Raw genomic sequence first — 57,671 nt, forward strand, 5'->3', positions numbered from 1 at the left:
GATTCACGATCGATGTCGGCGCTCAGCATACCGCATTTCCTGTATACGCATCCAGCATCAAGACACCTCACGCCGAGACGCGCCAGCCCGCGAGATTCCTGCCCTGGCTTCGCTGGCCTCGCTGCTCGCCTGGTCCTCGGCGGCCCACAGCGCCTGGATCAGGCCCTGGCTGGAATCGTCCATGGTCTCCAGGCCTTCGCGGGAGCCCAGGATACGCTCGGTCTCGCCGGCGATCTGCTTGCCGAGCTCCACGCCCCACTGGTCGAAAGGGTTGATGTCCCAGATGGTGGCCTGCACGAAGACCTTATGCTCATAGAGGGCAATCAGCGCGCCCAGGGTATGAGGCGTCAGGCGGTCGAGCAGCACGGTGCTAGAAGGCTGGTTGCCGCGATAGCGCTTGTGGTTCGGCCGCGGGCCGTCGTCTTCGATGGCGTCATCGCCGAGCATCAGCAGGCGCGACTGGGCGAAGCAGTTGGCGAGCGTCAGGCGATGCTGAGCCTTGAGGTGCGCGCGGGTTTCGGCGTCCTCGACGCGATCATAGCGGCGCAGCGGCGCGATGAAGTCGCACTCCACCGACTGGGTGCCCTGGTGCAGCAGCTGATAGAAGGCGTGCTGGGCGTTGGGGCCGAGCTGCCCCCATAGCACCGGGCAGGTGGAGTAAGCGGTCACCTGCCCCTCGTTGGTCACCGACTTGCCATTGGACTCCATCTCGAGCTGCTCGAGATAGCTCGCAAAGTACTCGAGCCGGCCGTCGTAGGGCAGGATCGAGTGCGCGCGAATATCCAGGAAATTGACGTTCCAGATACCGGCGAGGCCCAGCAGCACTGGCAGGTTATCCTCGAGGGGCGCCTCCTGGAAATGGCGGTCCATGGCATAGGCGCCGCCCAGCAGTGCCCGGAAATTGGCCATGCCCACTACCAGCGCGATGGGCAGGCCGATGGCCCCCCACAGCGAGTAACGTCCGCCGACCCACTCCCAGAACTCGAGCTGATTGGCCGGCGCGATGCCCCACTCGGCCATCTTCTCAAGACTCGCCGAGACGCCGATAAAGTGCTGACGCATCACCAGAGCCCGGTCGATGGCGCTGGGCTCCTCGTGATCATCGTGGACCAGTCGACTCAGCAGCCAATCCCGGGCGGTGCGGGCATTCGACAAGGTGTCGATGGTGGTGAAGGACTTCGACGACAGTACGAACAGGGTGGTTTCGGGATTCAGCCGCGACAGGTAATCGGCAAGCTGGGAGCCGTCCATGGTCGAGGCAAAATGCACCTTGATCTCGTGCACGTCGCGCGGCCGATAGTCGGCGAGGGCATGGGTGACCATCAGCGGGCCAAGATCCGAACCGCCGACCCCCAGGTTGACCACATCGCTGACCGCCTTGCCGGTGGCGCCGCGCCACTGGCCGGCGTGGAACTTGTCGACCATCGCCTCCATGCGATCCAGCGTTTCGTGCACCGCGGGCACCAGATCCTGGCCCTCGACCTCGAGATGGGCATCCGCCGGCAGGCGCAGCGCGGTGTGCAGCGCTGGGCGATCCTCGGAATGGTTGACCCGTTCGCCGGCCAGCAGTCGCGAAATGGCTGCCGGCACACCGGCCTCCCGAGCCAGCGCCAGGAGCCCCTCGAAGGTCTCGTTGCTGAAGCGTTGCTTGGAAAGATCCAGGGTCAGTCCCGCCGCCCGGCGGCAGAAACGGGGATAGCGAGGCTCGCCCGTCGTCGCGGCCTCTCGAAACAGCGTCTTCAGATGCACCTCGCGCATCTCCCGCGCATGCTCCGCCAGCGCCTTCCAGGCGGGCCGCTGATCGATCGGGGTCGGATGGCTCATGAACTCTCTCTCCTTGACGAGCGCGACGCGTTGACGAACACCATTAACTAACACCATTCACGGGCACCACTCACGTACACAACGGCCGCCCGGCGCAACGGGTGCAGCCGGGCGGCGCGGGGCGTAGAATGCCGGAAATTCCGCTATGACCCCGACATGACGCCATGACTGACGCATCTTACCGTGACGCGATCTTTTCGACACCCCTGGACCGGGTAGCGCGCTTCTCCTTCGACGAACAGGTGGTGGCCTGCTTCCCTGACATGATCCGTCGCTCGGTGCCGGGCTATGGCCAGATACTGGGCATGCTCGGGGTGATCGCCGAACGTCACCTGCGCCATGGCGCCCACGTTTATGATCTCGGCTGTTCGCTAGGCGCAGTGGGCCTGGCGCTGGCCGGGCGCCTGCCGGCGGACGCCTTCCGCCTGACCGGGGTCGACCTGTCGCCGGCGATGGTCAGCCGCGCCAGCGAGACCTTCGCTGCCGAATGCCCGGCGCATGCCTTTGAGGTCGTCGAGGGCGACATTCGCGCGCTCGACTACCGCTCCTCGGGCATGATCGTGCTCAATTTCACCCTGCAGTTCCTGCCGCCCGCCGATCGCGAAGCGGTGATCAAGGCACTTTACGACGCCCTGGAGCCCGGCGGCGTGCTGGTGCTCTCGGAAAAGATCGTCGCCGAGGACGAGCAGGAGAATGCTTGGCTGGTCGAGCGCTATCACGACTTCAAGCGCGCCAACGGCTACAGCGACATGGAGATCAGCCAGAAGCGCACCGCGCTCGAGAACGTGCTGGTGCCGGACACCCTCGCCGCCCACCATGAGCGCCTTGCCGGCGCCGGCTTCCCGCGCAGCCACACTTGGTTTCAGTACCTTAACTTCGCCTCGATCATCGCCTTCAAGGACGCCTGAGTGTTGTCACCGGATTCCCACCGCCGCCTCTATCACGCCTTCGTCGATCAGGGCCTCGAGCCCTGGCTGGCCCGCCTTCCCGAACAGCTAGCCCGTGGCCTTGACCGCAAGCGCCACGGTGACCTGCCGGCCTGGGAAAAGGCAGTGGCCAAGCTGCCCGCGCTGGCCGACGAACGCCGGGCAGACCTGGATCAGGACACGGTCAGCGTCAACGTGGCACTGACTGAGCCTCAACGGCGACAGTGCCATAACCTCCTGAAAAAGCTCGCTCCCTGGCGCAAGGGCCCCTATTCGCTGGGCGGCATCCATATCGATACCGAATGGCGCTCGGACTGGAAGTGGCAAAGAGTATATCCGCACCTCTCGGCGCTGGCCGGTCGCCGGGTGCTGGACGTAGGTGGCGGCAGCGGCTATCACGCCTGGCGTATGGCCGGCGCCGGTGCCTCTTTCGTGCTGGTGATCGACCCCTCGCCGCGCTTCTTCTACCAGTTCCAGGCGGTGCGTCATTTCATCGGCGACGGCGATGGCGGCCGCACACACTTCCTGCCGGTGGGCATCGAGGACGTACCCGAGAAACTCGAGGCTTTCGACACCGTGTTCTCGATGGGCGTGCTTTACCATCGCCCCTCACCCCTCGAGCACTTGCAGCAGTTGAAGGATGCCCTGCGCCCCGGTGGTGAACTGGTGCTGGAAACCCTGGTAGTGGAAGGCGACACCACCACCGTTTTCATGCCCGGCGAGCGATACGCGGCGATGCCCAACGTCTACTTCCTGCCCTCCTCCGCCGCCTTGAGCCACTGGCTCGAACGCTGCGGCTTCAGCGACGTGCGGGTGGTCGACGAGGCCGAGACCAGCCTCGATGAGCAGCGCGCGACCGAGTGGATGAGCTTCCAGTCGCTTGCCGATTTCCTCGACCCCGAGGACCCCCGCCTCACGATCGAGGGCCACCCGGCGCCGCGGCGTGCCGTGCTGATCGCCACCAAGCCCGCGTAAGAGCAGGCGCGGGACGTTTGGCGCTCCCTCCTACTTCATTGCATCAGGGCACCCGCGGCATCGTCGTCCAGCGCCACCCCCTCGACTCCATAGGTCTCTTCCAGCGCCAGCAGGTAATGGCGCAACGCCCGGCGCGTCGCCTGCTCGTGCAGGTCATGACGCACTCGGTCGGCCACGGCCTCATAGGGCAAACGTCGGCCTTTCCGACAGGCATTGATGCAGACCAGATGCCAACCATAGCGCGAGGCCAGCGGCCGCTCATGGGTGCCCTCGGTCAGGTGCTGCAGCGCCCGGTCGAGCTCCGCTACCGTCTGGCCGGAGACCAGCCAGCCGAGCTCTCCGCCCTCATCCTTCGAGGGGCAGGCGGAATGACGCTGGGCCAGCTCGGTGAAGCGTTCAGGCGCCTCACGCAGCTCGGCGATCAAGCGCTCGCCCAGCTGGTACTGGGCGTCGCGGGCCCGGGCGTCGTCGGGCGCGGCCGCCAGCAGGATATGGCGAACATGGCGCTGGGTGGGCGTACTGAAGCGCGTCGGGTGCGCCGTAAAGAAGCGGCGACAGGCCGCCTCATCGGGCTCGGGCACCTCCAGTTCGCGCTCCAGCAGTTCGGTCATGGCGGCATCGTTCTCGATGCCCTGGTCATCCACCACCGACGGCAGGCCGAGTTCACGGGCGCGCTGGCTCAGCAGCTCGCGCACCACCAGCGACCTGGCGGCCAGGAGCTGCGCCTCGGCCGCCGACTCGGCCGGGTGATACTGCATCTCCCGGGCGATGGCATCCTCGTCGATCACCACCCGCCCAACCTGCACCGGGGGGGCACTCTGGCCGCCCGGCAGTTGCTCGATATCGATCTTCTGCATGGTCATTATCCTCAACGTTAAAACTGAGCGTGCGACGGCCAGACTAGGCGGAGATCGGCGAAAAAGCGGAGTTTACGCGTTTGTAAATGAGCATTTTGAGCCGATCTCCAACAACGCATGGCCGAGCAAAGCCAGTTTTAGCCACGGCGGCGGACGATCTGATAGCGCCTGCCCAGATAACCTAACGGAATGCTCCAGACGTGCACCAGGCGAGTGAAGGGAAAGATCAGCACGATGGTCAAGCCCAGCAGGATATGCAGCTTGTAGATCAGGCCGATCCCGGCGAGATGCGCCGCCGCCCCGCCCTGGAAGAAAACGATGGACTGAGCCCAGTGGGCGAGCCGGAGCATCACGCCGCCGTCCAGGTGCCCTAGGGCGGGAATGATGGTCAATAGCCCTAGGGTCACCTGGATCACCAGCAGGAGGATGATGGCGGTATCCATCGAACTGGAGGACGCCCTCACCCTGGGGTTGGTGAGGCGTCGATGCGCTAGCATGGCGCCCCCCACCAGGCACATGACGCCGGCGAGGCCGCCGATCACGATGGCGACCAGTTGCTTGGCGCTGGCGCTCATGAAGGGGGCATAGACCCAGTGGGGGGTCAGCAACCCCACCAGGTGGCCGAAGAAGATCACCAGGATGCCGACATGGAAGAGGTTGCTGGCCAGCCGCATATGCTTCGACGACAGCATCTGGCTGGAGCCGGTCTTCCAGGAATACTGGCCGTGATCGAAGCGTACCAGGCTGCCGATCAGGAAGACGGTGCCGGCGAGATAGGGGTAAAGCCCGAACAGCAGGGTGTTGAGGTAGTTCATGGCTGATCTCCTTGAGGCCGCGACACGGAGACAGTGGGGTCGAGGACCCGTACCGCTTCGCTGGGCGTCACGTGCTTGCGCTCGGCGAGGCGCCGCCCCTCGGCGGACTGCAGGGCGCAATCCTGGTCCGACTCGGCGGAGAAGCGCACCGCCTCTTCCTCCCAGACCGCGTCCAGCGCCTCGGGAGTATGATCCGACGCTTCCTCGCGAACCTGGGGGCGATGGGCGTCAATGTCGTCTTCGGCGCCGATCAGCGCCAGCAGCGCCAGCGGCACCAGGGCGTGGTCGGCCTCGCGCTCCTCGAGACGGGCGGCGAGCAGCGCCAGGATATGGCGAATCTCGCCCAGCCAGCGGCCGATCTCGCCCTCTGGTCGTGTGGAGAGGTATTCGAGGAACAGCGGCAGGTAGTCGGGCAGCTCGCGGGCGTCGAGCTCGAAACCGGCGGCCCGGTACTCGGCCAGCAGGTCGACCATCGCCTGGCCGCGATCCCGGGACTCGCCGTGCACGTGCTCGAACAGCAGCAACGAGGTCGAACGCCCGCGATCGAACAAGCCAACATACTCGGCCTGCCGGTCGAGCAGGTCCGCCTCGGCCAGCCGCCGGCACCAGTCACCCAGCCGGGAGCGCAGTGCACCCGCCAGGCGCGGCTCCGCGGCGATGACGGCCTCGAGCTCGCCGGCCGCTGCCTGCAACTCGGCGGTCGGGTAATCCAGCAACCGGGCCAGGGCCCGCAGGCTCAGCATGTCCGGGGCTCGGTCGTCGCGTGCATGGCTAGTCATTGCGCGCCTCCTCACTCTTTTGCTCGCTCCGACCATCGTTCTGAGGATCGAAGGTGCCCACCGGCTTGACCAGGGTCGTGGTCTGCTTGCGTCCACCGAACAGGCTCGCCTCGTTGCTGCCGCCCTGGCAGCCGTTGCCGAAGCTGAAGCCGCAGCCGCCGCGCTCGGGGAAGGCATCGCGAGCCGTTTCCCGATGGCTGGTAGGAATCACGAAGCGATCCTCGTAGTCGGCGATGGCCAAATAGCGATACATTTCCTCGACCTGCGCCTCGCTGAGGCCCACCTCGTCGAGCACCGAGGTCTCGGCCGCGCCCTCCACATGCTTGCCGCGCATGTAGACCCGCATCGCCATCAACCGCTTCAGGGCCAGCACCACCGGCGCCTCCTCGCCGGCGGTGAGCAGGTTGGCCAGGTACTGCACCGGGATGCGCAGTGACTCGATCTTCGGCAACACGCCGTCATGCTCCACGTGGCCGGCCTCCGCCGCGGACTGGATCGGCGACAGCGGCGGCACGTACCAGACCATCGGCAATGTGCGGTACTCCGGGTGCAGCGGCAGGGCCAGCTGCCAATCGATGGCCAACTTATAGACCGGCGAGGCCTGGGCGGCCTGGATGACGTTGTCGGGAATGCCGTCCTGCTTCGCTTGGGCAATCACCGCCGGATCATGGGGGTCGAGAAAGATCTCGCACTGGCGGTGATAGAGGTCGCGCTCGTCCTCGGAGGCGGCCACCTCCTCGATGCGGTCGGCATCGTAAAGCAGCACGCCCAGGTAGCGGATGCGCCCCACGCAGGTCTCGGAGCACACCGTCGGCTGGCCCGACTCGATGCGCGGGTAGCAGAAGATGCACTTCTCGGACTTGCCGGACTTCCAGTTGTAATAGATCTTCTTGTACGGGCAGCCGGAGATGCACATCCGCCAGCCACGGCACTTGTCCTGATCGATCAGCACGATGCCGTCTTCCTCTCGCTTGTAGATCGCGCCACTCGGGCAGGACGCCACACAGCTCGGATTCAGGCAGTGCTCGCAGAGCCTGGGCAGATACATCATGAAGGTGTTCTCGAACTGGCCATAGATGTCGGCCTGGATCTGCTCGAAGTTCGCATCGTGACGCCGCTTGGCGAACTCGGTGCCGAGGATCTCCTCCCAGTTCGGGCCCCACTCGATCTTTTGCATGCGCTGCCCGGAGATCAGCGAGCGCGGCCGGGCCACCGGCTGATGCTCGCCGGCCTTGGCCTGGTGCAGATGCTGGTAGTCGAAGGTGAACGGCTCGTAGTAATCATCGATCTCCGGCAGATCGGGATTGGCGAAGATGTTCGCCAGCACTCGCCACTTGCCACCGATGCGCGGCTCGATCCGGCCGTCCTGGCGCCTGAGCCAGCCGCCCTTCCATTTAGCTTGGCTCTCCCACTCCTTGGGATAGCCGATGCCGGGCTTGGTCTCGACGTTGTTGAACCAGGCATATTCCATGCCTTCGCGGCTAGTCCAGACGTTCTTGCAGGTCACCGAGCAGGTATGACAGCCGATGCACTTGTCGAGATTGAGGACCATGCCAACCTGGGAACGAATCTTCATTTCACGACCTCCTGTACGCTGTCATTGCCTTCTCCATCCAGCCAGTCGACATGTTTCATCTTGCGCACGATGACGAATTCGTCGCGGTTGGAGCCCACCGTGCCGTAGTAGTTGAAGCTATAGGCGAGCTGCGCATAGCCACCGATCATGTGAGTGGGCTTGGGACACACCCGGGTCACGGAGTTGTGGATACCGCCTCGGGTGCCGGTGACTTCACTGCCCGGCACGTTCACGATGCGCTCCTGGGCGTGATACATCATCACCATGCCGACCTTGACCCGCTGGCTGACCACCGCCCGCGCGGCGATAGCGCCGTTGGCGTTGTAGGCTTCAATCCAGTCGTTATCTTCTACGCCAATTGATTGCGCGTCGTCCTCCGACAGCCAGATAATCGGACCGCCTCGCGACAGGGTCTGCATCAGCAGGTTGTCCGAGTAGGTCGAATGGATTCCCCACTTCTGGTGTGGCGTCAAGAAATTGAGCGCAATTTCAGGATTACCGTTGCCCTTGGGCGTGGCTAAGCTTGCCGCCGCCTTGGTATCAATGGGCGGGCGGTAGACCAGCAGGCTCTCGCCAAAGGCGCGCATCCAGGGGTGATCCTGATAGAGCTGCTGACGACCACTCACCGTGCGCCAGGGGATCAGCTCGTGGACGTTGGTGTAGCCGGCGTTGTAGGAGACATGCTCGTCCTCGAGGCCCGACCAAGTGGGGCTGGAGATGATCTTGCGCGGCTGGGCAACCACATCACGAAAGCGAATCTTCTCGTCACGCTTGGGCTCAGCCAGGTGGGTGTGATCGCGGCCGGTGATCTGCGACAGCGCGCCCCAGGCCTTGACCGCCACCTGACCGTTGGTCTCCGGCGCCAGGGTCAGGATCATCTCGGCGGCGTCAATGGCCGAGTCGATGCAGGGCTGCCCCTTGGCCGGGCCGTCGCGCTTGACATGGTTCAGGCCCCGGAGTAACTCGACTTCCGTCTCGGTCTTCCAGGCGATGCCCTTGCCGCCGTTGCCGATGGACTCGAGCAGCGGCCCCACCGAGGTGAAGCGCTCGAAGGTGGCCGGATAGTCGCGCTTGACCTCGATCAGCGCCGGCATGGTCTTGCCTGGCAGCGGCTCGCACTCGCCGCGCTTCCAGTCCTTGACCTCGGGCTGGGCCAGCTCCCCGGGGGAGTCGTGTTGGTGCGGCAGGGTGACCAGGTCGGTCTCCTCGCCCAGGTGGCCGACGCAGACCCGCGAGAACGCCTTGGCGATGCCCTTGTATATCTCCCAGTCGCTGCGCGACTCCCAGGCCGGGTCGGTCGCCGCGGTCAGCGGGTGGATGAAGGGGTGCATGTCCGAGGTATTGAGGTCGTCCTTCTCGTACCAGGTCGCGGTGGGCAGCACCACGTCGGAGTACAGGCAGGTGGTGGACATACGGAAGTCCAGGGTCACCAGCAGGTCGATCTTGCCTTCGGGAGCGTCATCACGCCAGGTGACCTCCTCGGGCATCTTGCCGCCCATCTCCCCCAGGTCCTTGCCCTGGATGCCGTGACGGGTGCCCAACAGGTACTTGAGCATGTATTCGTGGCCCTTGCCCGAGCTGCCCAGCAGGTTGGAGCGCCAGATGAACATGTTGCGCGGGAAGTTCTGCGGGCTGTCCGGATCCTCGGCGGCGAAGCGCAGCTGACCGCTCTTGAGGCGCTCGACCACATAGTCGGCGGTACTCATGCCCGCCTCGGCGGCGGCTTCGGCCAGGCGCAGCGGATTGGTATCGAGCTGCGGCGCGGAGGGCAGCCAGCCCATGCGCTCGGCGCGCACGTTGAAGTCGATCAGGCTGCCGCGATAGTCCTCGGGCCTGGCCAGCGGCGAGAGAATCTCCTTAACGTCGAGCTTCTCGAACCGCCACTGGGAGGAGTGGTTGTAGAAGAAGGAGGTGCCGTTCATGTGCCGCGGCGGACGCTGCCAGTCGAGACCGAAGGCCAGCGGGGTCCAGCCGGTCTGCGGGCGCAGCTTCTCCTGGCCGACATAGTGCGCCCAGCCGCCGCCGCTCTGGCCGATGCAACCGCACATGACCAGCATGTTGATTAGGCCGCGGTAGTTCATGTCCATGTGATACCAATGGTTCATGCCGGCACCGACGATGATCATCGAGCGGCCACGGGTCTTGTCGGCATTGTCGGCGAACTCCCGGGCGATGCGGATGACCTGGGCCGCCGGCACCCCGGTGATCTTTTCCTGCCAGGCCGGAGTATAGGGCCTGATCTGGTCGTAGGCGGTAGCACCGTCGTCCTCGCCGTCGGCACCGAACCCGCGATCGATCCCGTAGTTGGCGCACATCAGGTCGAAGACGGTCACCGCCAGCACCTCGCGGCCATCGGCCAACGTCAGGCGCTTGGCGGGCAGGCTGTGATGCAGGACGTCGTCACCGGCCACATGGTCGAAGTGCTCATGCTCGAGCCCGCCGAAGTAGGGGAAGCCGACCCTGGCCACGGCATCGTGGCGCTCGGCCAGCGACAGGGCCAACGACACCTCGTTGCCGTCGGCATCCCGCGGCTCCAGGTTCCACCTGCCCTGCCCCCCTTCCTGTTCTCCCCATCGGAAGCCGATGGAGCCCCGCGGCACGACGAGGCGGTCGGCGGTCTCGTCCCAGGCCAGGGTCTTCCACTCGGGGTTGTTGTCCTGGCCCAGGTTGGCGTCGAAGTCGCTGGCGCGCAGCTGCTTGCCCGGCACGTAGCTGCCGTCGTCACGCGCTTCCAGCTCGACCAGGCAGGGCATGTCGGTATAGCGGCGCACGTAGTCGGTGAAGTAAGCGCTGGGGTTGTCGAGATGGAATTCCTTGAGGATCACATGGCCCATGGCCATGCCCAGCGCCGCGTCGGTGCCCTGCTTGGCGGAGAGCCACTCGTCGCAGAGCTTGGAGACTTCCGCGTAGTCCGGAGTGATGGCCACCGTCTTGGTGCCCTTGTAGCGCACCTCGGTGAAGAAGTGGGCATCTGGGGTGCGGGTCTGGGGCACGTTGGAGCCCCAGGCGATGATGTAGCCCGAGTTGTACCAGTCGGCGGACTCCGGCACGTCGGTCTGCTCGCCCCAGGTTTGGGGGCTGGCCGGCGGCAGGTCGCAGTACCAGTCGTAGAACGACAGGCAGACCCCGCCGATCAGCGACAGGTAGCGGGCGCCGGAGGCGTAGGAGACCATCGACATGGCGGGAATCGGCGAGAAGCCGATGATGCGATCCGGCCCGTACTGCTTGGCGGTATGGACGTTGGAGGCGGCGATCAGCTCGCTCATCTCGTCCCAGTCGGCGCGCACGAAGCCGCCCATGCCGCGGGCGCGCTTGTACTGGCGAGCCTTGGCCGGGTCCTCGACGATCGAGGCCCAGGCCTCCACCGGGTCGCTATGCTGCTTACGCGCCTCGCGCCACAGCATGATCAGCGCCTGGCGCACCAGCGGATACTTGAGACGATTGGCGCTGTACAGGTACCAGGAGTAGCTGGCGCCTCGCGGGCAGCCACGCGGCTCGTGGTTGGGCAGGTCCGGCCGGGTGCGCGGATAGTCGGTCTGCTGGGTCTCCCAGGTGACCAGGCCGTTCTTGACGTAGATCTTCCAGCTGCAGGAGCCGGTGCAGTTCACGCCATGGGTGGAGCGCACGATCTTGTCGTGCTGCCAGCGGGCGCGATAGCCGTCTTCCCAGTCGCGGGTCTCGTCGCGGGTCTCGCCATGCCCGCCGGCGAACGCGGGGGGCCTATTGGCCAGGTACTTCAAACGGTCCAGAAAATGACTCATGTGTCTCTCCTCCTCAGCGGTCGGCCCGCTGTCACTGGGTCACGGCCGTGGCGACACGGCGTTCGCTGAAACGAATCTCGGCGTTGTCACGGGTGTAGTAGAACCAGGTCAGCCCCACGCAGATCGCGTAGAAGGCGATGAAGCCGTAGAGCGCCATCTCGGCACCGCCGGTCAGGGCGATGGAGCTGCCAAAGGTCTTGGGAATGAAGAAGGCGCCATAGGCGGCGATCGCCGAGGTGAAGCCGATGGTGGCCGCCGCCTCCTTCTCGCCCTGCTGGCGCTGTTCGTCGGCCGAGAGGTGCGGCATCAGGCGGGGAATCTCCTCGCGGAAGATCGCCGGAATCATCTGGAAGGTGCTGGCGTTGCCCACCCCGGTAAAGAAGAACAGCAGCAGGAACATGGCGAAGAAGCCCCAGAAGGCGCCCGACTGGTCCTTGATGCCGAGGAAGAACAGCACCCCGGCCACGCAGGCGATCATCGCCGCGAACACCCAGAGGGTGACCCGCGCACCGCCGAAGCGGTCGGAGATCCCGCCGGTCAGCGCCCGGCTCAAGGCGCCGACCAGCGGCCCCAGGAAGGCGAACTTGAGCACGTCGACCTCGGGGAACTGGTTGGAGGCCAGCAACGGGAAGCCCGCCGAGTAGCCGATGAAGCTGCCGAAGGTGCCGGTGTAGAGCACGCACATCAGCCAGTTGTGCTTGCGGGTGAAGATCACCGCCTGATCCTTGAACGACGACTTGGCGCTGGCGATATCGTTCATGCCGAACCAGGCCGCCACGGCGGCGATGACGATGAAGGGGACCCAGACGAAGCCGGCATTCTGCAGCCACAGCGAGTCGCCGCCGCTCACCGACTGGGCGCCGCCGGCGACCGCGCTGAACACGCCGGTGGTGATCACCAGGGGCACCAGGAACTGCATGACGCTGACCCCGAGGTTACCCAGGCCGGCATTCAGGCCCAGCGCCTTGCCCTTCTCCTGCTTGGGATAGAAGAAGGAGATGTTGGCCATGCTGGAGGCGAAATTGCCGCCACCGAAGCCACACAGTAGCGCCAGGATCAGCATCACCAGATAGGGGGTCTCGGGATTTTGCACCGCGAAGCCAATCCACAGGGCCGGCAGCAGCAGCGAGGCGGTGGAGATCGCCGTGAAGCGCCGACCACCGAAGATCGGCACCATGAAGCTGTAGAAGATGCGCAGCGTGGCGCCGGACAGGCCCGGCAGGGCCGCCAACCAGAACAGCTGATTGGAACTGTAGTCGAAGCCCACCTGGGGCAGCTTGGCGACCACCACCGACCACACCATCCACACCGAAAAGGCCAGCAGCAGGTTGGGGATCGAGATCCACAGGTTGCACGAGGCGATGCGCTTGCCCTTCTCCTCCCAGAACGTCGGGTCCTCGGGGCGCCAGTCCTCGAGCACGAACTTGCTGGGGGTGGCGAATTCCGGCAGATCGGTGGTCTCTCGCTGGGCCTCCCACTCGATACGGGTGACCCTGAGGATCGCGTAGTGCATCCAGGCCAGGGCGGCCGCGGACACCACGAACAGCAGCATGAAGGCGCTCTGCCAGATGCCGATGACGTCATTGAGCATGCCGAAGGTCAGCGGCAGGAAGAAGCCGCCCAGGCCGCCGACCATGCCGACCACGCCCCCCACGATGCCGACGTTCTGGGGATAGTAAACGGGGATATGCTTGAACACCGCCGCCTTGCCCAGCGACATGAAGAACCCCAGCACCATGGTCAGGGCCACGAAGCCGGCCAGGGACATGGCGAAGGAGAAGCGGATCTCGCCGGCGACGCCGCGGATGACATAGTCGGTCGGCGGATAGCTGAGCAGGAAAGTCGTGATCACCGAGGCGATCAGGGTCCAGTACATCACCCGCCGCGCGCCATAGCGGTCGGACATCCAGCCCCCCAGGACGCGAAACAGCGAGGCGGGAATGGTATAGAGGGCGGCAACGATGCCCGCAGCGGCGATACCCAGGCCGTAGACCTCGACCAGGTAGTGCGGCAGCCACAGCGCCAGCGCCACGAAGCCGCCAAACACGAAGAAGTAGTAGAGGGAGAAACGCCATACCCGCAGCTCGGCCAGCGGCGCCAGCTGCTCCTTGAGCGGCACCGGGTTGGCCCGGCGCTGGGCGCTCATCGGATCGATGCGGGCCAGCAGCATGAAGGCCACGCCCATCACCGCGATCACCGTGGCATAGACCAACGCGGTACCCTGCCAGCCCAGCGCCAGCAGCAGGAAGGGAGCACCGAAGTTGGTCACGGCGGCCCCCACGTTACCGGCACCGAAGATGCCCAGCGCCGTGCCCTGCTTCTCTTTCTCGAACCAGGCCGAGGTGTAGGCCACCCCGACGATGAAGGAACCGCCGGCCAGGCCGATGCCCAAGGCGCCGACCAGCAGCATGAGGTAGTTGGTGGCGAAGGTCAGCAGGTAGACGCAGACGGCGGTGGCCAGCATCAGCAGGCCGAACACCCACCGCCCGCCGAAACGGTCGGTGAGCAGGCCCAGGAACAGCCGGCTGATGGAGCCGGTGAGCACCGGGGTAGCCATCAACAACCCCAGCTGGGTGTCCGACAGCAGGAAGTCGTCCTTGAGTTGCAGGCCGAGAATCGAAAAGATGGTCCAGACGGCGAAGCACAGGGTGAACGCCAAGGTCGACAGCCCCAGCGCTCGATTCTGCTCGCGGCGTGTTACGGCGAGTGATGTCACGATGCCACCCCCTCAGGTCGCAATAAAACAGATTGCTGTAGGGGTACTCTGCCGGTGGGCACCGCGGACATTCTTGATCCAGATCAAAGGAGAGACAGGACCTTGATAGGAAAATCAACGACTTATGACCAACTGGGTATATAATGGAAGTTGATAAGTTATTGAATAAAATGCCAATAAAAAATATACCTATTACTTTATAGGTAGTTAAAGATGAGAAGGATTTCATTGGTGATAATCAAGCGCCGCCGCTACTCGCTGACCCTGACGCTGACCCTGGTATTCGGGATGATCTCGCTGCTGGCGATCGCGAGCATGCTGTCGACGGTGTATCTGGCCGATACCGCCGAGGGCGACGCCCGCGCCATCAACCTGGCCGGGTCGCTGCGCATGCAGGCCTGGCGGGCGCTGGCCACAGCCGACGCGCCGGCATCCCGCCAGCGCTACCTGGCGGGCATCGAGGAGAGCCACGCTCGCCTGGGCGAGACGCGCCTGGTGCAAGACGGCGACGGGGATATCGCACGACGGCTGGCGACGATCCGCCGGCAATGGCAACAGGAGCTGGCCCCGCGCCTGACCGCTGGCGAGCGAGGAGAGCTGCCGACGGCGCGACTCGATGCCCACGTCGACGCGCTGGATGCACTGGTCGGCCGCCTGGAAGCGGCCGCCGAGCAGCGTCTGCGCTGGCTGAAGTGGCTGCAGTTGACGCTGTTGACGTTGACCCTGCCGCTGCTGGCCTACGGCGGCTATCGCCTGCTCCGCCATGTGCTGATGCCGTTACGCGACCTGCTGGGTGTCATAGAGCGCCTGCGCCAGGGCGACTTCGCGGCCCACAGCGGCTACCGTCGCCAGGACGAGATCGGCCTGCTGGCCACCACCGTGGACGACATGGCCGCCCATCTCGAGGCGGCCATCGCCGAGCGCGCCCGGCAGCGTCAGGCGCGACGCCTGGCGCTGATGGAGGAGCGCGCGGTGATGGCCCGGGAGCTTCACGACTCCCTGGCCCAGGCGTTGAGCTACCAGAACATCCAGGCTCTGCGGCTGCAACGGCGCCTGGCCGCCAGCGATGGTGACCCGCATAGCGGCGCCATCGTCGAGGAACTGCGTGGCGGCATCGAGCACGCCTACCGCCAGCTGCGCGAGCTGCTGACGACCTTCCGCACCCGGCTCACCGAGCATGGCCTCAGGGCGGCGGTCGAGGACGCCGCCGAGAGCTTCACCCAACGCGGCGGCATCTGGATCCACCAGGAGGTGACGCTGGCCGACGACGTCCTGGGTCCCGACGAGGAACTGCACGTCGTTCAGATCCTGCGCGAGGCACTGGCCAACGTCGTGCAGCACGCACGTGCCTCGCGGGCGGCCATTCACCTGACCGGTGACGCCGACGGCGTGACGCTGCGGGTGGACGATGACGGCAGCGGCCTGCCGGACGATCTCACTCGTCCGGAGCACTATGGCATCATCATCATGAAGGAGCGTGCGCAGGGCCTGGGTGGCCGGCTGCACTTCGCTGCCAGCGACTGGGGCGGCGCACGTCTCGAGCTCCACTTCACCCCGCACGGAGAACCGCATGATGCCACCTGATGGCCGCCGCGGCGTCCTAATCGTCGACGATCACCCCCTGTTTCGGCGGGGGGTGCGCCAACTGCTCGAGATGAGCGAGCGACTGACCTGCCTCGGCGAGGCCGATGACGGCGAGGCGGCCCTGCTAAAGGCCGAGGCGCTGTCGCCGGATCTTATTCTGCTGGACCTGCAGATGCATGCCATGGATGGCATCGCCACCCTCAGGGCCCTGAGGGAGGCCGGCCTCGACACGCGGGTGATCATCCTGAGTGTTTCCGATCACCAGGAGAACGTGATCGCCGCCATTCGCGCCGGCGCCGACGGCTACCTGCTCAAGGACATGCCGCCCGATCGACTGCTCGAGGCTCTGGAACGGCAAGGCGATGGCGAGATGCTCTTCGACCCGCGTCTCACCGCCCTGATGGCCGGCGCCCTGCGCCGCAGGCCCACGGTCAGCGGTCCGACTCTCGATCATCTTACCCGTCGGGAACGCGAAATCCTGCGCCTGCTGGCCAAGAGCTACGCCAACAAGCAGATCGCCCAGCACCTGGCCATCCGCGAAGGCACGGTCAAGGTGCACATGCGCCACCTGCTGAAGAAGCTCGAGATGCACTCGCGCACCGAAGCCGCCGTGTGGGCCGCCCAGCAAGAGCTGGGATAGCCGAACAGCGCGACAGCAAGCTTGACGATCCGACAGCCCCCCTTCCGCCCTGACCCGGTGCTGCCCCGCAACGCCCCCGGGGCAATCGTTTGCCAAACAGTGGCAGTAAGATGGCCGGGACGAAAATGACTACAATTTGGCTGACGATCAAGTCGAATGGATGGGGACGTATCGATGATTACCGTCGAGCTGTTTCGCTATAAACCCGACACCGATAGGACACCGCATCTCGAGCGGGTCGAGCTCGACGAGTGCTTTCGTAAGGCGATGGTGCTGGATGTGCTGGAATATCTGAAAACGCAGGATCCCACCCTCGTCTACAGGCGCTCCTGTCGCGAGGGCGTGTGTGGCTCGGATGGCATGAACATCAACGGTAAAAACGGCCTGGCCTGCATCACGCCGATGGCCGAGGCACTAGGCCGTTCAACTACCCTGATTCTGCGTCCGCTGCCCGGTATGCCGGTGATCCGCGACCTGGTCGTCGATCAGCAGCTGTTCTTCAAGCAACTGGAACGCATCCGCCCCTATCTGATCAATGACACACCTGAGCCGGCCATCGAGCGCCTACAAGCCCCAAAGGACCGGGACCGGCTCGACGGCCTCTACGAATGCATCCTGTGTGCTTGCTGTACCTCAGCCTGCCCATCGTGGTGGTGGAACCCGCAGAAATATATTGGACCAGCGGGCCTGCTGCAGGCCTATCGTTTCCTGATTGATAGCCGTGACACCGCCACCGACGAACGCCTTTCCGAGCTGGAAGACCCGTTCAGCGTCTTCCGCTGCCGGCAGATCGCCAACTGCACCTGGGTTTGCCCCAAGGGACTCAACCCGATGCAGGCCATCGGCCGAATCAAGGCCCTGCTACTTAGTCGCGGCAGCTAACGCCATGCTGCCAGCGACGTTTCATCAACGTCGCGGTGATCTCCTCGATCTAGGTCAGGGCGACCACACGATCGGCAGGCTAAGCATCGGAATCAGGCCGGGCCGTGGGGTGTCTCTCAGGCCAACCAGGACAACGGGCTGTGATGCAGGGCAGCGCCTACGATGTAAAGGAACACCGTCACCGCTGCCAGCGCTGCCAGGCCGCGCTTGGCCGGCGTTCGGCCCCGCTTGATGGCGACGCTACCCAACAGGACATAGGCCAGCAGGCCCAGCAGCTTGGCCGCCAGCCAGGGCTGCTGGTGCGGCCAGGCGCGCAGCATAAGCATCAGCGACACCCCCAGTGTCAACAGTGCGGTATCGATGACATGAGGCAGGATGCGCACCCAGCGTGCCTGCAGTCGCGGCGACGCGCGCACCGACCACCAGGCACGCAATACGAACAGCGAAAGGCTGAGCCCAGCGGCGCTCATGTGCAGGTACTTGATCAGCAGGTACGACGACATCCCTTATCCTGAGCCTCTCAGCCTTCCCCACCGTCGGGCCGCGATGACAGCAGCGGCCAGGCGTAGTGCATCAGGAAGACCGCATAAGCGAGGCACCACAGCAGGATGCTCAGGCTCAGCATCCAGTGGGTGACCTGGGGCCATAGCGTCGGCACCAGCGCCCGCAGCGTGGCCGCAAGCAGCATCATGCCCAAGGCCACACCGATCCCCGGCAGGGTCTTGATGGGGCGGCCGGTATGCCCCAGCGAGACCCGCGACAGCATCGACAGGATCATGGTGCCCATGCCGCCCACGGTCAGGGCATGGATCGCCAGCGTCGCCGGCAGCGCCCCTAGGGCGGCCAGGCCGAACATGACGAGCCCCAGGCCAACGAAGGCGTAGCTCGCGTGAAGCCCCCACAGCAGCGGTTCGCGAAGCGTGCGCCCGCCTTCCCAGCGCGCCAGGCGCCACAGATTGGCGAGGCCGGCGGAAATGGCCAACGCCGCCGTCAGGAGCGCCGGCATGACGAGCCCCGCCGCCCCCAGCAGTCCGATCAGCACCAGCGCCGCCACGCCGCCGATGGCCAGTCGCTCCAGCCAGGCGCTGGGCTGGGCCTTCGGCCGTTTCAGACGCAGCGAGGTGAAGAAGGGAATCACCCGCCCCCCGAGCACCACCATCAACAGGGTGATCAGCAGTACCGCGAGGTGGGCACCGGCGCGCACCAGGGTGCCGTCACCGCGGGCGAGCCCCCAGTGCATCAGGGCGTTGGCCACCACCAGCAGCACCAACACCGGCACAAAGATCAGGTTGCGCCACTGCTTCGCCCTGATCACCAGCCGCGCCATCACCCCCGCCACCAGCGGCAGGAAGGCCAGGTCGACCAGCGCGACCGAGAGCCCGTTCGGCGCGCCGGGCGGGCTCATTAGGCCGGGAAAGGCCATCACGAGGCGACCTGCCAGCCACACCAGCACGATGGCGAGCAGCGGCCAGCCATGCAGGCTGCGCTGCCCCGTCCAGTTCTGCACTGCGGTCAGCAGGAAGCCCGCCACGATGGCCGCCACGAAGCCGAACAGCATCTCGTGCTGATGCCACCAGACCATACCGCCCAAGGGCTCAAACAGCAGGCTGCCGTGCCAGAAGGCGCCCCAGGCCAACATGGCCAGCAGGCTGAACAGGGCACCGAACAGGAAGAAGGGGCGAAAAGCCAGCCGCCACAGCGGCATGACCCGGCTCAGGGTCGACGAAATCGGCAGACTACTTTCTCCAGCCATGGTAATGCTCCTCAAGCGGCATCGAGCGAGCGCCCGAAATGCTCGAAGTGGCAGCGATTGTCGGCCGGGAGCAGCCGCGCCAGGATACCGCCGACACCCAGCATATCGTGAAAATTCCGGCTGCCCCGCCCCTCGGGCTCACGCTTGATCGACAGCCGATAGCTACGCCCGTTGGGCATCGCTGATAGGCTGTAATGGCGGCAGACCGGCTTGCCATCGATCACGAGTATCACCCCGATGAACTGCCCCGCTGGCCGACCGGCGTTTCGCGCTCGTAGTGGAACTTCATGTAGACGATGCCCGGCGCCATGACCAGGCACCAGGCCAGCTCTACTTCGTCGTCATAGTGCGGGTCGAAGTGGCGCAGGATCTCGACCAAGGTTTCCATCCACAGATCAAAGAGCGCCGGGCGAATGTCGAGATACTGGCAGTTATGACTTATGGCGACCCGGTCGAGATAATAGTCGGCATGGCACGAACCATAAAAGGCCAGCAGGTGGTAGAAGGATTTCTTGAGCATCGCCTGCTGACGGAGCATGTCGGTGATGCGGAACTTCTCTGCCACCTCTTCGGAGGCCGCGACGAACCTCAGGTAGAAAGCCTCGAAGAAACCCTTCCCTGAGATGTGGCGCGCCAGCACTCTCTCATAGCTGCCGTCGAAGATCGTCTCGATAATCCAAGGCATTCTCCCTGACCACCCACACAGACTATCCAGAGCCGGGTATCCCTTGCTTAAAGCCTAGCCGCAGGCTGGCGCGGCGCCACCTCGTCCGCGATGGAGCATGACCCAGGGCAAGGAAAGCGGAGCGCTTTCTCAACCTCCGTCGCCGGCCTCGCCCAGCGCCTGGCGGCGAATCCGCCAGTCCTCCAGCGCCAGCCGTGCCCGGGCCTGGCGCGCCTGCTCGCGCAGGGCGTCGGAGGGCGTCTCGGTGGCGGCAAGCCCTCGCCCTTCCTGCCAGTCATAGAAGGTCGGCTGTGCCAGGTTGGTCGCCGCCCCCTGCTTGCTCACCAACAAACCTGCGCCACCGTCCTGGCGATTGAACGACAGCGCCATCGGCTTCTCGACCGGTGCATAGAGATCACGCCCGACCCAGGGCACCTCGGCCTTCGAGAGCGAATGCGCCCACAGGGTGGGGAAGATATCGCGGTGACTGGTCCAATCCTCGCGCTGGGCCGTGGCCTGCTGGCGATAGCGCGGCGGCAGCCACACAAGGATCGGCACGCCGAACTGATCGAACAGATCATGGGCATCCGGGTACTGAATGATCGAGCGGGAGTTGTGATCGCCGGTCGCGGCAAAAAGCGTATGCCCGAGCAGGCCATCTGACTCGAGACGGTCCAGGAAGCCGCCCATGGCATCGTTGGCGTATTGATAGGTCTCGAGAATCGAGGTGCCAAATTCGGGCGATACCGCCAACGAATCCCCCAGTTGCGTGACATCCAGCGGCGCCGGCGTGTAGTGATCAGGAACATGGTAGGGAGGATGATTGGTGATCGAGAGCATCACCAGCATCACCTTCTCGCCCCTGGCATCGGCCTCACGCAAGAGTTCGGCGCCGGTGCGGAACATCCACTCGTCATCCAGTCCCCAGGTGCCACCGGTAGCCTCGGGGAAGCGCTCACGAATCGCGCTGGAACCGAGCACCTGATCGAAACCCTGGCGTCTCAGGGCATCGTCGAGGTCACGCCACTGCACCGAGCCCGCGGTCAGGAACACCGTGCGGTAGCCGTCTCGCCGATACGGCAGGGCCGCCGAGGTCGAGAAGCTACGATAGCCATAGCGGCTCTGGGTCAGCGGGCTGATCGGCGTATCCAACAACAGCCCCTCGAGGCTCGGATGGGTGCCGTTCTCCGCCGACAGGGCATGAGGGAAATAGTCCGCCTTACCCTCGAGCCAGGGCCGCAGCCGGCCAAGCAGGTCGTTGCTCTCGGGGTCATCGAAATCCAGCGGTCGGCGTCCCCAGCTTTCCATCAGGCTGACCACCACATGGGGTGGAGCCTCTTCGGCCGCCGGCCGGCGAGGCGTGGTCAGGGTCATGCGCTCAAGCACCTCATCGGCATTGTCGACCTCGGTCCAACCCAGCGTCCGGGCCGCTTCAACCGGCGATGAGAAGCCGTAATGCTCGAGCCCCGCCCGGGGGTTGTCGCCGATATTATTGAGTTCGCGCTCCTTCCATGCCAGGTACAGCGCCTGCGGACCGCTGGGCACCAGATCGTTGACGAAGGCATTGGCCGAGACGGCCATATTCATCTCACGCAGCGGGAAGGTCCCGAGGCTTCCGCGTCCGAGCCCGATGAGCGCGACCAGGCTCACTACCACCATCACGCTCGCACGCGGCCAGCCCAGATGGTGCGATCGGCGACGACTGTCTCGAATACTGTCTCGACGACCTTTTTGACGACCCGTTCGACGGCCATCGCGACGACCGCCGCGGCGCATCCAGGCAAGCTGGGCGCCGGTCATGCCGGCCAGCGCCACCAGCAGTGCCAGCAAGGGATAGTCGCTCCACACCGTATCGATCACCGCCCGGGTGTCGTCTTCGAACAGGCCAAAGATCAGTGAGTTGATTGGTCCCTGATAAAAGCTGAAGAAGAAGTGATTGACCAATGACAGCAAGTTGACCAGCAGCATGCACACCAGCGCCCAGGGAAGCCACAGCCGCCGCCATATGGCGATGAAAGGCCGTGGCAGCACCAGCAGCAGAGTCGCCACTAGCAGCCAGGGGCCGAGCAGTACCGCCATGATCTTGGCGTCAAAGCGCAGGCCGATCCAGAACGCCTGCAGCAGATCAGAGGTAGGAGCGGTGAGCGGCGTCGGGGCATTCATCCACAACAGCAGGCCACGCATCAGGGTCAGCATCGCCACCCCGACCAGCCCAAGGCGCCATAGCTGGCGATTGATCTCGCGCCAATGCCCCCAGCGCGAGACTGTCATTCCATTGTCAATCATTGGTCATTCCATCGTGTTAGGCGACGCGTACTATAACGGCCCATTCAAGGTCTGACGATCCTCAAGGGCTCTCGAAAGCCCCCTCGAAAGCCCCCTCGAAAGGCCCTGCTTAACGCAGGCATGCCCACACGATGGAAGACAGGCAAGGCGCGCGCCTCACTCCAGCCAAGGACTTATCTGGCCTCAAGCGGGCGAGAAGGCCCGAAATGCTCGTAGTGGCGATGGTCTTCGTCGACCCCCAGTGATGTCAGTGACTGATCCATCGCCGTCATGAAGCCCTGAGGGCCAACGAAGAAGCAGTGCGGCTGACCCGCCGGGAGGTAGCGAGCGAGCAGCTCGCGATCGAGACGCCCCACATGATCCGCTTCGGTATTGCCCGTCTCAGCGCGCTCGTAGACGACCGCGCAGGTCAAACGCTCGGGATAGGCCGCCTTCAGCGATGCCAGCTCCTCGGCGAAGGCATGCTGGGCGCGCTCCTGTGCGGCATGCAGGTAGACGACCTCACGGCCCTGCTCCAACCCCTGCGCTGCCAGCGGCAACATCGGCGTCTGGCCAACACCGCCACTGATCAGCATCAGCGGCGTGTCACTTTCTTCGAGGGTTAGTTCCCCGGCCGGCGGCAGCAGTTCAAGAGTGTCGCCGACGCCAAGCACATCGTGCAGATGCCGGCTGACCCGACCCTCAGGCTCACGCTTGATCGACAGCCGGTAGCGCTCACCGTTGGGCGAGGCCGAAAGACTGTAGTGACGATAGACAGGGGCACCGTCGATCATGAGCCGCACCCCGATGAACTGCCCCGGCACGAAATCGGCCACGGGCCCGCCATCTTCTGGGACCAGCACGAAGGAGCGAATCACCGAGCTCTCCTGGCGGGTCGCGTCGATGCGGAAGGTCCGAGTGCCCCGCCAACCGCCCTCACGCTGGGCAAATTCATGATAGCGATGGTCCTCAAGCTCGATCAGCAAGCCTGCCAGTTCCTCGTAGAGCGCTCCCCAGGCATCGGCGACGTCGGGCGTCACGGCATCGCCCAGCACCTCGCCGATGGCCGCCATCAGGCACTCGCCGACGATCGGGTACTGATCGGGACGAATACCCAGCGAGACATGCTTACTGACCACCGTGGCCAGCACCTGCCGGGCACGAGCGGGCTCCCTGCGCAGTTGCACATAGGCCAGCACCGCCCCAGCGAGCGCCTGCGGCTGGGCACCGTCGGCCTGATGCGCCGCATTGAACAGCACAGAGACTTCCGGGTAACGGGAGAACATCAGCGGATAAAAGCGTGACGTAATGGTACCGAGGTGCTCGGCCACCACTGGCGCAGTCGCATCGATCAGACTTTCCTGGTCTTTCGTCAGCATTCAGGCTCTCACTCTTGGTAAAGACGGTTGATAAAGATGCTTGGCTGCAACCCGTTGAGTTACAGCAACGGCGGGGCATCGAGGTAACACTCCGTGCCCTGCTTCTTTATCAATAAGCAATCTTCATGCCAGAAGTGCGCCGCACATTACCAAATCTCTCGCTGCACGCGCCTCATGCGGCTTTCGGCAATGTCCTTCCTGACCAATCAATGATCCTAGGCATGAGAGGTGCCAGCCCGGATTGACAAATTGACAGTAAACATGATGTCTTTATGACCATAAATTGTCATAAGGACATCTCCATGACTGACTTTCTCGATGCCCTACGTGACCTGCTCGCTCGCCTTTCCACAGGCGATGCCGAGGATACCTACCACGATGACTGGACCAGGCTTCTGCATGCGCTGGTCGGTGATACCCAAGCCGATGCCAGCACCCTGATGGTGATGAACCAGGATAGCCTGCGGCCGGTGGCGGTCCTGGGCCTGCCCGATGACGTTCGCGGCCGCCCCTTCCGGCTGCAGGAACACCCTCGCCTGGCTGCCATCGCCTCCCATCCGGGCATCTGTCGCTTTCCGCCCGACAGCGAGCTGCCCGACCCTTTCGATGGCCTGATCGACGAGGACATGAGCCAGGTCCATGACTGCCTGGGCGTTGCACTCAGGGACGGCGATCGGCTGATCGGCTTGCTGACGCTCGATGCTCTGGACGTCCAGGGGCTGGCAAGCCTGGATGATGGCGAGCTGCTGGCCGCCGCGCGCCTGCTTGGCACCTGTCTGCGAGTGGCCGAGCAGCTCAGCACCACCCGCCAGCAGCTCAGCGAGGCCCTGGAGGAAGAGCAACGCAGCGTCCCTCTTCAACAGTGGCACAGCCCCGTCATGGGGCGCCTGATGAACGCCCTGTCATTGGTGGCACCTACCGACATGAGCGTGCTACTGCATGGCGAGACCGGGGTCGGCAAGGAAGCGGTGGCGCGCGCCCTGCATGTCCGCTCCCAACGCCACCGCGGCCCACTCGTGCAGGTCAACTGCGCCGCCCTTCCCGAGCACCTGATCGAAAGCGAGCTGTTTGGCCACCGGCGCGGCGCCTTTTCGGGCGCACACGCCGAACGCCGCGGGCACTTCGCTATGGCCGATGGTGGCACCCTGATGCTCGATGAGGTCGGCGAGCTGCCCCTGGCCCTGCAGCCCAAGCTGCTGCGGGTGCTTCAGGAAGGCGAGATTCAGCCGTTGGGCAGCGAGCGTGCTGAGCGCGTCGACGTACGCATCATTGCCGTCACCAATCGCGACCTGTCAAGCGAGGTCGAAGCGGGCCGCTTCCGGGAAGACCTCTATCACCGCCTGAACGCTTTTCCTCTTGCCGTTCCGCCGCTACGCGAGCGACCTGAAGATATTTCACTGCTGGCCGGCCATTTCCTCGAGGAAAACCGGATACGGCTCGGGGTCGCCAACCTGCGCCTAGACGCTGACGCCATGGCCGCACTGACGGCCTGGCAGTGGCCAGGCAACATACGCGAGCTCGAGCACACCCTGGGCAGAGCGGCGCTGAGGGCCCTTGGCGAGCAGGGAGCCGTCAGCCCCCAGGTGAGACGCCAGTCAGTACTCCGCCTGTCGCCCCACCACCTGGCGCTGCCCGGCTTACCCGCAAGTGAAATTCCCGCCTGCGGCGAGACACCAGCCAACCCCACAGTAGCCAGAAAAGCCACGCTCAGTGATGCGACCGCCTTGCCCCTGCGACAGGCCACCGACGACTTCCAACGACGCCATATCCAGGCCCACCTCGAGGCGAAATCCGGCAACTGGGCGGCCACCGCCCGAGAGCTATGCATCGACCCCGGCAACCTGCACCGCCTGGCCAGGCGCCTTGGCTTGAAGGACTAGCGCTCAAGGACTAGCTCTCAAGGACTAGAAAAGCCCCGCCACCCAAGGGTGACGAGGCTTTTCGGTTGGCAAGGGGCTGGCCTTGGCGGCGCCTTAGCGACCCAGCAGCGTGCTCACGTCCTTGGCTTCCCAATGCGGGAAATACTTGCGCACCAAGGCGTTGAGTTCGACTTCAAAGCCCTGCCAGTCGACTTCGCCACCGACTTGGCCGCTGCCCTTGGCCGTGCCGCGAATCATGCCGGCACCGACGGTGACGTTGGTCAGACGGTCGACGACGATGAAGCTGCCGGTGCCCGGGCTCTTGCGGTAGTCGTCCACCGGTACCTCGGCGGTCAGCTCTACCTGGCAGCGGCCGATGGCGTTGAGCTCCAGACGCTCGGCGTCCTTATGCTCAAGGGTGTTGACATCGACCTGGTAGTCGATGTGACTCACCTGACCGGTCAGGTCTCGCGTGGCGAGCTTGAGATCATAGGGCCGGCCGGGCTCGAGCGCCGTCTCGTGCATCCAGACGATATCGGCCTCGAAGGCGTTGGACATCGGCACCTCGGCATCGGCGGCAACGAGCCAGTCGCCTCGAGAGATGTCGATCTCGTCTTCCAGGGTCACAGTGATCGCCTGACCCGGATAGGCCGCTTCCAGGTCGCCGTCGAAGGTGACGATACGCTCGATCTTGCTCGTCTTGTTGGACGGCAGCGCCTTGACGGCCTGACCTGGACGCAGGATGCCGGCGGCGAGGGTGCCGCAGTAACCGCGAAAGTCGAGATTAGGCCGATTGACGTACTGCACGGGCAGGCGCAGATCACTGAGGTTCGAGTCGTGAGCGACCTCGACGGTCTCCAGCAGCGAGAGCAGCGGCTCGCCGCCAAACCAGTCCATTTGGTCACTGCCGTTGACCACGTTGTCGCCGGTCAGCGCCGACAGCGGCACGAAGCGGATATCCGGAGCGTTGAGGTTTTCGGCGAAGGCCCGGTACTCGGCGACGATCTCGTTGAAGCGGTCTTCGGAGTAGTCGACCAGGTCCATCTTGTTGACCGCGATCACCAGGTGCTGGATGCCCAGCAGGTCGGCGATGTAGCTGTGGCGGCGAGTCTGGGTCTGCACGCCATAACGGGCGTCGATCAGGATCACCGCGAGGCTCGCGGTGGAGGCGCCGGTGGCCATGTTGCGGGTGTACTGCTCGTGGCCCGGCGTATCGGCGATGATGAACTTGCGCCGGTCGGTGGAGAAGAAGCGATAGGCGACGTCGATGGTGATGCCCTGCTCCCGCTCGGACTGCAGGCCGTCGACCAGCAGCGCCAGATCGACCTGATCACCGGTGGTCCCGCTGGTCTTGGAAGCCTGGGTGATGGCGGCGAGCTGATCCTCGTAGATCATCTTGGAGTCGTGCAGCAGCCGCCCGATCAGGGTCGACTTGCCGTCATCGACGCTGCCGCAGGTGATGAAGCGCAAGAGATCCTTGTTCTCGTGCTCGTGCAGGTACTGCTCGATGTTGTCGGCGATCAGGGTTGATTGATGAGCCATGACGTATCCCGGAAAAGTCTGGCCGGCTGGCACGACGCGCCGTACTGAAACATGGCGTGCCGCCGGCGGAAAAAGGCGAACGAAGCAACCGAAGGGCCTTCAGGCCACGGTCGATGGACTAGAAGTAGCCCTCACGCTTCTTCTTCTCCATCGAGCCGGCCTGGTCGTGGTCGATGGCACGACCCGAACGCTCGGAGGTGCGGGTCAAGAGCATCTCCTGAATGATCTCGGGCAGCGTGGTGGCCTTTGATTCCACGGCGCCGGTCAGCGGGTAGCAGCCCAGGGTGCGGAAGCGAACCCACTTCTCTTCGGGCACTTCGCCTTCCTCCAGCGGCAGGCGATCATCGTCGACCATGATGTCCATGCCATCGCGATGCACCACCGGACGCGGCGCGGAGAAGTACAGCGGCACGATGGGAATCGACTCCAGGTAGATGTACTGCCAGATGTCGAGTTCGGTCCAGTTGGAAAGCGGGAAGACGCGGATCGACTCGCCCTTGTTGACCTTGGCGTTGTAGATGTTCCACAGCTCCGGGCGCTGCTTCTTGGGGTCCCAGCGGTGGAACTTGTCGCGGAAGGAGTAGACGCGCTCCTTGGCGCGGCTGGCCTCCTCGTCGCGACGCGCGCCGCCGAAGGCGGCATCGAAGCCGTACTTGTCGAGCGCCTGCTTGAGGGAGGCGGTCTTCATGATGTCGGTGTACTTGGAGCTGCCGTGATCGAACGGATTGATGTTCGCCTCGACGCCTTCCTGGTTGATGTGCTCGATCAGCTCCATGCCCGCCTCGTCGGCCATGCGGTCGCGGAACTTGATCATCTCGCGGAACTTCCAGGTGGTATTGACGTGCATCAGCGGAAACGGCGGCGTGCCTGGATAGAAGGCTTTGCGCGCCAGGTGCAGCATCACCGAGGAATCTTTGCCGATGGAGTAGAGCATTACCGGGTTGGCGAACTCGGCGGCCACCTCACGGATGATGTGAATAGACTCGGCTTCGAGCTGCTTCAGATGGGTCAAGCGTTCGGGGGTTAACTCGGTCATCGGCGTTTCGGGCTCTATTGATGGGAGACGAACGGCCGGTAAAGCTCCGCTTCTGGCGGACTCGCGGCAGCGTAATAGCGCTAGGGTAACGAGGCGACGCTGATAACGTCAAAGAATGAAGAACTATCTTTTAAGCTTCAATAGCTATAAAGAGATCCACACGGATTGAGCTAGCCCCGACTCATGGACGGTCGTTCAGCGGTGAGGCGAGGGCATAAGGCGAGGCAGTGAGGCTTACAGGTCGACCCGCTCGATCCAGGTGGTCAGTTCATCACCGTGGAAATCGACCACTCGATAGCCGGGCCGAGAGGCCTCGTCGACGGCGAAATGAGGCGAGCCGCCCAGGAACTGGTCGGTCGTGGACGGGCAGCCGAAGACGGCCACTTCGCCCTCGGCCAGCGATTCACGGCTGGCAAAGGCCTGGTGAATATGGCCACAGAGGATGGCCCGCACCTGGCCATAGGCGGCGAGGGTCTGCCACAGCGCCTCGCGATCGTGAAGGCCGATGGCATCCATCCATGCCGAGCCAATGGCCACCGGCGGATGGTGCATCACCAGCATGGTCGGGCGTTCATCGCCCTCGAGATGTTCGGCCAGCGCCTGCAGCTTGGCCTGGCCAAGCTCGCCGTGAGGCTGACCGTTGACTCGGGTATCGAGCAGCAGCAGGCGCCAGTGGCCCAGGTCGACCTCGCCGTTGAGCTCGCGATGCTCGACCATCAGCTCGGGCTGGTCATGATTACCGGGCAGCCAGAACCAGGGACAGCCCAAAGACGCGAAGGCCTCTTGGGCATGGGCGTAGGACATCAGGGTCTCATCCTGACTGACGTCACCGGTCACCAGCAGTACGTCCGGGCGCTTTGCTTGGGCATGCTCAAGCACCGCATGCAGCTGGCGCAGCGGAAAGCCAGTGCGAGAGCGTGCCTCGGGATCGGCGTGCAGGTGAGTATCGGTGACCTGAACCAGACGCATCAGCGCAGCACCGGAGCGTCCAGGGAGTGACCATGCGCCATGCCGTGCTCGAGCCATTCGCCCAGGAAGCGGTTGAGCTGGAGCTTTTCATCGGGCTGGTGCATGCGCGCGTTGGGGTAGCGATAGCGGCCATGGAAATGGCGCTGGCGCTGGAAATCCGTGACCTCGGCCATGCGCACGTCATGGTAGAGGTGAACCCGCATGCAGGGCGGGTCGATGACGGCATCGAGTACTCCGGACTGGCTGACCCTCACGATGGTGGTGTAGGGGGCGCACTCGAGCACCTCGAGGTGCAGGGTGCCAAAGCGCTGCTCACGCCCGGACAGGGCGACATCGCGGCGCTCTCCGGCACCCAGCTCGCCCAGCAGGCGGCTTAGCCGCAGGTAGTTGGCGCTGCATTCGCCCTGCAGGGTCTTCAAGTCGGTGACATAGGCGTTTCTGGCCACAGGGTTACCTCCGTGCGCGCAGTGAGGCCCGCTCGCGCGCCAACCAATGGAAGGCGATCAGGCACATGGCATTGTCGAGTCGGCCGGCGTCGAGCAGCTCCCAAGCCTTCAGGTACGGTATCACATGCACCTGAATGTCTTCGTGTTCCTCGTCGAGCCCGTGCACGCCGCCAAGCCCAGCGCTGTCCACCAGGCCACAGAACAGGGTGACCCGCTCGTTGCAGGCGCCGGGGCTCGGGTAGTAGCTGTGTAGTTCGATCAGCTCACCGATCGGGCAGTTGGCCTCTTCGATGGCTTCACGTCTGGCCACCTCGGCCGGGCTTTCTCCGGGCTTGATCAGCCCCGCCACGGGCTCTAGCTTCCAGGGGCTGACCGTATCATCCAAGGCGCCAGCGCGGATCTGTTCGACCAGCACCACCGCATCGCGCTCGACATCGTAAAGCAGTACGCCCACGGCATCGAAGCGCACGTGCACCTCGCGCACCACCTCCTCGCTCCATCCTCCCTCGAAGCGCCGATGGCGAAGGCGCCGGCGCTCGAGGCGAAAGAAGCCCTGGTAAAGGCATTCGTCTTCCAGACGCTCGACATCGGCCGAGCCGAAGCGCGGTGGGTCAAGCTCGGGAGTCGGGTCGTGATGCTCGCCCATCGGGCCTCCGGGTCGAAATCAAAGAAGCCATTATCCCGACCCGACCACTCCCTGCCAACCTTGGTCATGAAGTCAGCACCGCCATTCAGCGCTCGCCGCGGGGCGGGAAACGTACATCGAAGCCGCGCGCATCGAGCTGGCGCACCTCTTGGGGACGGCCCTGGTCATCGAGGCGCACCAGGCCAATGCCGGCGCCATTCCACAGCCGCTCGCCGGCTTTGGCCCGGTCAGGATCGCGTGGACGAATACGCAGTGCACGGCGCTTCGTGAGGCGATTGAGGGGCGAGCGTGGTGCATACAGCCAGCGATTCAGGCGGTCAAACCAGTCGAGCAGGGTATCGGGAAAAGAGTTCTTCAGCCCGCTTGAGGTGATCTGCCAAAGCTGCGGCCCCCGTTGGCGGTGTCGCACTTCGATATCGTAGACGAAGGAATAGTGCACGTCGCCGGACAGAATCACGTAGTTCCCCGGCGTGCGCGAATGACGAAAGATGTTGAGCATCACGCTGGCCGCCCCGCGATGGGCCATCCAGTTCTCGGCATCCACCAGCAGTGGCTTGCCGCCCAGAGCGAAGAGCTTCTGCACGGCCTCGATCAGCTTGACGCCGAACATCGGCGCCGGCGACACGATCAGCACCGAGGGTTCATCGAGCAGTTCCTGCTGCAGATCGCACAAGGCTTCCCAGTCCATCAGCCCCGAGGGGCGATGGCGACGCGCCTCGCTGCGCCAGCGCCGGGTGCGGGTGTCGAGCATCAATAGCTTGGGCGTGCCGGGGACGATGACCTCCCAGCCCTCGAAGCGCAGCAAGCGGGCGATCACCGCATCCTGAGACGCTGCCGCCAACCAGCCGCCGCTTGTGCTCGCCGGTATTCCTGAGGGTGTTGGTGCTGTCGCTGGCGCTGCATCCTGGGGCTCGCGCGGCGGCGCTGCCTCGGCCAGCAGATTGGCCAGGTCATCGAGAGGCGCCGCCAGCCGATCCGGGTCGTTGCCCCAGCCCTGGCAGAGCAGGTAGGCCAGCAGCGCGTTGCCGATGATGCGCCGCGAGAAGTCATGGCCGTAGGCGGTTTCTTCCCAGGCCGCCGTGAGGTTCCAGTCATCGGTGACGTCATGATCGTCGAAGATCATCAGGGTCGGCACATTGGCCATTACCCGAGCCACCGCCGGCAAGCCGGCCACGAACTCCTCGATCACCGCCACTTCCTGGTCGTACTGATCACGATTGGCTGCTTCGAGGGATGGCACAGCCGGCGTGATCAGTTGCCAGGGCACCGGCGACCAGGCCAGCAGATACATGGCCAGCATTTCGGCGAAAGTAATCAGGTGATTGTGTGCATGGGCAGTGGTGAAGATCGGCTTGCGCACTCCGCCGAAGAAGCGCTCTCGCAGGGCCTCGGAGGTGTAAACGTCGGGCAGCAGCGCTTCGCGGGCATAGTAGCCCTTGGGCGAGGCATAAAGCGCAGGACTGTCTTTCACCTCGGCGCCCTCGAGGGTCTCGTCGACCAGTCCGAGACGCGCGATTAGCGCATGAATGGCGGCAAGCATGGGACCTGCGACATCGTCGGCGTATATCTGGTCACCGGTCATCAATAGCCAGGCCGGCCGTTCATGGGCTTCGCCCCAGCGTTCGCCCAGCCACTCATCGGCACGCACGAGACCATCGCCGCTGGGATGATGGGGCTTACGACAGGAGCCATGCAGCAACTGACCGATCCGGGAAGCGATCACGAAGCCGGGCAATGCGGCAGCGTCATGACAGCCACCTTGATAACGGGCATCTTGATAACACAGATGAGGCGCCCAATCGGCGATGCTGCGGGCACCTGCCGACGCATCGCGAATCACCAGGTCATAGTCGATACGCACGTCTTGCGGCAGTGGCGTCTCGAGGGTCACGTCGATCAAGTGCACGACCGCGTGGCGACCCACCGGCAGGCAGCGGCAGAGGGATTCATCAAGCACCAGTCGCCGACCCTCACTGCCGTCCGCGGGGGTCAGCACTAGCTCGAAGGGCAGCGAACGACTGCCCACCAGCCATAGCACCAGCCGCTCAGGGCTTGAACGACGCAGCAGCGGGCCGGCGAGCACATCAGGCAAAGAGGTTACGTCATCAGTCGGCATCATGGGCACCAAGAGTAGCGCAGCCTCTGGCATCGCGTCTTGCCTGTGATGGCGTCTGCACCTTGCTGTCTAGATCATGCGCTGGATATCAGCCGCGCACTCCTTGAGAAGACGCGTTGAAGACGGGCTTTCGCCAGGCGCTTCATCCCAGCGTGTTATCCCAGCTTGGCAAGCCGACGGCTGGCCTTTTCACGCAGGGCTGCATCCGTTGCGGCGCGCGACGGTCGGGCTTGGCCGTTGATGGCTCGCTCAAGATGCATTCGAGCGTCATCCATCCGCCCTTCCTCCTGAAGGAAAGTGGCGAAGTAGAAGTGCACATCGATGCCCTCGGGACGAATCGCCACAGCGCGCTCGAACATGCGCTCGGCAGTGGCGTCATCACCAAAGGCCAGCGGCCAGCCCGGTGCCCGATCATAGAGCGCGCCAAGCGTCACATAGGCCGAGCCCTGAAGCCCGTCAGGGTCTTGCGCGACGGCGCGTTCGAGCACCTCTCGGGCTTCCTTGGCAAGCCCCAGGGCCGAGAGGCCACCCTCGGCGCGAGCCTGGGAAGCAAAGATGATGCCCTGCCATACCAGCAGCTCTGCCTCGTTCGGGTAGCGCTCACCCAGCGCTCGGGCCTCCACAGCCAGATCCTCGAGGGCGTTGGCCTGTTTTTCCTCTGGCAGCTCGGTGCTGATTCGCTCGAAGCGCGCAACCAGGGCGCTCAAGCTGGCCTTCCAGGCAGCGCTGGCTGCTTGAGTGTCGTCGTGGGATTCTAGCGTGCTTGTGCCCGTGGATGCCGTCTGGCCCTGAGTCCCGACGTCGGCCTGGGCATGCACCGCAGAAACCAGACAGCCACACAGCGCCAGGGCGGCCAGGCGAGAAGGTAGAGATGACATGGCAAGCATCCTCAATCAAACAGGTGGCAGGGGAATCGTCTTCACTGCATTCTAACGAACGTTTGATTTTATGCCTGCTCGACTTGCGTCGTAGTCGCGATCCAGGCGTGGCATTGTCACGCTCTCGGCCTAAGCTTAATGGGGCCTGGGCTTAACGAGACGCGCATCGAAATGTCATGGTTAAAGTACTTTCAAGCATCGCCATGAGCGCCATGTATTGTAGAAAGCCATGTAGAGAACCAGGTAGAAAGCTATGCAGCGAGCGACGGAGAGAGATATGAAGATAGATCTGAAGAGAGACCTGAAGAGAGCCATGCCATGAAGGGTCGCAACATGACGCGCTGGCGGGATCCCGCCAAGGACCCGCGCCAGGAACCCAAGAGTCATCTGATCACCGCTGAGGGCCATGCTAGGCTCAAGGGCATCCTTGACCACCTGTCCCGGGTAAAGCGCCCTGCGCTCTCGACCAAGGTCGGTGAGGCGGCAGCGCTCGGCGATCGCAGCGAGAACGCCGACTACACCTACAACAAGAAGGAGTTGAACCGCGTCATCGCGCGCATCCGCTATCTGACCAAGCGGCTGGACGAGCTGCAGGTGGTGGATCGCCTGCCGGCGGATACCGGCAAGGTCTATTTCGGGGCCTTCGTCACCCTCGAGGATGAGGACGGCGAGGAGCTTGAAATCCGCATCGTCGGCCACGATGAAACCCGCAGCGACCTTCGCTGGATCAGCGTCGACGCGCCGCTGGCCAAGGCACTGCTCGGCAAATCGCTGGACGATGAAGCGACGGTAGCCGCCCCCGCCGGCCAGACCACCTATGTGATCACCGCGATCCAGTACCGCACTCCTCAGCCAAGTTAGGGCGCCCCGAGGGACGACACCCACAGCCGCTATCGTGTGCGGCTACCTTGTAACGCTCCCATCTGCTCTGTAGGTCGTACTTACACCTCGACCGGCACCTCGACCGGGTGCGTCAGTCGTCCAGGGCGTAATCGATAGTCGTGACCACGCGTATCCGCTTGATGTCCGGGGTGTAGCTGTCCAGGTCCTCGATGGAGAAATACCCCTGGCTTGCCCGGCGAATGCGCCCTACGGCGCTGCCGGCGTCGCTGGCGAACTGCTCGGCGGCACGCCGTGCGTCCTGGGTGGCATCGGCGATCATCTCCGGCTTGATGGCTTCAAGCCCGGTGAACAGGAATTCGATGCGGTACTCGTAGTTGGGTGACAGCAGCACGCCGTTGCCTACCAGAGCGCCGGTTTTGGGCATGGCAGCCTTGACCCTCGCCACCTTGGGCGTGCGCAGCAGCACGGTAGCTTCGGCGCGATAGCGTTCCTCGGGAGGCGGCTGACCGTAGCTCTCGGCCTGCAGGTCACGCACATTGGGCGGCGTGACGCTGATGTTGCCGGCATCGAAGCCTTCGGCGGTCAGGAAGTCGCGAATGCGCGCCTCAGCGGCCGCCAGTTCAGCCTGCAAAGGCCCCAGTTGGTTGCCCGTTACACTGAAATGCAGCGGCCACAAGGCAAGATCGGCGGGCAGCTCTCGCTCGGCCAGCCCCTTGACCGTCACGACACGATCGGCCTGTTTCCACACCTGGGCGGCGGCGCGAATATAACTGCCGCCCCACACCAGCCCCAGCATCAGGAGACTACCCAGAATCAGCGCACCGACGATCCGACCCATGGTCATGACAAGCACTCCCTGCAAGATAAACGGATCGTCTAAGCATGCTACCCGTTGGTTTTTTTCGCCAGATAAACCCGAAACCGCCGGTTATCGGCGAGGAGCTGGAAGCTGCCGAAGGCGGCCTCAAGAAGGTCCGGATAGGGCAGAAAAGCATTGGCGACCAGTACCAGCTGGCCGCCGGGGGCCAGATGCGCCGGCGCCTCGCGGATCAGCCGCGCCGCCGGGCCATAGTCAATGGCCCGTTCCTGGTGGAACGGCGGGTTGCTGACGATGAGATCGAAGCACCGGCCCTCGAGCCGGGAATAAACATCGCTTTCAAGCGCCTCACCGGGAAGCTGATTGGCGGCCAGGGTGCGACGTGTCGCCTCTACCGCGAAGGCGTTGACGTCCACCGCCGTGACCACAGCACCGCGACGTGCCAGCCAGGCCGCCAGGATGCCGTCGCCACAGCCCACGTCCAGCACCGAGTCTTCCGCTTCGCCCTCGCTCTGGCACTTGGCAGCGGCATCAATAGCCGGCAACACCTCCGGCAGGGTATCGAGCAGCAGCCGAGTGCCATCATCGAGCTTGCCGTGACCAAACACGCCCGGGTGGCTGGCAAGCGTTAGCCCCTCAGCCTCGAAGCGGGTCCAGGCCAGGTCCGGGTCCAGGCCGACCGGCTCGAGGTGCGTTTCGAAGAGGGTGCAGCGGCGGGCGCTGTCGCGCTTGCGACAACCAAGCCCCAGAGACGCCAGCACCTTGAGGGCACGCTTAACGCCGCCATTGTTCTCGCCGACCACCTGCAAGGGCGTGCCGGCCGGCAAGGCCTGGCAGAGCCTGAGTAGCCACCACTCTCCCAGCGCATGGCTCTTGGGCCAGAACAGCACTGCCCCGGGCGGTACATCCGGGGTCTCCTGCAAGGCCGATAGCGCCACCTTACCGCGGTTCCGCCAGGCTTCCACGACGCTGTGATCGGCAGACAGCAGGCGCCCTTCGGCTTCTTCCAGCCACGCATCCCGGGGCGGCGCCACCCACAGCCAGTCGCGGTAGTCCATGGATTGGCGTTCCAGCAGCTGGCAAACGGCGGTCTCGGCGGGCATCTGTCAGGCTCCCTGGGATTATGAAGAGGGCGATGAAGAGGGCGATGAAGAGGAGGATGAGGTAGCGTCGACGGCAGCGGCCGGCCGAGTCAGGGTGTACAGCAGGTAGCGGCCCAGACGCCAATGGGGTTCGGCATCGCAGTAGCGCCGCTCGAGCTCCACCAGCTTGGCAAGGGCGGCGGAATCGAGCTCGCGGGTCTGCAGGTAGTCATGGAAGATGCGCACCCCGGCCCGCGCCTTAATGGTAAGCCCCGCTTCGCTAGCCCAGGTCTCGATCTGGCCATTTGTCAGCGGCGAGATCGGCGTGAGGCGCTGTCGCTGGCCGGTGCCCGCGAGACGATCCGCCAGCACCTTGTCGAGATTACCTTTGACCACGTTGGAGAGTCGCAGGGCATCGCGATTGAAGACCATCAACGACAGCTGGCCGCCAGGGGCAAGTGCCTCTGCCAGTCGCATGAAGGCATCACGCGGATCGGACAGCCATTCGAGCACCGCATGACAGACGATCAGCGGCCAGGGTCCCGGTGCCAGTTCGGCAAGGTCCTGCAGCGGAGCCTGGATCAGCTCGACCTGGGTATCGGTCAGTGCTTGCCGGGCGTGTGCCAGCATCTCTCCGGACGGCTCGAGCAGAGTCACCGGGTGTCTGCGCTGGTCAAACCAGCTCGCCATCTGGCCAAGCCCTCCGCCTACGTCCAGTACCGGTTGGCCAGCGAGGTTGAGATGACGTGGTAGCAGGTGATCAAGCACGGCGAGACGAATATCGCCCCGCACGCTGCCGTAGAGCCCCGCGGAGAACTTGTCGGCCAAACCGTCAAAGTGGCGATCGCCATGCACGGACAAGTACGTCGCCAGCGGACGGGAGGGGGAGGTGGCGGCCATCTAGGCTCCGGACAGGAAGGAATCAGGCGGCCATTCTAGCCGGAAACGGCATCCGACTCACTGTCTTCAGTGACATACATGGCCCGTTTATGCCGAATACGATATGATCCGGTTATTAATAAAAAACAATGAAGAAAATAATATTTTAATATTAGCTAATAATCATCAATTATCGATCATACCCCTCACGAGTGGCCGATCGATGTTGTTTTCTTACGCCGGGAAAAACACCATTGACACAGCTTGCTACCCTGCCCGTACATCTGACCAGGCTACTGGAAATCCCCAATCTGGCGATTTCCGTGGCCGACGGCGAAGTTCATGACCCTCCCCTGATTTTCGTCAACGAGGCCTTCGAATCCCTCACCGGCTACCGCCGCGACGAGGTGATCGGGCACTCCTGTCGCTTCCTGCAGGGCGAGGATACCGATCCATCGGCCATTGAACGGCTACGCGAGTCCATCCAGCAGGGCACGCCGATCACCCTGACGCTGAAGAACCGGCGCAAGGACGGCTCCGAGTTCTGGAACGAACTATACCTGTCGACGCTATATACCGAGGGCCACCGCTACCTGGTGGGGCTCCAGCGAGATGTCAGCGAACGCGAGCAGGCCTGGAAGCATCTGGAGCTGACCCAGGCCGTATTCCGCAATACGCACGATGGCATCATGGTCACCGATGCCCGAAAACGCATCATCGACACCAACCCGGCGTTCACTCGTCTGACCGGTTATCCTCAGGAAGAGGTACTGGGCAAACGCCCCAACCTGCTGTCATCAGGCAAGCATGATTCCGGCTTCTATCAGAGCATGTTCGCGGCGGTCGAGGCGCGCGGTTTCTGGACCGGCGATATCTGGAATACCCGCAAGGACGGCAGTCAGCTGATCGAGAACACCACCATCTCGGCCATTCGCAATGACCATGGCGAAATCGTTAACTATATCGGGGTGTTCCGCGACATTACCCAGCGCCACCTCAATCAGGCGCGACTGGAACGCATGGCAAGCTACGATCCGCTGACCGGCCTGTTCAATCGCGGCCACTTCAACACCCTTCTGGAAAGGCAGCTCGAGAGCCTGGAGTTCACCCAAACCGGCCTTGCCGTCTTGTTTCTCGATCTCGACGACTTCAAGCCGATCAACGACAGCTTCGGCCATGCCAGCGGTGACGAACTCCTGATCGAGATCAGCCGACGCCTGAAGCGGCTGATGCGGGCCAACGACCTGACGGCTCGCTTCGGCGGTGACGAATTCGTGATCGCCCTGAACGGCCTGGGCACGGTCGACAAGGCGAGCAAGGTCGCTCGCAAGGTACTCGATGACGTCATCCAACCCTACGCACTCGACAACGGGGAAAGGGTCACGGTCTCGGCCTCGGTGGGGATCGCCTTCACTACCGCACACGCCACCACCAGCACGGCCCTGCTGGACGCCGCCGATGCAGCCATGTACGAGGCCAAGCAGCTGGGCAAGAACTGCATCGCCGTGGCCGATACGCAACTGAACGAGTCATTGGCCGAGGATGCCCACATGCGCATCAAGGCCGCCTTCGAGCAGGGCGAGCTCGAGCTTTATTTTCAGCCCATCCTGTCCCTGGCAACCAATGAAATCATCAGCTTCGAAGCCCTGGCACGCTGGCGCCATCCCGAGATGGGCGTGCTCGGGCCGCAGCATTTCATCGACACCATCATCCACTCTTCACTGAGCCTGCCCTTCGGCCGCTGGCTGATCGATCAGGCCGGCCAGGTGGCGAGCCGGCTGCGCGGCCACGGCCATCATGCCCTGATCGGCGTCAACCTCTCCCAGGATCAGATCGAGACAGGCGCCTTCATCGAGGCCTTGTCGGCCACCCGCCACCGCTATGATCTCAGCGCCCCCTTCCTAGTCGCCGAGGTGCTCGAATCCACGCACTTCCACGACCTGGACCTGGCCTGCAGCCTGCTCAGCGAGGCCCGGCAGCTGGGCGCGCTCGTCGCCCTGGATGACTTCGGCTCCGGTATCTCCTCGATCACCTACGCAAGCCAGCTCCCCCTGAATACCCTCAAGGTCGATCGCAGTGCAGTGATGCATGTGGACACACGCCAGGATCAACGCCAGTTCATCAGCGGCATCATCGCCATGGGGCACGCCATGCAGCGCGACGTGCTGGCCGAAGGCATCGAGACAGACGCTCAGTTGACCACCGTGCGAGAACTGGGCTGCGATCTGGTCCAGGGCTTCCTGATCGGCAAGCCGATGCCCTATCACGAACTGCATGAACGCTACCTGAGTCCTACGGCCTCGCCCCGCTACCCGCTGCGCAAGCTGTGAACCACAAGATACGGGTTTATCTCGTGCCATCAGGCGCTTATAATGCTGCACCTGACGATGCCCCCTTAGCTCAGCTGGATAGAGCAATCCCCTCCTAAGGGATAGGTCGAAGGTTCAAATCCTTCAGGGGGCGCCACTTCTGGACCTCACCGTCACCCTCCGAACGCCCGCCTTAAACATCGCAGTAATTGCCTCGCTCGCATTGCTTGCAGTGAACCCAGCGCTGTCCATCTTCGTTCTTGATCATGAATCCTGGCGTCTCGCCACCGTCTATATCGTGAATACGTTCAACGACAGGATGGCCGTAATGGTCGTTACGGCAGGTAATGCGATAGCTGCCATCGGGCAGCGGCTCGATACTGGTGTATTCATCATGCGGCATTGAAGGCCCCCTATACTGTGCGCTCTCAACACTCAGTATGGCAGGCAATGCGACGATGATGCCTGACCGGCCATTCAGCGTGGCCAATCAGGCTGATACACCGCTCTCGATAGTCTGGTTGCGGCCTTGTCGCTTGGCCTGATAGCTGGCGTCATCGGCACGAGCCAGGATCTCGTCGATCGTCGTATCAGTGACGAGGAAGCAAGCAGCACCCAGGCTCAAGGTGACACGATAGTCTTTGCCCTCCGCCGATACGCTCAGGTCTGCCACCGTCTCCAGCAGTCGCCTTGACACCGTTCTCGCCTGCGCAAGAGTGCAGCTTGGCATCAGGATGGCGAACTCGTCTCCCCCTTGGCGGGCCACATAATCATTCTTGCGTACCAGCGGTGTAATCGCGCCGGCGATGGCCCGCAGCATTTCATCACCCAGCGCATGGCCACCTTCGTCATTGATTGGCTTGAAGTGATCCAGATCGAAAATCATCAGCACAGACTGCTGCTCTCGCTGCTGCCATTCGATAAAAGCCTCTTCAAGGCGGCGCTCGAAACCTCGCCGGTTCAGCAGCCCCGTCAGGGGATCATGCTCGGCCTCCCAACGCTGTAAGGCCTCTTCTTCACGGCGCAGAGTAATATCCTTGACCGTCCCTACATGACCCAGCAACGCCTGCTGCTTGAGCACCTGGCCGACATGCACCTCAAGCCAGAGCACCTCACCATTGGTTCGCACGTAACGCACCTGGCGCAGGAAATTACGCCCGTTACGCATGGCATCGCGCCACAGATCAACGAAGTCGTTGCGATCCTCGCTGTGAATGTGACGCATCCAATAGATATCTTGGCTACTCTCTTCCTCATAGCCGATCAATTCAGCCAGCGCGGGGTTAATGTACTGCACCTCGCCGGTGGGTGACGCCACGAACATGCCCACCGGCGACGAAGCCAGCACCGCATCGAGGAAAGCCTGTCGCTCGTGAAGGCTGGCGGTAGCTTCTTCGGTCTGGCACTGAAGACGATTAAATGTCGTTGCCAGTTGACTCAGTTCACTCATTCGCGTGCGGATTTTTACCCGCTCGCGCGCTCCGCTGGCCACTTGACGAATCTGGCGCTCCAGGCGGCTCAGGGGCCTCAGCACCAGCTTCAGGAACCACCACAAGAGCGGCAGCATCAGCACGATGGTCACCAGGCCCGCCCACCAGAGTTTTCCCACCAACATACCAATCGGTGCCTGCACCTGAGACATCGGACGGGTGACCTGGACGACCCAGCCTGCACTCCAGGCCTGCGCATAGGCTCGCAGGGCCTTGGCACCATCGGCAAGCTTGCCCTCGCCGGCCCCCTGCCATCCCAGTAATGCCAGATCCAGCAGACTGTCACTACCGCCACTGCTGATACGCTGCATGACCAAGCTGTTATCAGGATGTGACAGCAAGGTGCCGGAAGAGCTGATCAAAGAGGCGTAACCATCATTGCCGATGCGAATACGCCTGAGGCTATCGAAGAAACTGCTAGTCTCGACGTTCACCGCACCGATCAGTTGACCGGTAAAGCCTCCTTTCTCATCCTCAAGAGGCACTGTCACCATCACGAACGGTTTGCCAGAGCCTTTACTTAGAAGCGGGTCGCTGACATAGGGCCTACCCACGGCACGAGCAAAACGAAAGTAGTCGCGATCCGTGACGTCGACGCCATTCAGGGTTTCAAGATAGGGATAGCTGGCGGTGATCTTGCCCTCTCGTGAGACAAGCGCCAGGCGGTCGAACAGGGCAAGCAGCGGGGGGCTCGTGATCATTGCTTCGCCAGATGCGCTCGCAAGCCGCGGACTGATTCCACCGGCAAGGCGTTCAAGCGCTTCCATACGCTGCTCAATCGAGCGATCAACCTGACGGGCGACCAGTCCGGCTTCATAGTTGAGGTGGCTGATATTGGCCTGACGAATCAGTTCACTGCCCGTCAGATAGGTAAACGCCAGCGTCGCGACGACCAATATACTCCAACCGATGCCGATCCACAGCATGAGGCGGGAATGAAGCGTGCCCAAGATTCGCATCATGCTGATTCCACCCACTAAACTCATCAATCAAGTGAGTACTTTATCATGGGAAGCATCATTTAATATTCCCCTGCCTTCTTCAACTATCTAATGACATCCATGTTGAGCCGCCGATTTCTGTGATGCCCTGAAAGGCAGGCTTCCTCAAAACCTCAGTGACATGCTTTATCGATGTCATATAAAAAGGGCCTGCCATGATGGCAGGCCCTGCGATTTCCCCGTGCATTCACCCTGATGTACGAAAGGGTAAAGCGAAGCGTATCGGCTAAACGTCAGTCAAGCTGCTTAACGCGCAGCTCGTAGTTGTTGACGCCACTCATCGCCGAGCCAAATTTCTGGCCATTGACCCAGATACGATATTGGCCGGGTTCGAGACGCGCCTCAAGATCGACATCACCGTCGAAGCCTTCACCGGCATCACGCGTCACGACGTTGCCAGCCTGATCCCGCACCTCAAGCTCGATCCGGTACGTGCCTTCATAGCCTGTCGGATAGGTCGCGGTGGTAATCGCTACGGTACCGGCCTTCTGGACTTCAAAGGACAGCACTTCGCCGCGGGCACGAATCTTCACGTCGGTGACAATTTCCTGGAACGACTGAACCTGCTCGGCTTTAGCAGGTTCAGCAGGCGCTGACGCGGCTTCAGGTGTCGCAGAAGCTTCCGGGGCCTCAGGCTGACTCGGCTGGCTAGCTGCACTGACTGCCGGCGCCGCCAGGGCGGCCACCGCATCGCTATCGTTGACGAAGGCGCTACGCTTGCCATCACGATCGACACTAGCCGTCACGCTGCCGCCATCATCCAGCGCATCGGTGCGATTGCCCTGGTCATCGAAGCCTGCCACGGTGATGAAGAAGCTGTTGCCTTGAGTGCCCTTGGAGCCATATTTCTGGCCCTCGACCCGCAGCACATAGTCGCCGGGCTCGAGGCGCTGGTGCATTTCCAGGCCACCGTTCTGACCAAGCCCCTCGCCGCGGGCGATCACGCCCCCCTGGCTATCGAGCAGGGTCGCCTTGACCCGATAGTCTTCTGACTGACCGCTCGGCACGTCACTCTCGAACAAATACTCACCGGCTTTATCGACGGTGAAGGCATGCTCGTGCACACCGTCATAGTTGAAGCTCTGGCTGCGGGCGTCGTTCTCCGGCTGGAAGAAGCCGGTCAGATCGAGCGCGCGTCCTTCCTCGCGAAAGCGCTCCTCGGCGGTACTGCCCAGGCTGGCGCTGCTTAGCAGCGTTAGGCCGAGGGCGACGAGCACCCCGCTGACAATGGACTGTTTCATGGAACCTCGCATCAAGACGAAAAAAGCCGGCCCTTTGGGCCGGCTTTCGTTATATAAGCCTGAGGCTGCGGGGTCAAACCCCAAAGGCGAAAGGCTTAGAACAGGTAGGTGATACCGGTAGCAACACCATCGTAAGCGTCTTCATTTGCGTCGTAGCTAGCGACTTCGACATAGGTATACATGGCGCTGGAGATGTTATAGGTGCCACCAACGATGACTTCGGTACGATCATCTTTACCGTCTTCGTCGTAGCTGACTTCCTGCACGGCACCGTAGACGTCGCCCATACCGTATCCATAACGCGCACTCAGGGCAGTGAAGTCGACATCATTTTTAGCGTCGCTGCCGTCATCAAACTGTTCGTACTTGGCAGCAACACGCAGCGCGCCCATGGTGTACTGAGCGGTCACACCGTACTGGTCGCCAAAATCGGATTCCGGATCAGTCGTAACATCGAAAGTATCGAGGTTGTCATAGACGGCGGCCAGAGAGAATGCGCCTGCGGTGTACTTGGCGCCACCGAAGAAAGAAGCCTTACCAGAATCGGTGGTGTTCTCAGTCTCGTTAGAGCCCTTGTACTGGGTACCAACAGCGAACTGCAGGCCACCGAAGGACGGTGAAGTGTAGGTCACCTTGTCGGTCTCACGAGCACCACCGACGTTGTTGTCGTTGGTCCGGTCGTAAGTTGAATCGGAGGCGTCGAAATATTCGTTGTTGGTGATCGGATCTTGGATCCAGTCGTCGATCAGCTGGTCGTAGGAGCCGAGACGCACGTCACCGAAGGAGCCCTTGGCACCGACGTAAGCCTGGTCGCCGGAATCGCGGCCAGCGGTCTTCATTTCGTCGGCCTTGAAGTCGTCGAATTCGAGCTTCAGGTAGCCGGTCACGTCGCTGGTGATGGCGTGCTCGGCGGCGAAGCCGAAGGTAGAGCCGTTGTCGTCGATGGCGTCTTGGGAATCACCGTTTTCATCATTGACGTTGGCGTAGACCATCTGGATGTTGCCGTACAGGTCCAGCTTGGTGCCGTCCTGGTTGTAGACGGTAGCAGCGGAGGCAGAGGCGGAAACTACCATGGCGCCGGCGATAGCAGTCGCTAAGAGTGTCTTTTTCATCGCGATAAGTCCTTTGTGTGACTAGCTTCAGGTTTCGATCGTATATGCTGCTTGATGCAGCCGGCCTTTCGGTTTTTCCCGCCTGGGCATATTGCTCAAACCCCAAGCGTCTATCCGATATTGGCCTTGTTATAATCCAATGCTCGCAGGCAAACCATATACCGGGATTTTGCGGAGTGCAACAAGAAAAAACACTGTTTTTAATCTCGATGCACAAAGTATATGGAACGCTTTCTGCTGACTGCTGTCCTCTCGCGGGTCATTCAGCGGCTCGAGGGTGGCACGCCAGTGTGACAACCCGATGACGTTCAGCGGCGCCCATCATGCACAGGGATCACGTCAACGCAAAGTCGTGCTCATCAACGCTTTATCGACTTTGCGCGGGACTTTTTTCACGGGCTCGCGTGACGTCAGCGTGAAGAGTGCTTGGCAAGCAGCGCCCCCAGCTTGCGCTCCAGGCGCTCGGCGGGCGCCTCTGACGATGAGCCGGCAACGGCCGTTTCAGATGACGCCGCAGCAACCTCTTGGCGCGGGGCGCCTTGGCGTGAAGCAGCGTTGCCGGCCGGCGCGCTTCCTAGGCCTGTCCCCCCCTGCTGGCGCCCTGGCGACTGGCGTTTTTTCCCGCCACCTATCTTGTTGGCGCCATTCTTGTCGGCACGCTTGTTATCAGCACCCTTCTTATCGACCCGCGGCTTGCCGTCAGACGACATGGCTTTGCCTGAGCGCTCTGCCTGCTGCTGAGCTCGCAGTTCCTCGAGCTTCTTGCGCGCATAGCGGGCCTCGCCTTCGGAAACGGAGCCTGCGGCCTCGCCGTCAAGCCCGGCCCGCTCGGCGCCTTCTCGCACCGCCTTGAGATAACGGGGCAGATGCACGTAGCAAGCCAGCGCGCGACGCACCAACTTTTCCGGCCAGGGCTCGCGGTCCAGCAGATCTTCGTGAATACCGACCTTCAGAGGCCGGGTGTGGCCTTTGAAAAAGGCATCCGGGTAGCGGCGGTACCATTGACTCAGAAGCGCCTGGGGGGATGGAGCCTCGCCAATCGGCAGAGAGGTCTGAGCACTCCCATCGTCGGCTTGCGCATCGCCAACTTGGGCAGGTGCGTCGACTTCTTCTGCGGCTGGCTCTTGCTTTGAGGGAAAAGTGTCGGAGACGTCAGGAGCACCGCCAGATGAAGCAGCTCGACCAAGTGTCGCATGAAAGACCGGCGAGGGCGCCTCTTCTTGGAAGGCCGGCTCCTGGAAAGCCGCTTCCTGTGAAGGTGGTTCTTGGGGCGCCGGTCGAACGCGGTGGGAAAGCAAGGCGGCCAACCCCTGGCTGCGGGGGTGCGCATGGCCATCGGCGGTGTGCGGTGCTCGCGCAAACTTCTCTTCCAACTCGCGACACTTGGCCTCAAGCGCCTGGTGCTTGAGGGCTAACTCATGGTGCTGCTGTTCCAGCTCGTGAGCCTGGCGCTCAAGCTCATGGCTGTAATCTTCGAGCTCACGATTGCGAGCTTCGAGCCGGCGATTTTGCTCCCGAAGCGCCGCCACCCGGCCTCGCGCGCTCGCCAACTCGTTGGCCTGGGCTGTGGCACAGGCTTCAAGCGTCGCCAGCAAGGTGGCGGTACGTTCATTGTTCAAGGCATGCCCCTCCATGCGCGGCTCACGGTAATGGGCCAGTTCACTTGACCCGACCAGAGAGGCCGTATGCCGGCCGCTCGAAGGCGGACCTGGAAAACCCGGCCCGACGCTGACCAGGGCCACTCTGGGCAAGTGTGTGCCACCCTGGCCTTTCTGACAAACGATGCTGGGCTAGACGACAAGCCGATGCACGCGTTCTCACAGCTAATCGTCAGGCTCTGCCATGCCAGCCTTACAACGACAATGCCCGCGCTGGCAGGTGCTGACACTGAACGGCAGCGCTAGACGCGCCGATACTCGCAGAAGGCATAGGCCGGCTGCCCTTCTGCAGGCGTGCCCTCGACAGCCTGCTCCCGCCGCCACGAAGGCCCTTCGAACTCGGGAAAGAAGGCGTCGCCCTCGAGAATGATATCGACTTCGGTCAGGTAGAGCCGACTGGCGTACGGCAGAGCCTGAGCATAGATCTGGGCGCCGCCCATCACCATGATTTCCTCAACGCCATCGATGATCGCCTGCTGGTCGGCGAGGTCCAGGGCACTGGCCAGGTCATGACAGATACTCAACCCCGGATGCTCAAAGGTCGGATCGCGGGTAACCACGATATTGCGCCGCCCCGGCAGCGGCCGGCCGATCGACTCGAAGGTCTTGCGGCCCATGACCAGCGGCTTGCCCTGGGTCATGGCCTTGAAGAACTTGAGATCCTCGGGCAGGTACCAGGGCAGCTGGTTATCGACTCCGATCACCCGATTACGGGACATGGCAGCGATCATCGCAACCGGCACCACGGTCTCGATGGGTTCTATCGCCTCTCTGACGTCACGCGTGCTCGTATCGCTCATACCGCCACCTTGGCCTTGATATGGGGGTGCGCCTCATAGCCGTCGATACGAATGTCTTCGAAGCGGAAGGCGAACAGGTCATCGATCTCTGGGTTGAGCCATAAGGTGGGAGCAGCCAAGGGCGTGCGGGAAAGCTGCAGCTCGGCCTGTTCCAGATGATTCGAATACAGGTGGGCATCCCCCAGGGTATGCACGAACTCTCCCGGCGCCAGGCCGCAGACCTGGGCCATCATCTGCGTCAGCAGAGCGTAGCTGGCGATATTGAAAGGTACGCCCAGGAAAATATCGGCGCTGCGCTGATAGAGCTGGCAGGACAGGCGACCGTTGCTGACATAAAACTGGAACAGCGCATGGCAGGGTGGCAGGGCCATCTCGTCGACCAGCGCCGGGTTCCAGGCGGAGACGATCAGGCGCCGCGAGTCCGGATTGTGCTTGATCTGCTCGATCACCTTGGCGATCTGATCGACGTGCCCGCCCTGGGGGTGCGGCCAGCTGCGCCATTGATAGCCATAGACCGGGCCCAGGTCGCCGTTCTCATCGGCCCACTCATCCCATATCCGCACGCCGTTTTCTTTCAGATAGGCGATATTGGTGTCGCCGGCCAGGAACCACAAGAGCTCATGAATGATCGAGCGTAAATGCAGTTTCTTGGTGGTCAGCAGCGGGAAGCCGCGGGCCAGATCGAAGCGCATCTGGTGGCCGAATACGCTCCTGGTTCCAACGCCGGTGCGATCATGCTTGATAGCGCCATGTTCGAGCACATGGCGCATCAGATCCAGGTAGGGTTGCTCAAGCGCCAAGGCGGCGCCAGCTGTCTCATGGGTGTCGTCTGACATCGCGGTATCGCCGAGGGTTGTGACAAAAGGCGTAGTGTACTGAGTCAGCGAATCAGCCGCCAACCCCAGGGCAAGCAGCCTCGCCAGAATGAAGCACCTTCGCGGCTGCACCTAGGTTAAGGCGCACGCCACTCAGGCGCTCGCCGGCTCGGTCTGGCGGGCATCATCCACTGGGCGATGGCGTGACCACAGCATCAGCAGTCCACCGGCCAGAATCATCGGCAGCGACAACAGCATGCCCATGGTCAGCCAGTTCCAGGCAATGAAGCCCAACTGGGGGTCGGGCAGACGCACGAATTCGATCAGGAAACGGAAACAGCCATAACAGACCAGGAACAGTCCCGACACCAGGCCGCGACGACGTGGGGTCGCTGACACCCACCACAGAATGGCGAACAGAACCGCCCCCTCGAGAACGGCCTCGTAGAGAGACGAGGGGTGACGAGGGGCCGGCCCCATGCCGGGAAAAGGCATCCCCCAAGGAAGGTCGGTCAACCGACCGGGGAGTTCGGTATTGATGAAGTTCCCGATGCGCCCAGCGCCCAGGCCAATCGGTACCAGCGGTGCCACAAAATCGGTCAGCTGGAAAAAGGCCAATTGATGCTTGCGAGCAAACAGCAGTGCCGCCACCAGCACGCCAAGCAGCCCACCGTGGAAGCTCATGCCGCCGTCCCAGACCTGAAACAGCCACAGCGGATCGGCGAGCAGGCGGTCGAGCCCATAAAAGAAGGCATACCCCAGCCGACCACCCACAACGACGCCGATGGCGGCATAGAAGATCAGATCACCCACATCATCGCCAGAGAGCCCTACCCGGCTGGCGCGACGGCGGCCTAACCACCAGGCGGCAATAAAGCCAATCACATACATCAGGCCGTACCAGTGAACCTTGAAAGGACCAAGGGCGATGGCTACCGGGTCGATCGTGGGGTAATTCAGCATCTTGCATCCAGATGTATTGAAGTAATGGGAAATCAGAACAAGCGTGGGGAGTGAATAGCAACCTCAGCCAGGGGCTCGACCCAGCCCCGGCAACCAGTGCCAGATCATCTTGACCAGCGCCTGCGGACGATAGGGCTTGGCCAGGTGGTCGTCCATGCCGACTGACCTGAAGTTCGCGCAGTCAGCCTCGCTGGCATTTGCCGTCAGGGCAATCAATACACTCCGTTCACTCTCACCGCTCTCGGTCTCACGTAACGCCTCACGGGCTCGCCAGCGGCGGCTGGTTTCCAGACCATCAAGCGTAGGCATGTAGATATCCATGAACACCAGATCGTAGAACTGCTCTGCTGCAAGCGTCAGCGCCTGCTCACCACTTTCGGCCACGTCGACGTCGAACCCTTCGGCCTCGAGGACATTGCGCGCCAGCATGCTGTTGACCGGACCGTCATCGACGACCAGCACCTTGGGCCAGTAAGGCGCCCTGTCACTTTTTTCAGCAGGTTCCGCAGGCTGGCCAAGCAACTCGGGCATTGGCTCGGAGAGGCTTGTCACCAATGCAGTAATATCGGCCAGTCGTTCACGCAGACGCTCCTGCCCGGGAGGCGCGGCATCGTCGGTAAAATACTGGCTGAGTTCCTGGACCAGGGGCTCGAGCTCACGCTGCAGTAGGCTCATGTAAGTCGACTTGAGTCGCGAGTCTTCTCGCGCGCGATCGCGAGCCTGGATCAACTGGCCGGCATAATCCGGTGCATTGTCCAGCGGATCTAGGATGCCCAGTTCATGGTCATGACGATCGCGCAATGACAGCATGCGCAGCCCATGCCAGCCGCCCTTGCTATCATGCAGCCGAACCTTGCTCCACTCGGCACCGGGATCGTCGCAGCGAAGCATGCACTGAGCGCTCAGCCCCTTGAGATCCGCCTTGCTGCAGCCCATCAGTTGCTCAAAGGCCGTGTTGGCATCTACCACCACATCATTGCGCATCATGAAGGCCGGCACCGACAGGCCTGCCAGCATCTGCTCGAGCTGAGGCCGCTCGGTCAATCGACTCAGCAAGGTATCAAGGCTGTCGAGCAGGGATTCCAATCGCGTCACAGGGCTGCCCGTCTGGGCATCTCCCAGATGCACGCGCTTGGGCTTGAGCCAGCTGGGCAGCTCCTTCTGGACTTCGCGCAGCAGCCTTTCGAGGCGTTCGTAGGGCACGCCGAGATGGGTTTCCCAGCGCTGCAGACGATGACGAACCATGACGAGGAAGATGCTGACGATCAGCCCGGTGCCGACCAGCATCACCAGCATCAGCACCGCCAGTGCCAGCGACGCGCTTTGCACCGAGAGTGATGCCCGCCATATCATGACCCAGGCCACGGCGCACAGCGTCACCAGTGATGCTTCGGCCAGCAGCAAAGGCCATAGCACCGGCCATATCAGCCGCTGCCACAGGCTATCTGGGCGCGTTTCCACTCGCATTGACTGCCTTTTCGGTTCGTCGGTCGAAGATAGGGGGAGTGTACGTGGCTGTGGGAACCCTGTCATGAAACCGATTGCCGCTGTCGGCAATCGCCTACATACAATGCATGCCTCTTATCATCTATTGCCTCTCTGCCAAGCACCGCTACGGTTAGGGTGAAGACAAGCGCATGGGCAGAAAAAGATACCAGGATAGCCACACGGGCATCGGACTTTGCGGCTTCGGCGTCGCAGGGTAAGGTAGCGCAATGTGCCTGATCGCTTTCGACTACCGACCCCATGCCTCTGCCTGGTTGCACCTGGTGGCCAACCGCGATGAATCCTTTGCGCGACCCAGTGCGCCCTTAGGGGCATGGCCCGAGGAGCCGGACATCATCGGTGGCCGCGACCTGGTCGCTGGTGGCAGCTGGTTCGCCGTGCACCGCCGGGGACGCTTTGCTGCCGTAACCAATGTCCGCGATCCCGCCATCGAGTCTCCACCCGACGGCCCCAGCCGAGGACATCTGGTACCCGAGGCGCTGAAGACTGACGACCTCTCGGGTTGGCTCAATGCCCTGGCGAGCAGCGAGGCCTATCGTTACGCCGGTTTTAACCTGTTAGTAGGCGATCACTCAGGCCTCTGGCATCTGCACCGCGGTCGGGGCGCCATTCAGCTAAACCGGCTGACCGCAGGCCTTCACGGCCTCTCCAATGCAAGACTCGACACGCCCTGGCCCAAGCTTACCCTTGCGCGCCAGGGGCTGGCCGACAGCCTCCTCGACGGCGACTGGCCACAATCGGCGCTGGCAGTAATGCACCAGCAATGCCTCGACATCGGCGATCAGGCACTGCCCGACACCGGGGTCGGCCTCACCCTGGAGCGCCAGCTGGCGCCGCCCTTCATTCTTGGCGAGACCTATGGCACCCGTGCCACCACTTGGCTGGAATGGCACCAGAACGGACACCTCGAGCTCAGCGAGCGCCGCTTTGGCCCGAACGCCAGCAACCTCGGCGAGACACATCTTTCGCTCTCGACAGAGCACTGGGACAGAACGCTGCAGGCGTAACCTCTCGCCGCCTTTGCCGGGCTCGTCGCTTGGTTGCGCTGCTCTGTCAGGCCGCGCAACTGAGGGCGTCTTCGCCCACTCGATAAACCGGCCTAGTCTCTGGGCGGGAGCAGGTGTGCAAGCTGCCACTCACCCAGGCGGACATTGAGGTGGATGCGCACCGCCGAAGGCGTCGACAGCGACAGGGTTTCCTTGACCAGTCCGCGGGCCGCCGGCAACGTCACGCGGCGAATGGCGGCTCGCACACGCGGTAAGCTGGGGGCATTCATCGACAGGGTATCGAAGCCCATGCCCATCAACAGCAGTGCACCGGCCGGATCCCCGGCCAGCTCGCCACAGACCGACGTCGGCACCCCAAGCGCCGAGGCTTCATCGGCCAGACGCGCTAGTGCGGACAAGACTCCTGGATGGCAAGGATCATAGAGCTCGGCCACCCGCGGGTTGTTGCGATCCACCGCCAGCAGGTACTGGGTCAGGTCATTGCTGCCGACCGAGAAGAAATCGACACGTTCGGCCAGCGCCTCGAGCTGAAAGAGCGTGGCCGGCACTTCGATCATCACGCCAATCTGCGGGCGTTCGATCAGCATGCCATCTTCTTCTAGCTCGGCCTGGGCTCGGTCGATCAGGCGCAGAGCACTGTCGACCTCCTCGACGTTGGTGATCATCGGCAGCAGGATCTGCAGGTTATCCAGGCCATGAGATGCCCGCAGCATGGCGCGCAGCTGGACCATCAACACCTCGGGGTGATCCAGCGTCACTCGGATGCCGCGCCAACCAAGGAAGGGGTTGGCCTCCTCGATGGGGAAATAGGGCAAGTCCTTGTCGCCGCCGATATCCAGGGTGCGCATCACCACCGGCAACGGCGCGAAGCTCTCGAGCTGGTCGCGATACAGCCGAGTCTGCTCCTGCTCACCGGGGAAGCGCTCGGTGATCATGAACGGCACTTCGGTACGATAGAGCCCCACCCCGCTGACACGTGGTTTGAGTGACGCTACCGCGTCCACGGCCAGACCAGTGTTGACCATCAGCTTCATGACATGAGCATCAGGCGTTTCGCTGGGCAGGTCCTGCTCGTGTTCGAGCACCTCGGCCAGAGCCTCTTCCTCGGCGATCAGGTTCTGATAGTGCCGGCCGAGCTCCTCGGCGGGACGCACGAACAGCCGGCCACGGTGCCCATCAAGTATCACCGGCGCGCCGTTGAGGCGCGTCAGCGGCAGATCGACCATGCCGAGCACTGTCGGCACGCCCATCGCCCGGGCCAGGATCGCCACATGCGAGGTACTGGAGCCGCGGATCGATACCAGGCCGGCGAGCTTGCCGCGAGGAACCTCGCCCAGAGTCGCCACGCTGATCTCGTCGCCGACCAGGATGGTACGCTCGGGATAGGTGGAGGGAGTGGACGCGCTTTCTTCCTGAAGGTGTGCCAGCACACGCCGCCCCAGATCGCGTACGTCGGCGGCGCGCTCACGCAGGTAGTTATCGTCGACTCGCTCAAGGTACTGCACATGGCGGCGCACCACGTCGGCCAGAGCGCCGGGCGCCCACTGCCCTTCGCGGATGCGCTTCTCGACCTCCTGCCCGAGCGCCGCCTCGCTGAGCATTTGCTGATAGACCTCGAACAACGCCAGCTCCTGAGCACTGATCCGGCTAGCCAGGCGTTCGCCAGTGGCACGCAGTTCATCACGCACCTTGAGAATCGCCTCCTTGAGCCTGGCGATCTCGTAGTCGATATCGGTAGGAATCAGGTCAGGAACGCTGTCCAGGTCGGCGGGAGGGGCAATCACCACGGCGTCACCGATCGCCATGCCTGGCGAAGCGGCAACCCCGGTGAACATGGCCTGACCGTCGGCCCTCACCGGACGGCTCAAGGCGCCGGTGGCCAGCGCATGGGCCAGCACCCCGCCGAGCTGGGCCGCCATGGTCACCAGGAAAGCCTCATCGCCCTCGTCGTAGCGCCGCTTGTCCTGCTGCTGCACGACCAGCACGCCAAGCATGCGGCGCTGATGGATGATCGGCACGCCGAGGAAACTCGAAAAGCGCTCTTCGCCGGTTTCTTCGAAGTAGCGAAAATGCGGATGTGCCGGGGCATCTTCCAGGTTGAGAGGCTCCTCGCGCTGACCGACAAGCCCTACCAGGCCTTCGCCCAGGGGCATGCTGACCTGCTTCACGGCACGCGAATGCAGGCCAATGGTCTCCATCAGCACCAGGCGCTCCAGCTCGACGTCGTAAAGATAGAAAGAACAGACGTCGGTGCGCATGGCCTTGCGGATGCGACGCACCATGGTCGAGAGCGCGGCATCGAGATTGCGCGCCTCGTTGACCTCTTGGACGATACGACGTAGCACGTCGAGCATGAGCGTTCTTCTTGTCATTGTCGGTTTGAATTGCAGCCGGTTTGAATGTCGGCGCCCGGCCCGGGGTCAGTCGCCCCCCAGAGCCAGTCGCTGTGCGCGGGGGGCCAACTCGCGCAGGGCGCGGCGATAGACCTCTCGCTTGAAGGGCACCACTTGCCCCAGGGGATACCAGTAGCTCACCCATCGCCAACCATCGAACTCAGGCTTGGGGGTGGTATCCATGCAGACCCGACTGTCGGTACAGCGGATCCTCAGCAAAAACCACTTCTGTTTCTGGCCGATGCATACCGGCCGTGAATGGGTTCGTATCATGCGTCGTGGCAGACGGTAGCGCAGCCACCCTCGGGTACAGGCGAGCAGTTCGACATCGGCTTCGGTGAGGCCGATCTCTTCTTCCAGCTCCCGGTACAGGGCCTGTTGCGGTGTCTCGTTGGCCTGGATGCCTCCCTGGGGAAACTGCCACGCATTCTGTCCTACCCGACGCGCCCAAAGCAGCTGGCCCTCGTGGTTGGCAATGATAATGCCAACATTGGGGCGAAAGCCGTCAGCGTCGATCACGGACATCACCTTATGAATCCAATATTGAAGCCATTCTTCCACAAAGCTGGAAAGGGCATCAATACACTTCACAGCGCCCGCCTGCAGCGGTGTTCAATGCCGAACCACTCTGCAATAATCCGCCTCTGATTCAGCTGCCTCCCGGCGACAGGTATATGCCCTGCGGCGCAAGCCCTTTTGGCGCAAACCCTGTCGTCCATCGCCAACACTACAAGGAGTGTGCCTTGAGCCTGGCCATCTTCGATCTCGACAACACCCTGATCGGCATCGACAGCGATCATGCCTGGGGAGAGTTCCTGCTCGAACAGGGCGCAGTCGACCCGATTGCCTACCGGGAGGCCAACGAACGTTTCATGCGCGACTACGAGAACGGCACGCTCGACATGCATGCCTTCCTTGAAGTCGCCCTCAAGCCGTTGGCCGAGAACACCCCCGAGCAACTGGCCGCCTGGCACCAGCAGTTCATGGCCAGCAAAATCGAGCCAGCCATACTGACGCGTGGCGAAGAACTAGTGGCACGCCACCGTACGCGGGGTGACACCCTGCTGATCATTACGGCAACCAATCGCTTCATCACCGGCCCCATCGCCGAGCGACTGGGTATCGATAACCTGATTGCCGTCGAGCCAGAAATTCACGACGGGCGCTACACCGGCCGTGTAACCGGCACGCCAAGCTATCGAGAAGGTAAGGTCGTGCGCCTTGAGCAGTGGCTCGAGGGGCGCGGCGTGACCATGGACGGCGCCTGGTTCTATAGCGACTCTCATAACGATCTGCCGCTGCTGGAACAGGTCGACCATCCGGTTGCCGTCGACCCCGACCCCAAGCTGCGCCAGCACGCCCTGGATCAGGGCTGGCGCCTCATCAGCCTGCGCTGACTCCCCCGGCGCCCCAAGGCGCGTCATTCCGCTCACGTCCATACCGCCCTGCTCGGCCATGCTTCTACTCAGTGGCCAAGCAGGGTGTTGTTGTCTGCGAACAGGCACGCAAGAAGGTCAAGCCCCGCATCGCCCCGGCCGGCACTTGCTCCCACCCTCCCGCCAGGCTTCCTTAGCCCCTGCCCAGCTTCAGATGGCACAAACCGGCATGGCATTTCGACATTTCATGGCTATGATGAATTTTATCCATTGGTGCAACGCAGCAAATATTACCAGCCGCGCCATCCGGACAACTCTTTGATTTTTATACAATAAACGACACCCTACGAACCCAAGGAATTCCTTATGGGGTTCCCCTTCAGCATAAAGTCGAGCTTTGGGATGGATTTTATTTGTCTACGAAGACGCTATAATGCGCGCAGATACTTCATGTCGACCCTGCAGACGACAGCGCCTCGCCTGCAGGCTCAGGGCCTCCGAGACTGTCTCGGAGGGTTCGTCCCGCACCAAGACAAGCGAGAGACCCCATGACTACCCCGACCTACGATGTGCTGATTGTCGGAGGCGGCGTTTCCGGCACCGCCCTGCTATATGAACTGGCCCGTTACACTGACCTCAAGGCCGTCGGTCTGGTCGAGAAGTACGATCATGTGGCGATCGTCAACTCCCATGGTCGCAACAACAGCCAGACCATTCACTGTGGCGACATCGAAACCAATTACACCCTCGACAAGGCCAAAGTGACCAAGCGGACCGCCGGCATGGTGATCAATTTCGCCACCAAGCTGACCCCGGTTAAGCGCGACAAGGTCGTCTACAAGTATCCGAAGATGGTGCTGGGCGTGGGCGACCGCGAAGTCGACTTCCTGCGCAACCGCTTCACCAAGTTCTCCGAACTCTTCCCCAACATGAGGCTGCTCGAGCGCGACGACATCGCCGAGCTCGAGCCCAAGCTGGTGGAAGGCCGTCGCCCGGAAGAGCCGATCGTGGCCATGGGCTCTACCGGCGAATATACCGCGGTCAACTACACCACCCTTTCCGAAGCCTTCGTTGAAGAAGGCCAGAAGGCCGCCGACGAGAAGGGCATGGACTTCGACGTGCACCTCTCGACCGCCGTCGAGAAGGTCCATCAGGAAGGGGATCTCTTCAAGATAGAGACGCCCAACAAGGGCACCCTCACGGCCCGCTACGTGGTGGTAAGCGCCGGCGGCCACTCGCTATTGTTCGCCCATCAGATGGGCTATGGCCTGGACAAGTCCTGCCTGCCGATGGCCGGCTCCTTCTACTTCACGCCCAAGGTGCTCAACGGCAAGGTCTACACCGTCCAGAACGAGAACCTGCCCTTCGCCGCCGTGCACGGCGACCCGGATGTACTGGTCGAGAACAAGACCCGCTTCGGCCCTACCGCCCTGATGCTGCCGCTGCTCGAGCGCTACAACGGCAAGACGTTCATCGAGTTTCTGAAGGTGCTGCGCCTGGATCAGAACGTGGTCAAGGCTTTGTGGGACCTGCTCAAGGTGCGCGACATTCGCAACTACATCTTCAAGAACTTCATGTTCGAAGTGCCGGTGCTGCGCGAGCGCCTGTTCCTCAAGGACGTGAAGAAGATCGTGCCGAGCCTGACCGTCAAGGACGTCAGCTTCGCCAAGGGCTTCGGCGGCGTTCGCCCGCAGCTGATCGACAAGGAAAAGCAGAAGCTGGTCATGGGCGAGGCCAAGATCAACCCGGGTACCGGCATCGTCTTCAACATGACACCGTCTCCCGGTGGCACCAGCTGCCTTGGCAACGCGGAGAAAGACATGTTCCTGGCTCAGGAATTCCTCGGCTTCAACATCGACACCGAGGCCTTCGAACGTGACCTGCTGACCGGCGAAGTGCCGTTGACTGAGCTGGAGCGCCCCGAGGCCACGTCGCTGATGTAATCTCACTGTCCATGACACAAGGCCCAAGACATAAGGGCCGAGGATAGCAAGTCCAGAACGCAAAACGCCCCGGTCATATGCCGGGGCGTTTTCGTTGGTGCTTGATTGTCAGCAACAGGTCTTATTCGGGACGCCTCACCTGCCATGAGTCGTGCGGCAGAGGCGCCTACACCTAGACGTCTCGATCAGGGTAAGGGCCAGGTCAGGGACTAGCTCATGACCCCATTTGGGACTGGCCTCAGGAACTCGTGACGCCGATAGAGCACTGAGCCTCTGTGGGCGGCGAGTGTGCGGCGTGCAGGCGACCAATGAGTTGATCTTCCAGATCGAACCGTGATTCCAGGCCCCGGGCCAGGCGATCCAACCAGGCCGGTAGGCGACTCAGATAGTAGTCGCAACGGCTTGGAGTTGCATAGTCGGCATCGAAGGACAGCACCAGCTCGGTGGACATCTCCAGACGCTCGAGCAACTGGTCGGCAATGGTCAGCGCCTCGTCGTCGCTGAAGGCCTTGGCCTCCTCACGCAGTTGCGGGTAAATCTCGAAATGGCCAGCGCTGATGTAGTCCATGAGCAGCTCACTGAAGCCATCGATCTGCGCTTTTTCAACCGACTCGAGAGCATCGTCGCAGTCCTTTCTGAGAGCGACGAAGCTGTTCAGCATTACCCGACGCTCCTCGAGCCATCGATCGATCAGCCGATGAACTCCCCCCCAGCGCTCCAATGCGGTTTGGCAATCTTCCAGCATAGTGGCCTCCCAAGCCCGGGCTCTATGCCCACTGACGTAACTCCGTTGTGAGCAAGACTCCGCTTCCGTGGATGGCCTGTCAATGCAAAGATGCCGCCTCTGTTGATCCAGAACAACACTTAGTCAACGCACGAGCGTTTCAAGCAGTCACTTGACGACGACGCCCGCTCAAGGCAGCGCGCAGCATGCCCAGCGGCGCCAGTGCCAGCACCAGAAAGCCGATCAGGGTCCAACCCGGCAACGACAGGCCAAGCAGGCGTCCGCCGACTTCCGCACACTCTCCGGAGCCTACCAGCACCATGCTCAACACCTTCTGGAGCGGCAGAATCTCCAGCATGTAATCAAGCCCCGGGCCACAGCTCGGCACCTCGCTGGGCGGCAGCGACTGGAGCCATAGGTGGCGGCCGGCAAGCCCTATCCCAGCCGCCACCGTGACGAGCCCCAGTAGCCCGTAGACGACTCCTCCCCATCCACGGGGCCCATGCAGCGCGGCCAGGGCAAGCACCAGAGCAGTGGCCAGCACCGCGACACGCTGGAAGATGCACAGCGGACAGGGCTCAAGCCCCATGGCGTGCTCAAGGAACAGCGCAACGCCCATCATCAGCACACAGAAACCCAGTCCTGCCAACGCAAAGCGTCGCGGCGTCCACACCTCGAGAGATCGCATCATGCGGAAAACATCCTTAAAGAGAATCAGAGACTAAGGACCTCGCCCGCTCTACATGGCGAGATGGCGAGATGGCGAGGCCCGGCCAGGGTTCAGGCCTCGCCGATGGGACGAGGTTCCCGCGCCCGGGCGAAAT

Annotated in this window: 49 protein-coding genes and 1 tRNA gene (2 of these 50 running past the window's edge); 12 read left to right on the plus strand and 38 right to left on the minus strand. The window is 62.9% G+C overall.

What is annotated here, in order from left to right:
* A protein-coding gene (locus Q2K57_RS01780) for a YqiA/YcfP family alpha/beta fold hydrolase (protein ID WP_112054660.1) crosses the window boundary here: on the minus strand, positions 1-29 show its 5' portion. Its footprint begins 622 nt before the window's first position; the window shows 29 of its 651 coding nt (coding positions 1-29); it begins with the start codon at positions 27-29; the stop codon falls past the left edge of the window.
* Positions 30-57: 28 nt separating this feature from the next.
* Positions 58-1,824 (minus strand): glucose-6-phosphate isomerase, encoded by a 1,767-nt coding sequence (pgi, locus tag Q2K57_RS01785; protein WP_112054661.1) that lies wholly within the window; start codon positions 1,822-1,824, stop codon positions 58-60.
* A 164-nt stretch (positions 1,825-1,988) separates the two neighbouring features.
* On the opposite strand from pgi, the gene cmoA reads away from it, so the two are divergent.
* Both cmoA and cmoB read left to right on the plus strand, forming a co-directional pair.
* Positions 1,989-2,732: a carboxy-S-adenosyl-L-methionine synthase CmoA gene (gene cmoA / locus Q2K57_RS01790; protein ID WP_112054662.1), complete on the plus strand. Its 744-nt coding sequence runs from the start codon at positions 1,989-1,991 to the stop codon at positions 2,730-2,732.
* Positions 2,733-3,725, plus strand: a complete 993-nt coding sequence (cmoB, locus tag Q2K57_RS01795) for a tRNA 5-methoxyuridine(34)/uridine 5-oxyacetic acid(34) synthase CmoB (RefSeq protein ID WP_112054663.1) — start codon at positions 2,733-2,735, stop codon at positions 3,723-3,725.
* Positions 3,726-3,760: 35 nt separating this feature from the next.
* On the opposite strand, the gene Q2K57_RS01800 is transcribed toward cmoB, so the two are convergent.
* The 6 genes from Q2K57_RS01800 to Q2K57_RS01825 form a co-directional block, all read right to left on the minus strand.
* Complete coding sequence (locus Q2K57_RS01800) at positions 3,761-4,582, minus strand: peptidylprolyl isomerase (RefSeq protein WP_112054664.1); 822 nt, start codon at positions 4,580-4,582, stop codon at positions 3,761-3,763.
* 137 nt (positions 4,583-4,719) lie between these two features.
* Positions 4,720-5,397, minus strand: a complete 678-nt coding sequence (gene narI, locus Q2K57_RS01805) for a respiratory nitrate reductase subunit gamma (protein ID WP_112054665.1) — start codon at positions 5,395-5,397, stop codon at positions 4,720-4,722.
* Complete coding sequence (narJ, locus tag Q2K57_RS01810) at positions 5,394-6,176, minus strand: nitrate reductase molybdenum cofactor assembly chaperone (protein WP_258396088.1); 783 nt, start codon at positions 6,174-6,176, stop codon at positions 5,394-5,396. Before narJ ends, narI begins: the two co-directional genes overlap by 4 nt.
* Positions 6,169-7,752 carry a nitrate reductase subunit beta gene (gene narH / locus Q2K57_RS01815; protein WP_304525971.1) on the minus strand — a complete coding sequence of 528 codons (1,584 nt, stop codon included), beginning with the start codon at positions 7,750-7,752 and terminating at the stop codon, positions 6,169-6,171. Before narH ends, narJ begins: the two co-directional genes overlap by 8 nt.
* Complete coding sequence (locus Q2K57_RS01820) at positions 7,749-11,513, minus strand: nitrate reductase subunit alpha (RefSeq protein ID WP_304525972.1); 3,765 nt, start codon at positions 11,511-11,513, stop codon at positions 7,749-7,751. The genes narH and Q2K57_RS01820 overlap by 4 nt, the downstream gene beginning before the upstream one ends.
* Before the next feature lie 31 nt (positions 11,514-11,544).
* Positions 11,545-14,229 (minus strand): MFS transporter, encoded by a 2,685-nt coding sequence (locus Q2K57_RS01825; RefSeq protein ID WP_112054668.1) that lies wholly within the window; start codon positions 14,227-14,229, stop codon positions 11,545-11,547.
* 231 nt (positions 14,230-14,460) lie between these two features.
* Between Q2K57_RS01825 and Q2K57_RS01830 the strand changes: the two genes are divergently transcribed.
* The 3 genes from Q2K57_RS01830 to Q2K57_RS01840 all read left to right on the plus strand — a co-directional run bounded on the left by Q2K57_RS01830 (position 14,461) and on the right by Q2K57_RS01840 (position 17,335).
* Entirely contained in the window at positions 14,461-15,813 is a 1,353-nt protein-coding gene (locus tag Q2K57_RS01830; protein WP_181463054.1) for a histidine kinase, read from the plus strand.
* Positions 15,800-16,453, plus strand: a complete 654-nt coding sequence (narL, locus tag Q2K57_RS01835) for a two-component system response regulator NarL (protein WP_112054670.1) — start codon at positions 15,800-15,802, stop codon at positions 16,451-16,453. Before Q2K57_RS01830 ends, narL begins: the two co-directional genes overlap by 14 nt.
* A gap of 177 nt (positions 16,454-16,630) precedes the next feature.
* Positions 16,631-17,335 (plus strand): succinate dehydrogenase iron-sulfur subunit, encoded by a 705-nt coding sequence (locus tag Q2K57_RS01840; protein ID WP_304526642.1) that lies wholly within the window; start codon positions 16,631-16,633, stop codon positions 17,333-17,335.
* 116 nt (positions 17,336-17,451) lie between these two features.
* Here Q2K57_RS01840 and Q2K57_RS01845 read toward each other — a convergent pair whose 3' ends face one another.
* From Q2K57_RS01845 to hmpA, 6 genes are all read right to left on the minus strand, one after another.
* On the minus strand, positions 17,452-17,838 hold the full coding sequence (locus tag Q2K57_RS01845; RefSeq protein WP_112054671.1) for a SirB2 family protein: 387 nt from the start codon (positions 17,836-17,838) through the stop codon (positions 17,452-17,454).
* A gap of 17 nt (positions 17,839-17,855) precedes the next feature.
* The gene (locus Q2K57_RS01850) at positions 17,856-19,088 is read right to left on the minus strand and encodes an NnrS family protein (RefSeq protein WP_181463055.1); all 1,233 of its coding nucleotides are present in this window, start codon (positions 19,086-19,088) and stop codon (positions 17,856-17,858) included.
* Positions 19,089-19,099: 11 nt separating this feature from the next.
* Entirely contained in the window at positions 19,100-19,312 is a 213-nt protein-coding gene (locus Q2K57_RS01855; RefSeq protein ID WP_258396089.1) for a hypothetical protein, read from the minus strand.
* Positions 19,313-19,317: 5 nt separating this feature from the next.
* Entirely contained in the window at positions 19,318-19,773 is a 456-nt protein-coding gene (locus Q2K57_RS01860; RefSeq protein WP_112054673.1) for a globin, read from the minus strand.
* Between the two features lie 129 nt (positions 19,774-19,902).
* Positions 19,903-22,038: an LTA synthase family protein gene (locus tag Q2K57_RS01865; RefSeq protein ID WP_304525973.1), complete on the minus strand. Its 2,136-nt coding sequence runs from the start codon at positions 22,036-22,038 to the stop codon at positions 19,903-19,905.
* Between the two features lie 173 nt (positions 22,039-22,211).
* Positions 22,212-23,396, minus strand: coding sequence for an NO-inducible flavohemoprotein (gene hmpA, locus Q2K57_RS01870; protein WP_112054675.1), 1,185 nt, complete (start codon positions 23,394-23,396; stop codon positions 22,212-22,214).
* A gap of 302 nt (positions 23,397-23,698) precedes the next feature.
* Here hmpA and norR point away from each other — a divergent pair, with 302 nt between their 5' ends.
* Positions 23,699-25,276: a nitric oxide reductase transcriptional regulator NorR gene (gene norR, locus Q2K57_RS01875; RefSeq protein ID WP_304525974.1), complete on the plus strand. Its 1,578-nt coding sequence runs from the start codon at positions 23,699-23,701 to the stop codon at positions 25,274-25,276.
* 93 nt (positions 25,277-25,369) lie between these two features.
* Here norR and cysN read toward each other — a convergent pair whose 3' ends face one another.
* The 7 genes from cysN to Q2K57_RS01910 all read right to left on the minus strand — a co-directional run bounded on the left by cysN (position 25,370) and on the right by Q2K57_RS01910 (position 32,888).
* Entirely contained in the window at positions 25,370-26,797 is a 1,428-nt protein-coding gene (cysN, locus tag Q2K57_RS01880; protein ID WP_304525975.1) for a sulfate adenylyltransferase subunit CysN, read from the minus strand.
* 118 nt (positions 26,798-26,915) lie between these two features.
* A complete protein-coding gene (gene cysD / locus Q2K57_RS01885; RefSeq protein WP_304525976.1) occupies positions 26,916-27,833 on the minus strand; it encodes a sulfate adenylyltransferase subunit CysD in 918 nt (305 codons plus the stop codon).
* A 234-nt stretch (positions 27,834-28,067) separates the two neighbouring features.
* Positions 28,068-28,802 carry a metallophosphoesterase gene (locus tag Q2K57_RS01890; RefSeq protein WP_304525977.1) on the minus strand — a complete coding sequence of 245 codons (735 nt, stop codon included), beginning with the start codon at positions 28,800-28,802 and terminating at the stop codon, positions 28,068-28,070.
* Complete coding sequence (locus tag Q2K57_RS01895) at positions 28,802-29,248, minus strand: DUF1249 domain-containing protein (protein WP_304525978.1); 447 nt, start codon at positions 29,246-29,248, stop codon at positions 28,802-28,804. Before Q2K57_RS01895 ends, Q2K57_RS01890 begins: the two co-directional genes overlap by 1 nt.
* Positions 29,249-29,252: 4 nt before the next feature.
* Complete coding sequence (locus Q2K57_RS01900) at positions 29,253-29,894, minus strand: NUDIX domain-containing protein (protein WP_304525979.1); 642 nt, start codon at positions 29,892-29,894, stop codon at positions 29,253-29,255.
* 85 nt (positions 29,895-29,979) lie between these two features.
* Positions 29,980-32,013 (minus strand): alkaline phosphatase D family protein, encoded by a 2,034-nt coding sequence (locus Q2K57_RS01905; protein ID WP_304525980.1) that lies wholly within the window; start codon positions 32,011-32,013, stop codon positions 29,980-29,982.
* Positions 32,014-32,165: 152 nt separating this feature from the next.
* The gene (locus tag Q2K57_RS01910; RefSeq protein ID WP_304525981.1) at positions 32,166-32,888 is read right to left on the minus strand and encodes a hypothetical protein; all 723 of its coding nucleotides are present in this window, start codon (positions 32,886-32,888) and stop codon (positions 32,166-32,168) included.
* Positions 32,889-33,206: 318 nt separating this feature from the next.
* Between Q2K57_RS01910 and greB the strand changes: the two genes are divergently transcribed.
* Positions 33,207-33,749 carry a transcription elongation factor GreB gene (greB, locus tag Q2K57_RS01915; protein ID WP_304525982.1) on the plus strand — a complete coding sequence of 181 codons (543 nt, stop codon included), beginning with the start codon at positions 33,207-33,209 and terminating at the stop codon, positions 33,747-33,749.
* A gap of 112 nt (positions 33,750-33,861) precedes the next feature.
* Here greB and Q2K57_RS01920 read toward each other — a convergent pair whose 3' ends face one another.
* The 3 genes from Q2K57_RS01920 to Q2K57_RS01930 are packed head-to-tail and all read right to left on the minus strand — an operon-like array spanning position 33,862 to position 36,530.
* The gene (locus Q2K57_RS01920) at positions 33,862-34,575 is read right to left on the minus strand and encodes an SIMPL domain-containing protein (protein WP_304525983.1); all 714 of its coding nucleotides are present in this window, start codon (positions 34,573-34,575) and stop codon (positions 33,862-33,864) included.
* Between the two features lie 41 nt (positions 34,576-34,616).
* Entirely contained in the window at positions 34,617-35,651 is a 1,035-nt protein-coding gene (locus Q2K57_RS01925; RefSeq protein WP_304525984.1) for a methyltransferase, read from the minus strand.
* 18 nt (positions 35,652-35,669) lie between these two features.
* On the minus strand, positions 35,670-36,530 hold the full coding sequence (locus Q2K57_RS01930) for a methyltransferase domain-containing protein (protein ID WP_304525985.1): 861 nt from the start codon (positions 36,528-36,530) through the stop codon (positions 35,670-35,672).
* Between the two features lie 233 nt (positions 36,531-36,763).
* On the opposite strand from Q2K57_RS01930, the gene Q2K57_RS01935 reads away from it, so the two are divergent.
* Both Q2K57_RS01935 and Q2K57_RS01940 read left to right on the plus strand, forming a co-directional pair.
* Positions 36,764-38,839, plus strand: a complete 2,076-nt coding sequence (locus Q2K57_RS01935; protein ID WP_304525986.1) for a bifunctional diguanylate cyclase/phosphodiesterase — start codon at positions 36,764-36,766, stop codon at positions 38,837-38,839.
* Positions 38,840-38,898: 59 nt separating this feature from the next.
* A tRNA-Arg gene (locus Q2K57_RS01940) sits at positions 38,899-38,975 on the plus strand.
* Between the two features lie 36 nt (positions 38,976-39,011).
* Here the strand turns inward: Q2K57_RS01940 and Q2K57_RS01945 are convergent.
* From Q2K57_RS01945 to Q2K57_RS01985, 9 genes are all read right to left on the minus strand, one after another.
* Positions 39,012-39,221: a hypothetical protein gene (locus Q2K57_RS01945; RefSeq protein ID WP_304525987.1), complete on the minus strand. Its 210-nt coding sequence runs from the start codon at positions 39,219-39,221 to the stop codon at positions 39,012-39,014.
* An 87-nt stretch (positions 39,222-39,308) separates the two neighbouring features.
* Complete coding sequence (locus Q2K57_RS01950; protein WP_304525988.1) at positions 39,309-41,270, minus strand: diguanylate cyclase domain-containing protein; 1,962 nt, start codon at positions 41,268-41,270, stop codon at positions 39,309-39,311.
* A gap of 272 nt (positions 41,271-41,542) precedes the next feature.
* Positions 41,543-42,550, minus strand: coding sequence for a hypothetical protein (locus Q2K57_RS01955; RefSeq protein ID WP_304525989.1), 1,008 nt, complete (start codon positions 42,548-42,550; stop codon positions 41,543-41,545).
* Positions 42,551-42,645: 95 nt separating this feature from the next.
* Entirely contained in the window at positions 42,646-43,662 is a 1,017-nt protein-coding gene (locus Q2K57_RS01960; protein WP_304525990.1) for a porin, read from the minus strand.
* Between the two features lie 410 nt (positions 43,663-44,072).
* Complete coding sequence (locus Q2K57_RS01965) at positions 44,073-45,281, minus strand: ProQ/FINO family protein (RefSeq protein ID WP_304525991.1); 1,209 nt, start codon at positions 45,279-45,281, stop codon at positions 44,073-44,075.
* A gap of 281 nt (positions 45,282-45,562) precedes the next feature.
* Positions 45,563-46,120, minus strand: a complete 558-nt coding sequence (locus Q2K57_RS01970; protein WP_304525992.1) for a dihydrofolate reductase — start codon at positions 46,118-46,120, stop codon at positions 45,563-45,565.
* Positions 46,117-46,956 (minus strand): thymidylate synthase, encoded by an 840-nt coding sequence (locus Q2K57_RS01975; protein ID WP_304525993.1) that lies wholly within the window; start codon positions 46,954-46,956, stop codon positions 46,117-46,119. The genes Q2K57_RS01970 and Q2K57_RS01975 overlap by 4 nt, the downstream gene beginning before the upstream one ends.
* A gap of 132 nt (positions 46,957-47,088) precedes the next feature.
* The gene (gene lgt / locus Q2K57_RS01980) at positions 47,089-47,898 is read right to left on the minus strand and encodes a prolipoprotein diacylglyceryl transferase (RefSeq protein WP_304525994.1); all 810 of its coding nucleotides are present in this window, start codon (positions 47,896-47,898) and stop codon (positions 47,089-47,091) included.
* Between the two features lie 63 nt (positions 47,899-47,961).
* The gene (locus Q2K57_RS01985; protein WP_304525995.1) at positions 47,962-49,365 is read right to left on the minus strand and encodes a response regulator; all 1,404 of its coding nucleotides are present in this window, start codon (positions 49,363-49,365) and stop codon (positions 47,962-47,964) included.
* 248 nt (positions 49,366-49,613) lie between these two features.
* Here Q2K57_RS01985 and Q2K57_RS01990 point away from each other — a divergent pair, with 248 nt between their 5' ends.
* Positions 49,614-50,411, plus strand: a complete 798-nt coding sequence (locus tag Q2K57_RS01990) for an NRDE family protein (protein WP_304525996.1) — start codon at positions 49,614-49,616, stop codon at positions 50,409-50,411.
* 92 nt (positions 50,412-50,503) lie between these two features.
* Here Q2K57_RS01990 and ptsP read toward each other — a convergent pair whose 3' ends face one another.
* Together ptsP and Q2K57_RS02000 are read right to left on the minus strand one after the other, a co-directional pair.
* The gene (gene ptsP, locus Q2K57_RS01995) at positions 50,504-52,765 is read right to left on the minus strand and encodes a phosphoenolpyruvate--protein phosphotransferase (RefSeq protein ID WP_304525997.1); all 2,262 of its coding nucleotides are present in this window, start codon (positions 52,763-52,765) and stop codon (positions 50,504-50,506) included.
* 66 nt (positions 52,766-52,831) lie between these two features.
* Positions 52,832-53,323 carry an RNA pyrophosphohydrolase gene (locus Q2K57_RS02000; protein ID WP_092522785.1) on the minus strand — a complete coding sequence of 164 codons (492 nt, stop codon included), beginning with the start codon at positions 53,321-53,323 and terminating at the stop codon, positions 52,832-52,834.
* Between the two features lie 224 nt (positions 53,324-53,547).
* Between Q2K57_RS02000 and Q2K57_RS02005 the strand changes: the two genes are divergently transcribed.
* Together Q2K57_RS02005 and Q2K57_RS02010 are read left to right on the plus strand one after the other, a co-directional pair.
* Positions 53,548-54,201, plus strand: a complete 654-nt coding sequence (locus Q2K57_RS02005; protein WP_304525998.1) for an HAD family phosphatase — start codon at positions 53,548-53,550, stop codon at positions 54,199-54,201.
* Between the two features lie 527 nt (positions 54,202-54,728).
* Entirely contained in the window at positions 54,729-56,123 is a 1,395-nt protein-coding gene (locus Q2K57_RS02010) for an FAD-dependent oxidoreductase (RefSeq protein WP_112054696.1), read from the plus strand.
* Between the two features lie 238 nt (positions 56,124-56,361).
* Here the strand turns inward: Q2K57_RS02010 and rsd are convergent, their stop codons facing one another.
* From rsd to gshA, 3 genes are all read right to left on the minus strand, one after another.
* Positions 56,362-56,868 carry a sigma D regulator gene (gene rsd / locus Q2K57_RS02015; RefSeq protein WP_112054697.1) on the minus strand — a complete coding sequence of 169 codons (507 nt, stop codon included), beginning with the start codon at positions 56,866-56,868 and terminating at the stop codon, positions 56,362-56,364.
* Between the two features lie 139 nt (positions 56,869-57,007).
* Positions 57,008-57,538, minus strand: coding sequence for a disulfide bond formation protein B (locus Q2K57_RS02020; RefSeq protein ID WP_112054698.1), 531 nt, complete (start codon positions 57,536-57,538; stop codon positions 57,008-57,010).
* Positions 57,539-57,627: 89 nt separating this feature from the next.
* Positions 57,628-57,671: the 3' end of a glutamate--cysteine ligase gene (gene gshA, locus Q2K57_RS02025; protein WP_112054758.1), read on the minus strand. The gene runs 1,564 nt beyond the window's last position; only the last 44 of its 1,608 coding nucleotides appear in the window; its start codon lies beyond the right edge, outside the window; it ends in the stop codon at positions 57,628-57,630.

This window comes from Halomonas sp. I5-271120, assembly GCF_030553075.1.
Lineage (GTDB): Bacteria > Pseudomonadota > Gammaproteobacteria > Pseudomonadales > Halomonadaceae > Onishia > Onishia taeanensis_A.

What these genes read in the sequence shown, in the direction of transcription:
- pgi (WP_112054661.1), bottom strand. Translation starts at nt 1,824, where the DNA reads ATGAGCCATCCGACCCCGATCGATCAGCGGCCCGCCTGGAAGGCGCTG.
- cmoA (WP_112054662.1), top strand. Translation starts at nt 1,989, where the DNA reads ATGACTGACGCATCTTACCGTGACGCGATCTTTTCGACACCCCTGGAC.
- Q2K57_RS01800 (WP_112054664.1), bottom strand. Translation starts at nt 4,582, where the DNA reads ATGCAGAAGATCGATATCGAGCAACTGCCGGGCGGCCAGAGTGCCCCC.
- narI (WP_112054665.1), bottom strand. Translation starts at nt 5,397, where the DNA reads ATGAACTACCTCAACACCCTGCTGTTCGGGCTTTACCCCTATCTCGCC.
- narJ (WP_258396088.1), bottom strand. Translation starts at nt 6,176, where the DNA reads ATGACTAGCCATGCACGCGACGACCGAGCCCCGGACATGCTGAGCCTG.
- narH (WP_304525971.1), bottom strand. Translation starts at nt 7,752, where the DNA reads ATGAAGATTCGTTCCCAGGTTGGCATGGTCCTCAATCTCGACAAGTGC.
- Q2K57_RS01820 (WP_304525972.1), bottom strand. Translation starts at nt 11,513, where the DNA reads ATGAGTCATTTTCTGGACCGTTTGAAGTACCTGGCCAATAGGCCCCCC.
- narL (WP_112054670.1), top strand. Translation starts at nt 15,800, where the DNA reads ATGATGCCACCTGATGGCCGCCGCGGCGTCCTAATCGTCGACGATCAC.
- Q2K57_RS01845 (WP_112054671.1), bottom strand. Translation starts at nt 17,838, where the DNA reads ATGTCGTCGTACCTGCTGATCAAGTACCTGCACATGAGCGCCGCTGGG.
- Q2K57_RS01850 (WP_181463055.1), bottom strand. Translation starts at nt 19,088, where the DNA reads ATGGCTGGAGAAAGTAGTCTGCCGATTTCGTCGACCCTGAGCCGGGTC.
- Q2K57_RS01860 (WP_112054673.1), bottom strand. Translation starts at nt 19,773, where the DNA reads ATGCCTTGGATTATCGAGACGATCTTCGACGGCAGCTATGAGAGAGTG.
- Q2K57_RS01865 (WP_304525973.1), bottom strand. Translation starts at nt 22,038, where the DNA reads ATGATTGACAATGGAATGACAGTCTCGCGCTGGGGGCATTGGCGCGAG.
- hmpA (WP_112054675.1), bottom strand. Translation starts at nt 23,396, where the DNA reads ATGCTGACGAAAGACCAGGAAAGTCTGATCGATGCGACTGCGCCAGTG.
- norR (WP_304525974.1), top strand. Translation starts at nt 23,699, where the DNA reads ATGACTGACTTTCTCGATGCCCTACGTGACCTGCTCGCTCGCCTTTCC.
- cysN (WP_304525975.1), bottom strand. Translation starts at nt 26,797, where the DNA reads ATGGCTCATCAATCAACCCTGATCGCCGACAACATCGAGCAGTACCTG.
- cysD (WP_304525976.1), bottom strand. Translation starts at nt 27,833, where the DNA reads ATGACCGAGTTAACCCCCGAACGCTTGACCCATCTGAAGCAGCTCGAA.
- Q2K57_RS01890 (WP_304525977.1), bottom strand. Translation starts at nt 28,802, where the DNA reads ATGCGTCTGGTTCAGGTCACCGATACTCACCTGCACGCCGATCCCGAG.
- Q2K57_RS01900 (WP_304525979.1), bottom strand. Translation starts at nt 29,894, where the DNA reads ATGGGCGAGCATCACGACCCGACTCCCGAGCTTGACCCACCGCGCTTC.
- Q2K57_RS01905 (WP_304525980.1), bottom strand. Translation starts at nt 32,013, where the DNA reads ATGATGCCGACTGATGACGTAACCTCTTTGCCTGATGTGCTCGCCGGC.
- Q2K57_RS01910 (WP_304525981.1), bottom strand. Translation starts at nt 32,888, where the DNA reads ATGTCATCTCTACCTTCTCGCCTGGCCGCCCTGGCGCTGTGTGGCTGT.
- greB (WP_304525982.1), top strand. Translation starts at nt 33,207, where the DNA reads ATGAAGGGTCGCAACATGACGCGCTGGCGGGATCCCGCCAAGGACCCG.
- Q2K57_RS01920 (WP_304525983.1), bottom strand. Translation starts at nt 34,575, where the DNA reads ATGACCATGGGTCGGATCGTCGGTGCGCTGATTCTGGGTAGTCTCCTG.
- Q2K57_RS01925 (WP_304525984.1), bottom strand. Translation starts at nt 35,651, where the DNA reads ATGCCCGCCGAGACCGCCGTTTGCCAGCTGCTGGAACGCCAATCCATG.
- Q2K57_RS01930 (WP_304525985.1), bottom strand. Translation starts at nt 36,530, where the DNA reads ATGGCCGCCACCTCCCCCTCCCGTCCGCTGGCGACGTACTTGTCCGTG.
- Q2K57_RS01945 (WP_304525987.1), bottom strand. Translation starts at nt 39,221, where the DNA reads ATGCCGCATGATGAATACACCAGTATCGAGCCGCTGCCCGATGGCAGC.
- Q2K57_RS01950 (WP_304525988.1), bottom strand. Translation starts at nt 41,270, where the DNA reads ATGATGCGAATCTTGGGCACGCTTCATTCCCGCCTCATGCTGTGGATC.
- Q2K57_RS01955 (WP_304525989.1), bottom strand. Translation starts at nt 42,550, where the DNA reads ATGAAACAGTCCATTGTCAGCGGGGTGCTCGTCGCCCTCGGCCTAACG.
- Q2K57_RS01960 (WP_304525990.1), bottom strand. Translation starts at nt 43,662, where the DNA reads ATGAAAAAGACACTCTTAGCGACTGCTATCGCCGGCGCCATGGTAGTT.
- Q2K57_RS01970 (WP_304525992.1), bottom strand. Translation starts at nt 46,120, where the DNA reads ATGAGCGATACGAGCACGCGTGACGTCAGAGAGGCGATAGAACCCATC.
- Q2K57_RS01975 (WP_304525993.1), bottom strand. Translation starts at nt 46,956, where the DNA reads ATGTCAGACGACACCCATGAGACAGCTGGCGCCGCCTTGGCGCTTGAG.
- lgt (WP_304525994.1), bottom strand. Translation starts at nt 47,898, where the DNA reads ATGCTGAATTACCCCACGATCGACCCGGTAGCCATCGCCCTTGGTCCT.
- Q2K57_RS01985 (WP_304525995.1), bottom strand. Translation starts at nt 49,365, where the DNA reads ATGCGAGTGGAAACGCGCCCAGATAGCCTGTGGCAGCGGCTGATATGG.
- Q2K57_RS01990 (WP_304525996.1), top strand. Translation starts at nt 49,614, where the DNA reads ATGTGCCTGATCGCTTTCGACTACCGACCCCATGCCTCTGCCTGGTTG.
- ptsP (WP_304525997.1), bottom strand. Translation starts at nt 52,765, where the DNA reads ATGCTCGACGTGCTACGTCGTATCGTCCAAGAGGTCAACGAGGCGCGC.
- Q2K57_RS02010 (WP_112054696.1), top strand. Translation starts at nt 54,729, where the DNA reads ATGACTACCCCGACCTACGATGTGCTGATTGTCGGAGGCGGCGTTTCC.
- rsd (WP_112054697.1), bottom strand. Translation starts at nt 56,868, where the DNA reads ATGCTGGAAGATTGCCAAACCGCATTGGAGCGCTGGGGGGGAGTTCAT.
- Q2K57_RS02020 (WP_112054698.1), bottom strand. Translation starts at nt 57,538, where the DNA reads ATGATGCGATCTCTCGAGGTGTGGACGCCGCGACGCTTTGCGTTGGCA.